The following is a 55,715-nucleotide window of genomic DNA, read 5'->3' on the forward strand; positions in this document are numbered from 1 at the left end:
CTTCATAACCTCAAATATATCATTTTGCTTCGGCTGTTACCCTTCTTTTATTACTCCAGCATACTTTTTGATACACCACCCTAATACGATATTAGAAAAATTATTACAAGCTAAACACTCTTTCAACTCCTATCCACCTATTCGTACTAAGTAAGAAATTCGATATACAACCTAATAGGAGAGCAATTATGTCCCTTTGCCTTAATATGATTGTAAAAGATGAAAGTCATATCATAGAAGATACACTAGAGAATATTTGCCACTACTTCCCGGTTACTTATTGGGTTATTTCTGATACTGGCTCTAGCGATAACACTATCGCTATTATCAAAAATTTCTTTAAGAAAAAAGGTATAAAGGGTGAAATACATCAAGAACCTTGGAAAAATTTCAGTCACAATAGAAATGCCGCTTTATACGCATGTAGAGATAAGGCAGATTATATTTTAATTTTTGATGCCGATGATTCAGTACAAGGTAATCTTAATTTACCAGAACTAGAGAAAGATGCTTATTACTTTCAGATGTCAAATGAGTCAAACACTCTTAAGTATTACCGAAAGCTAATCGTGAAAAACAACGGTACATATAAGTGGTATGGGGTTTTGCATGAGTTCCTCAAAAGTGATGATGAAAAGGCACGAGAGGAAGTTAATGGTGAGTATTTTGTTATATCAGGCAGAAAAGGTAACCGAAGTTTAAATAAAAACAAGTATTCAGATGACGCTGAAATGCTAAAACAAGCCTATCTATCTGGAGAAGATGTTGATTTACTACCACGCTATGCTTTTTACTGTGCTCAATCTTATAGGGATGCAGGGTTGATTGATGAGGCTATTGAATGGTACAAAGAAAGAGTATTATTAGAAAACAAAGGATGGAAAGACGAGGTATATTGTAGCTACAAGGAACTAGGCTTACTATTAGAAAAGAAAGGAAATTATAAAGATGCTCTATATTACTGGCGCTTAGGAGTAGAGCTAGACCCAATGAGAGCTGAATGCTGGTACCAATTATCTAGAAGATACAGTTGGAACAAAAGTACCGCCCTAGCATATGTTCATGCTAAACAAGCTAGCGAACTAACTATGCCTGAAGGTAATCGATTGTTTGTAATAAAGAATATCTATCAATACTGGTCGTATTACGAGTGGTGTTTGAACGCTTATAAACTAGGTAAAATTGAAGAATCCTATCAAGCTTTTAAAAAGCTAACAGTGCATTGCACGGAAGACTTAATAAATAGAGTAGCTCATCAAGTAAAAGATTATAAAGATTTAATTTTAAACGATAGCTTCGATAATATAAGACTGCTCACACTAAACTTGAATCGTCTTAACAATATAAAGCTTTTAGATGAAGCAATAAACGAATAATGTAGAACCCTTATAATATTGAAAATAGAAAAAAATGAAGCAATTATAAAAAGGGCGTGACATCAATCACACCCCTTTATTTTATCTCGCTTTTAATCTTAGCATCTAAAATAACCCCAGTTCGGGATAAGGGCTCAAAAAAAAGATAAAAAAGAAGTCCGAAGTTGCTAAAGTGAGTTTACCAAGACAAACTTCACAATAAGGACTTCTTACATGGACAGCCTAACCGAACTATACTGCCATATTGACGACTTTTATCAGCCATTCAAACCTGAGTTTGAGGCTCACTTAATCGCAACGGGACGCCAAAGGTTAAGAGCGTGCAAGATAAGTGTAGCAGAGATTATGACCATCTTGGTACTGTTTCATCAATTGCGGTATCGACAGTTTAAGGCGTTTTACTACCATCACATGCTTGGCATGATGAAACGGGAGTTTCCAAATCTGCCGAGCTACTCGCGATTTATAGAGCTTGTGCCGCGCAGTATCATGCCACTGTGCAGCTACTTGCAAAGCATGATGGGCGACTGTACGGGTATCAGCTATATTGATTCAACCAAGATAGCAGTTTGTCATAACAAGCGTATCTACCGTCATAAAGTCTTTGAAGGACTTGCAACCCGAGGCAAAAGCAGCATGGGCTGGTTCTATGGCTTTAAGCTGCACGCCATTATCAATCATAAGGGCGAGCTTGTATCTGTTAAAGTCACTGCGGGTAATACCGATGACAGAGTGCTTGTTAAGGATATGGCAACGTCTGTTTTTGGCAAGGTGTTTGGGGATAGAGGCTATATCAGTAAAACACTAAACGAGTGGCTCACAAAACACAGTGATACCACGTTGATAACCAAACTTCGGCGTAATATGAAACCCTAATTACTCAAGCCTATGGATGAGGCACTACTCAATCATAGCTCTTTGGTTGAAACGGTGTTTGGAGAGCTTAAAAACTTGTGTCAAATCGAACACTCACGCCATCGTAGTGTCACGGGGTTTATCACAAACTTGTTGTCAGGTTTGATTGCTTATTGCTGGTTTCCCTATAAACCCACCATCAAAAACATGCCTCAGCAAGGACAGGTAGCCACATTGTAAATAGTATCAATGAGTTACAATATGGCTTATCCCGAACTGGGGTTAAAATAGCCTGTTAGATTGAGTCATTAAACGCTCGTAATTATTCAGCAGCGATAACGGTAATCTCGACCAATAACTCAGGACGAGCCAGTGCTGATTCTCCGCATGCACGCGCTGGCGGCTGGACGCCTTCAAACCATTTATCCCACACTTCATTCATTGCGGCAAAGTCTGACATACTTTTTAGCCAGACGGTTGCGGATAGCAGCTTTGATTTGTCACTACCAACTTCTTGCAGTAATTTCTCGACTTTCTCTAAGCACGTTAAAGTTTGAGCTTTGATATCATCTTCGCTATTACCCACTTGACCAGACAGATAAATGGTTTGGCTATGAATCACAATTTGACTCATACGTTGATTACTATGCAGCTTTTGCATGGATTATTATCCTTAATTTTTGATGCTCTTAATTTTTAATGTTTCAGTACCCTTAAATACTTGAACCTTCAAATATATAAACGGCTCAGATTTATTAAACAGTGCTTAGCTAGGAATTAGCGAGAAAAGCGATCGGCGCTAAAGGGTTTAATATCAACCAATAGCGGTTTGTCATGAATCATCTCTTCGACGAGACGACCAGTCATTGGCCCTAAGGTAAAACCCTGATGGCTATGGCCAAAGGCAAACCATAATTTGTCGTGCTGCGGCGCAGGACCGATGACTGGTTTCATGTCAGGCATACAAGGACGTGAGCCCGCCCATGCTTCGCTCTCAACGGCATCTTCTAGCGGCAGAATTTTGCGCGCAAGTTTTAATACGGTATTTAATTGGCCAAAGTTCTTTGGCGCATTCATGGTGGTCATCTCAGCACCAGTGGTAATACGGATACCTTGCTGCATCGGACCCATCACAAAGCCTTTATCCATATCAAACATACTATGGTTGATGGTATTTTTTTCCGTTACTTTAAAATGCTGGTGATAGCCGCGCATCGGAAACAACGGCAAATCATAGCCAAGCGGTTTGATCAAATCATTAGACCAAGGCCCAGCAGCAATGACCAATTTATCACTATAAAAAGTGCCATTGTCGGTAACAACTTTCCAGCCATCTTGCTCTTGTACGATTTCATTTACGCTACTTTCTTTAATGGTACCGCCCATTTCTTGAAAGTTTTTTGCGTATGATTTAACCAATAAACTTGGGTTTGACACCTGCCAAGAATTCAGCCAATGAATCGCCCCAACGAACTCGTCAAAATTGGCGCTTGGTTCCATGGCTTTTAATTCGTCAAGCGTCAAGACGTTGTGCTCAACGCCTTGATCACGATCTTTGATTGCAGCATCAATAGCTGCTTTAAACGTCTCTTCAGAGCGATGCAACTGCAACCAGCCTTTGCGGCTAATCAAATATTCAGCGCCAGACGCTTCAATCATGGTTTGGTGTTCACTGGTGCAATGCTCAATCAGTGTCTGCCACTCGGCTTCTATTTTTTTGACTGAAGCTGGCGTCGAGTATTTCCAATACTGCAATAACGCTTGATGATAGCGCAAGATCGCCGGAATACGATAGCGAATATCAGTGCCTTGATTGGGCAATACGCGTATCATTTCAGTCAACTGGCGTGGAAACGGATGGGTATGAATTGCCTCGCGTTGAATCAAACCAGCATTGCCGTATGAAGTCTCAGAGCCTGGTAGTTTTTTGTCCAACAGTAAAACTTCAGCGTTATTTTTTTGTAGATGCCAAGCAGCTGAGGTGCCGACCATACCTGCACCGATAACGATTACTTCATAGCGCATAACACGTCCTTTTTTAAGATTTTAATACAGAATATCAAAGATGAGAAATGACAGATAAGGGAGTAATAGTAACGCATTGCGCGCCAGATTAAACCCTTATCATAGAAATATTTTTGCTATTCTATACTTTTGGTTATGCGTTTAATTGAAAGGTATTTTCGATAGGAATAATGGGCGAACTACTAAAAAAATATGCATGTTTTGGATAATTAAAATAGCATGAATTCATCACCACCAAATTGGGTCCTCACTTGCTAGCGTTTCTAACAGCCTTTTACTGGTCTCGACCGTCAACTTATCGGCAGGCAGCTCAGCGATAAACCTTGACGGCTTATCAAAGTAACCCGAATAGCTTGAGAAATACTCGGGCGCGGTTAAAAACAATCTGCTCTTAGCTCGGCTACAAGCAACATAAAACAGCTTACGCTCCTCCTCTAACTCTTCGAAATCACTGAGCGAGCGATAGTGCGGCGTCATACCATCCACGAGAGAGTTGACAAACACCACTGGCCATTCAAGCCCTTTGGCACTATGAATAGTCGAGATAGTAACCTTATCTTTATCGTCGTCTTCTGGTTTATCCATAGTCGCCACTGAATCATTAGGTGGATCGAGGGCAAGATTTTCTAAGAATTTATCGAGACTGTCATGTTCTATCGCTAAGTTTTTGAGTACACGAAAATCTTCACTACGCTCGCGCCAATTCTCTTCAATCGTTTTTAGGACAGGAATATAAAACTCTAAAATTCGCTCAATCACCATTTCGACCGATTCTGCCTGCCTGGCTTTGGTCAAAGTCGCATGCAGTGATTTAAGCTGAGGGCTTTTCTTCGCAAATGACGGTAATAGTAGCGGCTCAAAAGTATTGTTGTTAACATTGTTATCGGTATTAATTGCTTGGGTTAAGCGCGTCGCCGTCACCGCCCCCACCCCTTTAAACAAGGTTAAAATACGGTGCCATGCAATGGTGTCATTTGGGTTATAAAGTATTTTAACGAAGGCTAAGACGTCCTTGATATGACGCCGCTCAATAAAGCGAATGCCACCTACCACGATAAAGGGAATATTGCGTTCCATAAATTCAAGCTGAACGTAGTTAGATTGAAAGGAGGTGCGGCACAATACGGCAAAATCTTGATAATCGTAATCTGGTTTTAATTCGATAATTTTGTCGGCAATATATTTTGCTTCCTTCGTTTCGTCACTTAAACGACGAAATATTGGCTTGATGCCTTCTATAGACGCGCCCGAGTACAATTGCTTTTGATAGCCTAACGTGATTTGCGCCGATAAAGCATTGATATAATCAAGCACCGCTGGTGTGCTGCGATAATTTTGCTCTAGCTTAATCAGTTTTGCTTCAGGATAACTCTCGCCAAATAGTAAGATATTTTCATAATTGGCACCGCGAAAAGCATAGATGCTTTGGTTGTCATCACCAACCACCATCAGCGACACCGACACCGGCGCACAAATCAGATCTATCAGCTCTTTTTGCGGAATATTGGTGTCTTGGTATTCATCGACCATGACATAACGATAGTGCTGTTGTAGTAGCTTTCGAAAGATGTCATTGTGCTTTAGATGGCGCACCACTTGGCTGATGATGTCATCAAAATCGTATAAATGATTGGCGCGCTTATACTCATGAAAGTCGACCGCCAATTGCTCAATAACTGGAATATGCACGGCGATATCAGGATAACTGCTTTCGATTAAATCACGAATATGAATACGGCGATTTCTAGAGGTTGAAAAGATATTTTGCAAGGTTTTTTTGCGCGGAAACGCCTGATTGGTTATTTTGGTCGGATACTTTTTTTCTTTACTAATTAAGTCGATGGCATCTTCACTGTCAGCGGTATCTAAAATCGTAAAGCGCGGATTGATACCAAGTAGCCCAGAATATTGGCGTAATAGCATATTGCAAAAAGAGTGAAAAGTGCCGCTAGTGATATCGTTTAGCGCCTTGCCGTTTATGTGACTATTATCATCTAGACGGTTAGCCAGCAAAGTTCTAGCGCGACTTTTAATTTCATTGGCCGCCCTGCGGGTAAAGGTTAATAGCAAAATCTCTTTTGGCGGGACACCATTTTCTATCAAATAGCTGGTTCTATAGGTCAAGGTTTTGGTTTTACCAGAACCTGCACCGGCGATAACCAACACCTTACCCTCAGTTGTGGTAGCAGCCAACAACTGGTTAGGGTTCAGCTCACGGGCGTAATCCACTTGCAACCCTAAATGACTGGCAAGCCGTTGCTCTAATATTTCACTATTGGCATTTATCAAATTGGCCTCGAGCTTTTTAATCGCCTGCTCAAGCCGCGACAGCTTGGGTTTCATGTCAACGAAATTATGCGGATAATTATAATGGTGGGTAGCAAAAATGGTGGTCATTATTAACAATTGCCTTTGGTATGGTTTATCGTGCTAGCTATTGATGAAAGCGCAGCAGCATGCATCATCATTTATAGCTAATAGCTTATCATAATAGGTAGGGCTCTGAGGGTCGTTGATAACGAACATTCATATGAAACGATGATATTAAATGGCGGTATTAAACAGGTTACTAGGTATTGTTATTGACCATAAAAATTAAAACAGCAAGCACAACAACCTCACCCATTTTGGCTGAAACTTGCTACAATATGCCCAATTTTGAGTTCCTATTTTACCAAGCTTTATACTGACTACATACCAAGTCTGTTATTGCCTAATTTTATTAATATATTGAGAGCATGTTATGGGTTTTAATTGCGGCATCGTCGGTCTACCAAATGTGGGTAAATCCACCCTGTTTAACGCCTTGACCAAAGCGGGTATCGCCGCTGAAAACTTTCCTTTTTGCACCAAAGATCCCAATACCGGTATCGTACCTGTGCCAGATCCACGCCTAAAAAAACTGGCTGATATCGTCAAGCCGGAACGCGTATTACCGACAACGATGGAATTTGTCGACATCGCAGGTTTGGTCGCTGGCGCCTCAAAAGGCGAAGGTATGGGCAACCAGTTTTTGGCCAATATTCGCGAGACCGATGCGATTGCTCACGTGGTACGCTGCTTTGATGATGACAACGTCGTCCATGTTGACGGCCGCGTCAGCCCTATTGATGACATCGAAACCATCAATACCGAATTGGCATTGGCCGATTTAGAGGCCGTTGAGCGCGCTATTACTAACTTAAGCAAAAAAGCCAAAGGTGGCGATAAAGACGCGACGGCTATGCTTGATGTGTTCAAAAAAATCGAGCCTTTATTAGCAGAAGGCAAAGCCGCCCGCGGTGCTAACCTAGACAAGGACGAGCAAAAACTGATCAGAAGTTATGGTTTGATTACCTTAAAGCCAACGATGTATATCGCTAACGTGAGCGAGGATGGCTTTGAGAATAATCCATACCTAGATGCGGTGCGTAACTATGCCACTGGCGAAGATTCTATTGTTATTGCCCTATGTAACCAAATCGAATCTGAAATTGCTCAGCTTGATGAAGATGACAAAAAAGACTTCCTAGCTGAAATGGATATGGAAGAGGCTGGCCTTGATCAAGTCATTCGCGGCGGTTATGATTTGCTTGATATGCAAACGTATTTTACGGCTGGGGTCAAAGAAGTCCGCGCTTGGACAGTTGCTGTTGGTGCCACAGCCCCTGAAGCTGCTGGGGTAATTCATACTGATTTTGAACGGGGTTTTATCCGCGCTGAAGTCATTGCGTATGATGACTTTATCGAGTATGGCGGTGAAAAAGGCGCAGCTGCTGCTGGTAAATCACGCTTAGAAGGCAAAACCTACATCGTGCAAGATGGCGATGTAATGCATTTCCGCTTTAACGTTTAACGTTCAATATTTACAAGCGGACTGTGTGTTACACAGTCTTAGTAGAGAACAACCAAAAGCCAGCTTCAATGCTGGCTTTTTTTATTATAATAAAGCAGAGTTCATTAGAACAATGGGTCTTACCAAATCAATAATAAAATAGAATGATAAAAATAACGGACGATAAATGATGACTGTTTATGTTAATCACACCACGAATTCTAGTGACCATTGGGCAAAACTATTTAGCGCTCAGCGTTTAGGGAGTCATAAAAAAGCCCCTGCCGAAGACAGCGCACGCTCCTCCTTTCATAAAGATTACGACAGACTGGTATTTTCACACTCCTTTCGCCAGCTCAATCAAAAGACCCAAGTTCATCCACTGACCAATCAGCTTGGTATTCATACGCGCTTAACACATTCGCTCGAAGTTTCCTGTATTGGGCGCTCTTTAGGTATCATGGCGGCAGAAAAGTTACATGATAAGTTGGTTAGCGGTTTACCGAACGGTGTCGCGCCTGCTGATGTCGGCGTCATTGTCCAAGCGGCTTGCCTTGCCCATGATATTGGCAACCCACCGTTTGGTCATGCCGGAGAGTACGCCATTCGTGACTGGTTTATGCATCCTGACCGTAAGCAAGTCTTGAAAAATCTGAATAATAACGAACAATTAGATTTACTGGCTTATGAAGGCAATGCACAAGGATTTCGTATCCTTGCCCGAAATGAGCATCACCCTGATTTGGGTGGTATGCGCTTAACCTGTGCTACTTTGGGCGCGTTTATGAAGTACCCTTGGCTTGCCACTCATAGCAACCCTATTTGTCAAGGCAACCACACCACTAACTTGCAAAAATTTGGCTGCTTTTATAGTGAGGCGGCGCAGTTAGAGGAGCTAGCAGAAACGTTAGGCTTACCATATTCAAAGCAGCACGATGGCTTTGCTCGGCATCCGCTAGCCTATTTATTAGAAGCGGCAGACGATATTTGCTATGCGCTGATAGATTTGGAGGATGGCATCAATTTGAATATGCTAAGCTATGCAGAGGTTGCGGCTATTTTTTATGAGCTGATTGGCGAGCGCCCTGATACGCTTACTCTACCTACTCAAGTGTCAGTCAGACAGCATTTGGCATCACTACGGGCACGGGCGATGATGCGTTTGGTCAATGCCGTCACCGATGCCTTTGTAGCCAATAGTGATATGATGTTGGCGGGGATGCTACAAGGCAGCTTGTTTGCGCACTGTGAGCCAAGCGTACAAAGTGGCATTAACCAAGCTAAGCAATTGGCACGCGAAAAGATATTTAATCACCCAAGTAAAGTGCGCATGGAGCTGATGGCCAATCAATGCTTGCAGCGCCTGCTCGATGCTTTTATGCCACTCGCCTGGATAAAAGAGACAAATGAGGCAAATGAAACCGATGCCTCGATAGGCCAAATATCCTTTGAACAGCAGCGTTTGCTAAAATTACTACAGCCGCATCTGTCTGAGAATCGCCGGACTCTAGCAGATAATACCTATGATAATATGCTTAATGTATTAGATTTTATCACTGGTATGAATGATCATGAAGCCTATCGACTAGCACAAGAGCTACAAGGACATTGGGGCACCATTGTTTAAACAACGTGTTTAAGCAACTCGTTTAAACACGTTGTTTGGAAGCAATTTAAAATCGAGCCAAACTAAAATTTAAGCAAACTATCAACGATAACCGTCTATTTCATTCGTATTTTCACAATGAAATGAGTATGATAGACATCTATCAGGTAATTTTGAAATATTATGAGTAGTCGCGAACAAAAGAAACTTCAAACCCGGCATGCTTTTTTTAATGCGGTGCTTGATTTGTGTATGACAGGACAGTCTTTTAGCTCAATCAGTCTCAGACAAGTCACGCGCGAGGTTGGCGTGGTGCCGACGGCGTTTTATCGCCATTTTGATGATATGGAATCGCTCGGTCGTGCCTTGGTTATTGAAGAGTTGGGCGGTACGCTAGCAACGTTAAGTGAAAACTTGCAAATTGGGCGCAAACGCAGTTTTGATCGTCAAATCGCCAAAAGTATTCAGATGTTTTTATATATGGTCAGCGAGCAACCTTGCTACTGGCAATTTTTAGTCAGTGAACGCTATGGCGGCTCAGAAGCGGTACGTAAAGCCATCAATGAGCTGATTAAAAAGCACGGTCAAAGCCTAGCAGAAGATTTGGCGCTACAGCCGGCGTTTACCCACATCAATACTTATGATCGTAGACTGTTGGCAGAAGCTGGGGTCAATATGTTCTTTTCTTGGATTATTGACTGGCTCGAGCTGACCTATACCGAAGATCATGATGATGAAGTCGACTTGGCAGAGATAGAAAAGAAAAAACAGCTGATGCTGCATAATTGCACGCGCCAAGCACAAATGCTATTTTATGGTGCTTACAATTGGAAGTCTACCGAAGAAACCCGTTTAAATGATTAATTAGACTTAGTTTTTGTATGTTATTTAGCAATGATTATCTATAACCATTAGAAAATTGGCCTAAAAGCCCAAAGTCGCTGCGTTAGCACACGCACCTCTTTGGGCTTTTTATTATCAGCGTTATTAGCATCACTGCTATTTTCATTATTGTTAGTGTTATTTGCTGCGTCGCCATCAGCGGCCGTTTTGCTAATAATAACGGTCGCAAAGCGTTGTCTTGCTCGACCAACCGTCGCATTATCCGAGGCGGTAATAAGTGCCATAAAGGCTTGGCTATCAACCGCTAGTAATGGCGTCAAAGCTTTGCGCTCCTCTTCTTTTACACTACTTAATACGGGCAGTTGCCAAACATCATCAATAGAGCTAAAGGCTTGTTTTGCTCGCAACTCAGCGATACTCTGCATTTGCTGGCTGCTCGCACCCTCTACCAAGGCAGCAAGCAAAACGGGATTGGCGGTATTAATATTAATGGGTAAATAATATGGCACGGCGGTGATATAAGGACGCAGTGCCGCTAATACTTGCGCATTCACGCCCTTCACCTCTGCTAATTGATCGATACTAAGCAAAGCTTGATTGGGCAGATTTTGATCCGCGCCGCGATTAGACTGCTGAGCATAAACCACGCTTTCATCACCGCCATCTTCATATACTTCACTGTCAGCATCTTGGTAATCAACGACGGCAGTAGCGATATCAGGCTCTAAATTTAGCTGTGTAAGCAGCCTTTGAAAGACGGCCAAGGCAGCAGTATCAACGGCGCCATTATGATATAAATTATTAATATTAAAACGACTCCCCTCATCGCGTAATTCAATGCCGATGCTATGTCCGCCTAGCGTATAAGGCGGTATTGGCTGCGCCCAAATATCCTGCGCGCTATCAGTATTATTCAATTTAGCATCAGCACGAATCAAGGTAACCGCCAATTGCTGACCTGCATTGATATCTTGTAAGAGCTGGTTTTGGTCAAACAATAAGCTGCTGCGCCTAATGGCAATCTTTTGACTGGCAAGCATCGCCCCTGCAACCACGGTAATACTAACCACCAATAGCAAAATAGTCAGCAGCGCGACGCCACGTTGAGAGTCGGCTTTCATAGATATTACAGGCATGATTGACTTCATTGCTGGCTTACTTGGCATAATCAGCCTCTATCATTGACCAAAAGGGGTATTTTCAGTAGCGTTGCTTGAGCTATTATTGGCTGCATTGTCATTGGCTTCGTTATTAGTGTCGCCGTTATTATTTTTATCACCGCTATTAGCATTAGGATTATTAGGCGTATTTTTACGACGGGAGTTTTTACTGACATTTAGTATTGGCTGCGGCGTCACCGCCCATTGCCAAGTAATCGGCATATCCTGATACGTAAAGTTGAGCGCAACTCCTTTTGGCAGTAGCATAATTTCAGAGGGCGCATTGGCTGAATTTGCCGTCGGCGCTGCTAAAGCATTGTTATTGATGTTGCCGCTGTCTTTATTGGGGAATTTGGCACTTAATTCAGGTAAATAAGCTTGCCAGCGCCCAGCCGTAACACCTTTAAGCAATACACTATCTAGGCTAATGCTATCACTGCCACCGGCAAGACTGGTATATTGACGACGAATTAAGCGCTCATCAGCAAAAATGTATTCGATATGCTGCACACTCGCGCTGCTCTGATAACGTGGATCAGGGTCGGCAAAACGCACAAAGCTGATACGTGTGCCGTTTAGAGTCATGAAAGGTTCAGGTGCTGGTGCGTTTTCTTGATTGCTATTATTAGTATTATTATTTGCGGCATTATTGGTTGTAGCGTTATTGGTTGAGGCGTTATTAGTTAAAGAATTAGCACCCTGCGTATCCACTGCCTGATAAGGAATCATTTGGTTCATATCTTGCTGTAGCTGCAAATAGGCATATTGCAAAACTGCTAAATTATCCGCATGAAATTGCGCCCGTTCACGCGCACGGTTAACACCATCAAATACTTGCCAGCCTGCAACTGCCAACATGGCAAATATCGCCATCGCCACCATCAGCTCAAGTAGAGTAAACCCATGATTTGATTTCATGGATTGCCTCCATTAGGGTTTAGTCGGCTCAAATCCAAACTACCGACTTCTTGTTCAGAATTACTTAGCATGACGTTGATATCCGTCACTGCGCTGCGTGTCTGTCCGTCTATAATGGGCGCAACAGCGATATTCACCTGTTTTAATGCGGGTGTGATGGCGTCCGTGGCGGTCATTGTCACTTGCCAATCACGACCTTGGGCATTGATAGTTTGGGTTTTATTGGCCGTTAGCCACGTATCTTGAATACGCAAGTCCGCTGCCGCGTTTTGTGCGACAAACTGCGCTAGCGTGCGAGTACGCAAGACATCGACTGAGCTTAAATACGCACTACTCGCACGGCTCGCAGCAACAGCAACGACGGCCAAAATCGCTAAGGCCACCATGACCTCTATCAGGGTAAATCCGCGCTCATGCTTTGATATAACAGGCTTTGGATCTGTGTAGGTAGGTATTGCTTTATCTTTGTTAATCATCAGCTACAGCCCTTGCCCTATCGACATACTACCATCGGGCATAATCGTAATCACCTCACCCACCAAACGCGAATTATGACGCACCTCAATCGTTACCGGCGTGGCCTGACCTGTGCCAAACCATAGTACTTGCGGTACGTTGTGGTCAGTAAACCATGGCTGCAGCGCTTGCATTTGGCCTGTGGTTGTTTGCTTACCTGCATCTAGGCTTTGCACGCTTAAGCTCACCCCCATAGGCAAGGCAGGCAGACTAACTTCTGGCTCAATCTCCCAACTTGGTGTGGGCACTTTATCTATAGCAGCACCTGACATACTCGTCAAATCTGCTGACAACTCCATGGCGTTCTTAGGCATACTGTCTCCACTAGAAGAAGTGGCAGCCTGAGTTTGATAAGCAATATACGGGTTTGATAGCGTGACAATGATGGGCGTGACTTGACCTTGCTTATCCGCTTGTAAGCTTAGACCCATGGGCTGCATACGCTCAGCTGATAAAAGCCGTACATAGCTCAGAGAATCTGTTAAATGCTCATAAAAAGCGCGGTTTTTGCGTGACTCACTACTACCGACCGACAAGCTCATCATCCCAGCAAAGATGGATAAAATAACCACCACCACCACGATTTCAACAAGGGTAAAGCCCGCTTGACCGTGTGCGCGAAAGGCTGTTATTGAAGATATCGAGGAAGTCGGTTTTGACATACAGAAGTCATCTAGAATGGCGTCACCTTATTAAAAATAACGCTATATTGAATGGCATATACAAGACGAAAGACATGATGAGTTATAAAAACTATAAATATCTACACAGGGTAAAAGGTATATTGAACGTGCTGCTATACAGAAGATAACAACACGGACTTTTATAAAATAATAGCTGACTGCGTTTAAAATAGAATAAAAAGCTAGTAATTGGTATTACGGTGTTCTTCTGACTCAGTTTCTATTTGCTCTACCAGCTCTTGCATATCCTCATCCATCACCTCGTCATCGACCGCTGGATAATGGCTTGGCAACTCAAGCATTTGCTGCACAAAAGCATAACGCAAGGTATCACGGCGACCTAAGTAGCGCTGATAAAAACTTGAGTTTAATAATCCTGCGCCGCCTTGACCCATCGCCCAAATCGAGGACAAATAATCGCGCGTACTTAAGCTGCTATGCTGCTCTTGAAGATACGCACTGATAATATCAATCAAACGCTTCATGCGCTGACGACGAATATCGTAAAGCTCACCAAACAGGCGATTCAAACCCGTCACCGATGCCGCCAAACGCTCTTCGATTTGGTTAAGGAGCATGGCTTTTTGCGGATTAAATAGTTGCTGAAAAATCATCCGCGCGACACCTGCCGACGGACAGTCATCAATACGGTTAATCTCAAACAGCTGCTCTTCATAACGGATAATAATACGCAGGTAAAGCTCATCTTTACTAGAGAAATGCTTATATAAGGTGCCTTTAGCCAAATCAAGCTGGTCTGCCAAACTGTCCAAAGTGATATCACCATCGCCTGACTCAAGTAGCAATTGCTCTGCCATCGCTAAGATATTCTCTTCTCGTGCCTTGAACTGGTGCTGACGACTCATAATTTCTCCTAAAAACTGACAATATCATGCATATGACCGCTCCTTATATCAGTATACTGGCAGCCCGCGTATAAAATGCATAACGGCTATGCCAATATCATCAAAGGAAATATGCTTATGTTTGCTAAATAGTCATTGATAATCATGTGGTTAGATTTAGTCTTAAAAAAAATTAAAACATAAATCTCAAGACCAGTTAATAAATGACTGATTGGTCATAGCATAACCATTTTAATGATACTGTGCCAGTAAATTTTCAAAGTTTTTTGCAGTCAGGGCACCCACTTCCTCGCTACTATAGCCATACAGTTGGGCAAGATAGGTTGCCACATATGGCACGTATGCAGGCTCATTAGGCCTGCCACGTTTAGGCACTGGTGCTAAATACGGGCTATCCGTTTCGATAAGTATTCTATCTTTGGGCATATTTTTTGCAGCATCTTGAATCATCTGCGCACTCTTAAAGCTAACAATGCCCGAGAAGGAGATATAAAACCCTAAGTCTAATGCGCGTTCTGCGGTTTCCCAGTCTTCAGTAAAGCAATGAATGATACCATGTTCAGCGCCTTCCGCTTTTAGGATATCAAGCGTATCTTCTTTGGCGTCACGCATATGCACGACAAGCGGTTTCTTTAGGTGTTGGCTGGCATGAATATGACGCGCAAGGCTGGCTTGTTGCTCTTTTTTATTTTCCGTCGACCAGTAATAATCCAGCCCCGTCTCCCCTATCGCCCAAACGTGCTCGGCATCAGCCGTCTCTATCAAGCGCTCGACCGTCGCTGATTGTAAAACGCCGATATCTTCACAGGGATGAATGCCAACGCTCATGCCAAGATTTAGCGCCTCGTCATTATAAGTGCTGACAATATTAGCAATCTCATCATATTCAGCGAAATCACACATAATCGCCATCGCGCGGGTGACATCGGCTTCTTTCATCGCAGCAATTGCACCAGACAATTGACCATCGTACTTGGTCAAATCCAAACGGTTTAGATGGCAATGCGTATCAGTAAACATAAACAATCTCGTTAATAAAATTAATAAATAGAACCTTTTAGAATAAGGGTTTAATAATCGTAATAGTATTAATTGCTCTGTTAAGTATGCTTTTCAAGTCATGTTTAACAAACGTATATATATAATTGCTTTCAAACTTGTTTCTTATCAGAGCATTTTTTAGAAAATACATTTTTAAAGTGCTTACATGTAAAGGGCAGTTATTAATGCGGTTATAAATGCAGTTATCAATTTAACGGTACCACGCGCATCACCTCTTCTATGGTCGTCACTCCTTCGCTAATACGCTTTGCCCCAGATAAACGCAGTGGTTGTACGCCTTCACGGTACGCTTGTTGTTTAAGCGCATCCAAGTTGGCATCGGCGGCGACCAGTTTTTTTAGCTCATTTGATAATGGCATAATCTCGTAGAGACCAACGCGGCCTTGATAGCCGGTATGACGACAATGCTCACAGCCCTGCGCCTTGTACACTTGCGCAGGAACTAGCGCGCGCCAAGGCTGCACCAATTCTTGCCATTGAATGGATATTTCACTATCTGCAGTGACCTCAACGGCTTGCTTGCAATGCGGGCATAATGTTCGTAATAAGCGCTGTGCCATCACCCCCAATATCGTTGCTGAGGTTAAAAATGGCTGAATACCCAAATCATGTAAACGGGTAATAGAGCTCGGCGCATCATTGGTGTGCAACGTTGAGAGCACTAAATGCCCCGTCAAAGACGCTTGCACTGCCATATTGGCAGTCTCAGCATCACGAATTTCACCGACCATAATAATGTCTGGGTCTTGGCGCATCAAAGAGCGAATACCGTCAGCGAAATGCAAATCAACTCCTGGATTGACCTGCATTTGGTTAAAAGCTGGCTCAATCATCTCAATCGGATCTTCGATAGTACAGACATTGACCTGCTCGGTGGCGAGCTGCTTAAGCGTACTATACAAAGTGGTGGTTTTACCTGAGCCCGTCGGACCGGTAACCAATATAATGCCATTAGGATGGGCAGTCAGCTCGTGCCACGTTTCAAGCTGCTTACCCGACAGGCCAAGTTGGGCAAATGAGCGCACCAGCACTTCTGGGTCAAATACGCGCATGACAAGCTTTTCACCAAAAGCAGTCGGCATGGTAGAAAGACGTAGTTCAGTTTCTAAACCTTTGGGTGTACGGGTTTTTAGGCGTCCATCTTGCGGCTTACGCTTTTCTGCGACATTGAGCCGTCCCAAAATTTTAATACGGGCGGTCACTGCTACTATAATGGCAAGCGGCATCTCATAGACACTATGCAGCACCCCATCGATACGAAAACGTACCTTGCCTGTTTCGCGGCGCGGCTCTAGATGAATGTCGCTTGCGCGCTGCTCAAAGGCATATTGCAATAGCCAATCGACCACTTTGACGATATGTTGATCATTGGCATCGGGATTGGTGTTATCGCCCAGCTGTAACAACGCTTCGACGTTGGTGACGTCCGCCGCTGCGCGCTTATGTAGGGAGTTCGCGCCCGCAATCGCTTGTGTGACCTGATAGAACTCTTGCCGATAGCGATTGATTTGTTCAGGATTGATAAAGACCGTACGATAGCTTTTTGATTTAATGAGCTTTTCAATATTGCCATGCCAATCAGTATAAAACGGCTGATCGGTACCGATAACCACTTCATCAAGCGTCACTTCAATCGGTAAAATATGCTGCGAGCGTGCATACTCAAACGACATCAGCTGCGTTACCGCCGGTACATCGACCTTTAACGGATCAATACGCACCAGCGGCATATCTGCTTTGGCAGCCAGCCACTGATTGAGCCACGCCAGCGTTAATTTATTCTCAGAATTGCTATCAAGCGCGTGACCATTTGGCAGCCCAAATTCACTAATCGTAATCAGCGGATGCTGCACCTTATTACGGCGACTGGTAATAACAAGGTTATAGCCGCGTTGATCAATCACCCTATCTGCCAATAATTCATCTAGGCACCAACGCAAATCAATCACTATCGAATATTTTTGAGCAGACATAGTTATCTTCTTTTATAGTTTTATTCTTATAAGATTTAAGGCATTTGGCAGCGGCGATGTTTACTACGATTCTGATACTTACTGTCATTCTACTATAACGATACTTGTTATCTGTAATTCATCTGATTCCAGCAACTGGAAACTGACATCAACCGATTTATAGCGCATGACAAATAACGTATCTGTCTCTGTACGTCGATAAGCCGGACGCGGGTCTTGTGCTATCAAGGCTTTGATAGTATCAAAATCAGACCTTAATAACTGCTTTTGGATTTTATCAATGACTGTCTTGACGGACGATTGCGCATTTTCTTCCGCTGCATTATCCACACTTTGATTGGCGATAATTTGCCCAAATTGCTCATAAGCTAATTTAGTAATACTCACATCCAACAAGTGCGGCGCAGTTGGCGCAAAACCGCTTTGGGCGTCAGGCAATGCATCACTATAAGCCACATAAGGTTTGATATCGATGATGGGCGTCCCATCTATCATATCAGCACCGCTAATAATAAGTAACACTCGACCTTCTACCATCTCAATGCGCTCGAGCTTGACCACAGATAACCCGAGCGCGGATGGACGATACATACTGCGACTGGCAAATACGCCTATTTTTTGATTGCCACCCAAGCGCGGTGGGCGCACTTGCGGGCGAAAAGCACTATCGACTTTCTCTTGCTGATTATGGTTATCTAAACTGGCCTGCTTGTCTTTATGCAATTTGTCTTTATATAAATAGTTATGATGAAACTGCCAACTGATCCAAATATGGCTAAAATCCTCCAAACCTACAAATGCCGCTGGCGTGTCATACGGCGCGAGCATTTCAATCACACTAATCATAGCTACTAAATTTGGCTGTCTTGGCGCGCCAAACTTTTGCGACAGCGGCGCACGGTGGTAGCCGATAATGGGTGATATATGATGGCTAACAGCAGCGGTAGTCTGGCAAGTCATAATTCAAATCCCAAAAGTAGATGGCTGATAATACATGGCATACGGCAATGATAGAAAATTATTCGCTAACGATATTCCATTTTATCATGGTACAGACAGGCAGCTAGGCGGATTTTTATTTTAAAGTTTGTTATGATGAGCGAGAAATTTATTGAGAATGGCTTGCATTCATAAAGAACACGTCTATAAAGTACAAGCAGCAAAGTTTACTTGTACGGGCAGCGCGGTTGTTTGCTAGAATCTGATACCTTATAAAACCTGATAATAATGTTAAAATAACGGTTTTTTATCAGTGTCATTTGCTTATTAGCCTGAACTGATAATTGATAAGCGCTTTATCTTATTAATACTTTTTATTACCTTAAAAACTTTTGTTTACCACCATTTTTAATGGGCGAATACACATTACCACTTACTAACGAGGGCTTTATGTCAAAACTCCGCACCGAAACGGTCACAGAGGTTCATCACTGGAATGACTCTCTATTTAGCATCAAAACCACGCGCGACGATGGCTTACGCTTCCGTAATGGCGAGTTTGCGATGATTGGTATCGTTGTCGATGGTAGACCGCTCCTGCGCGCTTACTCGATTGCCAGCCCCAACTACGAAGAGCATTTGGAATTTTTCTCTATTAAAGTACAAGATGGTCCGCTAACCTCGCGCTTGCAGCATATCAAAGTTGGCGATGAGTTATTGGTCAGTAAAAAACCGACGGGCACTTTGGTCTTAGATGATTTATTACCGGGTAAGCATTTATATATGCTCTCAACTGGTACAGGACTGGCGCCATTTTTAGCGCTATCACGCGATCCTGAAGTCTATGAGCGTTTTGACAAAATCATTTTGGTACACGGCGTGCGTCAGGTCAAGGATTTGGCTTATCGCGAAATGTTTGAAGAAGAGCTGCCAAACGATGAAATCTTTGGTGAAGAGTTCCGCGAGAAGTTTATCTACTACCCGACCGTCACGCGCGAAGAGTTTAGAAATACTGGCCGTATCACCGACCTGATGAAATCGGGTAAATTCTTTGAAGATATCGGTCTGCCCCCGATGAATAAAGACGACGACCGTGTCATGATTTGCGGTAGTATGCCGTTTAACGCTGAAGTATCAGCGATTTTAGACGACTTTGGTCTCACCGTTTCTCCACGTATGGGTGTGCAAGCGGACTATGCCGTTGAACGCGCTTTCGTTGGTTAAAAATAAATTTTATCGTAAATAGTATAAATAATTCTTGACGGCTAAAAATAGGCTGCTATAATACGCAGCCTATACAGAGATAACCCTGTAGCCCAATTCGATACAGTCTAGCAATAAAGACTTTATCACCTAACACGCCGGTGTGATGGAATTGGTAGACATGACGGATTCAAAATCCGTTGCCTTTAAAAGCGTGTCGGTTCAAGTCCGACCACCGGTACCAATTAGCAGTATAAGCAAGTCCGAGAATGACCGATTAGCCCTTATGTTTAATAGCATGAGGGCTTTTTTGTGTCTGTAGTAGTCCGAGCAAGGCTATAGCAAACCGAGATTAATAACAGTAAACTATGCGGTAATCGCTGTTTTTACTGTTTAATCAAAATGGAATTACTGTCATGGCTCGCATAACTAACCCACTGACCAATACCGAGGTCGCCAAAGCCAAGCCTAAAGATAAACCGTATCGCTTATATGATGGGTCCGGCCTTATACTGAATATCGCTAAATCAGGGACCAAGACTTGGTATTATCAATATAGCCGACCTTACACCGGTGTGAGTGATATGTTTAAACTAGGTCGATACCCTGCTTTGACATTAGCAGACGCGCGTAAAAGACGCGCCGATTGTGAGCGATTGCTAGAAACTAATATTGATCCAAAAGTCAGTGAGCAAGATAGGGTCCAGTCCGAGCTGCATAAAATAGCCAATGATTTTAAATCGGTCTATGAAGAATGGATAGCGACAAAAAACTATGCGCCTAAAACCTTAGAAAAAACACGGTCCGCTATTGACGAGATAATAGCCGTCATTGGCAATAAGCCGGTGAGTGAGATAACGACGCAAGATTGTATGGCGGTATTAAAACCGATTGAGAACGCCGGACATTTTACCAAGCTGCAAAAGACACGTACCAAGATTAGCCAAGTCATGACACATGCTATCGCTACCGGTAGGGCCACGCAAAATCCAGCATTACATTTACGCGGCGTTTTTGGTACCGGTGAAGTGGTCCATGCGCCGGCCATACTAAATGAACGGCGGCTATCTGAGTTATTACGGGCTATTGATGCATATAATGGGCACTTTGCCACACGTAGAGCATTGCGCTTTGCTATCTTGACGTTTGCGCGTGTCGGTGAGGTTCGCAACTTAAAGTGGTCCGAGCTGGACCTTGAGCAAGGCGTTTGGATTTATACGCCGCCAAAGACCAAAAAGTCTACCGGTGTCGATATGGTATCGCCATTATCTACGCAAGCCCTGCAAGTCATTGATGAAATGAAAGAGTATGCAACCGGCGATTATGTATTTCCGTCCACTGTGTCAAAAAATCGGGTCCTATCTGACAATACAATGAATCAGGCACTCAAGCGCATGGGTTTTGCCGGTACCGAGCAAACCGTACAAGGATTTAGGGCCATTGCTCGCACACTGCTAGAAGAAAAACTAGAATATCCGTATGAGCTTATCGACATGCAATTAGCCCATAAAGTAGTTGATGGCAATGGTCGGGCTTACAACAGAATTAAGTGGGTGGACAGACGTAGGGAAATGATGCAAAAATGGGCGGATTATCTTGATGGTCTTAAATAGCAGGCAAATAAAAAAAACCCACCAAATTAATGATGGGCTTTTCTAAATACCTAGAACTCACCGCTCACAGTACCTAGTAATTTGTAACCTGAGAAAGTTTATTATAGCAGCTAAAGGTAGCTAACTATCAATTATCCTTAGCTGCCCAACGAAGATTGCCAACGATTCGGCGTGACCAACCCTTACCAAACGTTTTCCATGTGCCGAGGTTCGTGAAAAACTCTAATCGCTCAGCAATAAATAGCATAACGATGCGATCTGAATCCATGCAATTAACCGCATTAAGCGTCTGATTGCCAATGATGCCGTCCACGTCTTTACCAGTAATGCCAACCGCTCGCTGCAGAAACTTGATAGCCTGTCTATTGCCGTGGTTATAAGCCGCATCAAAAACTTGCCAAGCAACGTCATCGGGCAAGTCATCGCCCTTAATAGCTCGCCAATAATCTTTGTGAGCAATCGCTTGCGCTGTGGATTTTGGTAAATTACGCATTGAGCCAGTATAGCCATTGGCACGGGCAACACGCTTAGTCACGCCGTACATTGTTTCGCCGCCAGGGTCGCTAGGGTGATTGATATAACCGCCCTCATGCTCCATCAGTCGATTAAAAAATACTTTAAATTCGCTCATAACTACCTCACTTCCCAAATATCGCAAACGCGGCGTCTTTGATTTCTTTGATTATTTCTGCAAGCGACTTACCTTGCATTAGTGCAATCGATTGATAAACGATACCGATTGCAAGCATACCGAATACCGCCCACATCAGCATGATTAAACCATGCACCGTGACGCTGTAATCCTGCCATTTCATGATCTCAATGTGAGCGCTACCGCCGACAAGCGATATAGTCACCGCAATGACAAATTTAATCATCACTGGCACACTGACTTGTATTTTTCCGTCTTTACCAATATCGCCCGATAGCATCAAGCCGAAAACAGCACCGATGATAGCAATTAGGATTTTAGGTAAAAACACGATGAGCTTTAAAGCGATTAAGTCCCAGAAGGGTGTGTTGTTTGGCATACGCCGTCCTCAAATTTTAGATAATAAAAAACCCCAATTAAGGGGTTGTTAGCGCCAGTAGAATAAAAATCGGTTATTGCGACCCATGCCTATTCGCCACAACAAACGCTTTTTAGTGTTGGTTGCCAGTACGCGCTCAATAGTAAAGCGTTCACGCTGGACGCGATAACATAGCGTATCGCCTTTTTGATAAGCAAAGATAATGTCTGATTGAGATACGTTGAATCTGCGCTTATCATCAAGCGATACACGCGGATTTCTGATAGCTGGGTATTCGTCAATGACTTGCTTAGCTTGCTGTGTGTCGTACCAATACAGTTTGCTGATACCGTTTGCCACGTATGCAATACAAGGACGCATGTTTTGGTCAAACGTCAAATCAATCTCAGTGATATTCGTGTCCATCAGTACGACATGGTATGTATCTAAATCATCGCGCTTGACTGTGATTGTGGTGCCGTCTGTCCATGCTTGCCAAACATACTTTGTTAAATCCTCACTAGGGTCAGACAGCGCCACGCCGCCGTTATCCCACGATTCGGTTAGCGGATAATTTTTTGAGCGTGGGTATAAAAATGGCGTTGTCACACCGCCGTCTATTAGCAATGGCTCGGGCAATGGTAACATTACAGCACCCCTTCGTATCGACCCCAGCTAAATTCAAATTCAAAGCTCATTTTTTGATTGCTGTTTTTAGCGATAGGGCTGTCATCTAATACGCTACCATACCTAAATTGCCAAACACCCTTATTCGTTACCAGAAGTATTGAGCGAATATTAGTGCTATTTGCTTCGCTAAGACCTAAATCCCAAAACATACTACGTTTGAAACTACCTTGGGTATAACTACCAAGTCTCATGACATAAAAACTACCCGTAGCTGGTTTGCTTAAAACTAAGCCTCCAGTGGGTTTATTGCGTATATCTCCAAGTTCTCCCGTTCGTATCTCAGAAGGTTCTACCGTGTAATAAATAGAATCGTATAGGCTATCGCCTAAGTGATTAGTATTAAAAGCGGCATTAGTAGAACCCACGAACGCAGGCCTTCCAACATAATTATATTGCACAGTATTACCGCCAAACTCTGTAAGCTCAACAGTTCCTGTAATGTCTGTTACGTTAAATACGCACCATAATTTATAATAAACCTCTAACGTTTCATCAGCTAAAACAGATATGGTTGTTGGATTACCGCTAGAATCCCTAACTAAAGCTCTAGTGACCAACTTGTATTCAGTTGACGAACTATACTGGTATGCCAAGCCTAGTTCGCTGATATTAATATTGCCGTTATTTATAAAACTAAACTTAACCACCTTATTTATTTTATAAAAATTACCGTCTACCGCAGCATCGTAGCTGCCTTTTGCAGATACCTGTATCAAGGAGGATTGTCTATTAATAACGCTATCTAGCTTTACTTGCGTTACGTTAGGTGTGCTATTGCCACTACCAATAATACAGTAATCCAGCATATTCCCATTGGAGCTATCCCCTAAAAAATCCAAACCAGCGTCTAGGATTAAGTTTTTTTGGTAGCCAGTATCTTCAACCACTTCGCCTTTCGCATTTTTTCTCACACATCTTACTTCACCAGCCATACCTATATTCATAATTTATCCTTAATTTATTTTAATAGACAACGGCTTAGCAGTTATTACATAAGCCTCATCTTTTGGGTAGTATTTAATTAATAAGCTTTTACTGCTGATTGATTTCGGCTTAGCACTGACTGTATATGCTTCTGGCACAGTACTTAGTACCACCAAAGGGAGTTTTATATCAATTGATTTCGGCTTAGCACTGACTGTATATGCTTCTGGCACAGCATTAAAGCTGATTAATGCGCTGCGAACCGCAATAGATTTTGGCTTAGCAAGTGTGATATAAGATTCGTATTCATGGCTTATCTTTAATACATCGCGCCTGCTTATAGTCAACGGCTTAGTTGTTACCACATAAGCGCCTTCAAGTGCCGTAGGATAAGGATGACTGGCATACTTACTCGGCGGTCTTTTCTGCGTTGGCACTGCAAGCGGCATACCTACTGTAAGGTTTTTCTTCATGGCAGCTCACCTATCAGCCTCCAGCGCTCATTGCCTTCATACACCAGCGTGACAAAGCTACCACTACGGCGCATCACACAGCCATCGGCGGGGTTAATGCTTACGCCAGCTGCCATCCTAACTGTTACCGTGTTTTCGGTTTCTTGACCGATATTGACGCAGCGACCTATCTTTATTGAGTCACCTACCTTTGGTACGGTGATATTAATGGGCTTTGAGCCATTCACGAGTATCATAGTGAAGCTGGTCATGTCATCAGATGACAGTGTACGGTGGTCGTTATAGTATTTAATCGCGTACTCATTCGCCATATTAGCGATTGCGTAGCTTGATAAGCGCAAGATAGCGCCGTACTCATTTTTTAGATTGATAAGTAGTTTATTAGCGGATTGATTAACTAGCATGAGTACCCCCATCAATAACTTTTAGATTGACGGTTTCCGTAGCAACGGTAATATCACCACGAGTGATAGTAATATCCCACAGTGCATCGCCTATAGGCCATTTACTGCTGTCTGCTCTGATGGTTATAAAACCGTTTTGTGGTGTGTCTTTCTGCACATTGAGAGTGGCTATCAGATCGCCGTCACGGTTTCTGATCTGACTTTTGATAGCTTGGTCGCTCAGGTCTGCAAGCTGTCCACTGGATTGGTGAACAATATCCCCTGACCAATAGAATGTTGTGTTACGATTATGGGTATAGCGCATTTGTTTGCTCCATAAAAAAACCGCCTTAATGGGCGGTCATATCTAACTAGGTATCGGGATTAATTGGTAAGCTGTCTTTGCAGTTGTAGCATACTCTTTAGACTATCGACGCTATCAGGGTATTTCTTGGCAAACTCCATCACGGCGTTATTGTCGCTTAGGTCAAGGCTATTCATTTCCTGCATAGCTTGTGCGTGTTTCTTTCTAGCTTTGCGAGCGTCCCATGCTTTTCTTATGTTCTGCCCTTCAGCAAAGTCATTACCCCAATTGCTAGTATCAATTACGGCTTGAGAGCCAAGCAACGCTGCATTGTTTGGCTGCACCTGCTCATGCACATAAACATCATAACGCTCAGCGTGAGCAAACATTGCAAAACAAGACGCTGCTAAAAATACGGTAAGTTTGCGCATGGCAAATCCTTATGTTTTGTTGGGTTTAACCCACTATAAACAAAACATAAGTTATCGGCAATATTAATTACCCAAGTTTGCACCAACCGCCGCCCCTGCTTGCCCTGCTGCTGGCATCATACCCAGTAGTCGTAATTGCTCGTCTGTCAGTCCTAGCGATGAACCGCGAGTGATTGCAGGTTGTCCGTTTATCATCTTAGCCCCTGCGCCACTTTGCGCTAAGTCACCGACCGCTTTAGCCGCACCGATACCTACGTTACCTAGCACTGGTATCTTGCCCGTCATATTTGCAATGCCGATAAGCTGATTAATGAGCGTACTTGCTGTGTTTGAATCGTTGATATGTGCGCCTTGTGGTCGCTGCATCAGTATATCGCCGACCTTTTGAATATCATTGATACGTGCGATTTGCTCAGGCGTGAATAACGCTCTCATTCTATTATTGCCGAATGATTGAATAGCTTTGTTTAGCTGCGCCGTACTAAATGCGCCATTGTCTGCGCCTGTTGCTTTAGTGATAAAATGCTCAATGGTAGCGCCTTGCAAATCTGCTAAGTTTTGCTTACCGTCAGGTGAGTTTTTGAGGCTATCAACCAGTTTCACCAAGTCGCGTTCATTAGCTTTCAAAACGAGCTTATCAAAAGCTTTATCGGGCGCCATATCGTCAATAGCAGCCTTTAACGCTGGATTGCTATCAAGGTCTTGGAATCTGTCACGCGCCGCACCTCTTGCCTCTTGCCATGCGCCGCGAGCACCTGCTAGACCGCCGTTAATATCACCGTTAGGTAATGCGCCGCCTAACTCGTCAATCGACCTATCGACTTCGTTATCAAGGTTTTTACGCACGATAGCGAGCGCTGCACGTTCGTTGCCGTCAGTGGTAGTTTTTAATCTAGCATTAAGGATTTTAACGATTTCTTCTGACTTGCCGTGTGTTAGTTTAAAATCGGGATTTTCAAACATGCCCTTGAACACACCGCGAATATCGCCTTTTAGAAATGAGCCTAAACCCTGTTCTTCAAGCTCGCGGCTTGTTTGGTCAATAAAGCGCATGTGATTAAGCTGTGCATCGTTACCGCCCATTTCACGCGCCGCATTATACTTTGCGCCAATATCTGCCTGTCTTGCTTCATCGCCTTGTTTCAGCGTTTGAAACGTGGATTCCATACGAGCATTGTTATCGACTGGTCTTGCGCCTGTTTCATCGACAAGCGACTCCCACTTACTGGTTAGCTGCTCATTGTTGCCAATATGAGTATTATTTAGGTCACTATTGTTTTTTGCCAGTTCGCGCTCAGCTCGCCATTCCTCCGGTCGCTTAGATAGCTGCGCCTGCGTGCCTTTAAAACCCTCACTATCAAGCAGTGACTTGCGGACGGCTGCGGCTGCGTCAATCTGTTTTGATTTGCTTAGATTTTTGGTGGCGTCATTAACTAGGCGGTTTCGTGTCGCTTGATTAACCCTAATACCAGTTTCAGTAATAGCATCATCGACTAACTTAGTTGCGGCGGTAGCGGTACGACCTGACCGATTAGCGGCAACTCGCGAACCTTTCTTGATGACACTACCAACGGTTTTGCCAACTGTTACGCCTGCAACCCCGCCAACTGCCCCACCTATTGCGCCAAGTGCAGTATTGCCTACCTGCTCAGACGTAGATTTTGAGTGCATGAGCGAACCGTCTAAACCCCCGATAGCAGCTTCACGACCTGCAAACGCTGCCAAGCCTTTAACCCCTGCTGTTGGTGCGCCACCTGCAACATATAACGGCGCTTTGGCTGCGATACTACCGCCAAGCTCGCCTAAATCAACACCACTGTAATTTGCTTGGTCACGCAGCTGTGCTTGACGCGCTTCCATCGCTTGTACGTCTTTATCGTAATTTGCGCGGTTATTGGTAGGTAGATTGGTGCCAGCCACGTTATTGATACCGCCGTAGAGCTTATCCACAAAGCTATTATTTAGCTGTGCGACTTTGCCGAACGATTTTGCAACACCAGTCATGGCGCTGTAATTGGTAGATTTGGCTTTATCGGCTAAAGTAGCGTTTTTGTTCTTGCTAGTTGCCTTTGGGTCAACTGGCTTTGTACTTAATCCGAAATATTTGCCAAGTTCTTGCGTAGGGGATAGTCCGGCGGCGCGTGTCTGCTTGATAAACTCTTTCGCATCTTTGCCCGCCTGACCTTTTAGCTCGGTAATTCCCACGATGATTTTAGGGGTTGCTGTGCCCTTGCGCTGTTCGGACTTGATGTAGTCTTTGATAATTCGTTCTGAGTTTGCCATGTGTCACCTGCTTGTGTTGGCTCGGCATCATCTAAAGTGAGGTTTGCCATAAAGTCGTCATAGTTTTTGCCAAGTTCGGGGAATTGCTGCATCTGTTCTTGTTGCGGCTCATCAACCTGTAAATTAGCCATAAAATCATCGTACCCTTTGCCAATATCGGGCATTTCAATGTCAGGCTCATTGGGCGCGTCTTGTGGCGCTAAGTTCGCCATGAAATCATCATAACCGCTACCAATGTCAGGCAGGTCAATGTCAGGCTGCTGTGCGGCTTGTGGTTGGCTGCTAGGAACTTTTAGCCCCAACTGGCTTGCAATATCGTTAAGACTCTCACCTTGCGCCATGAGCTGCTTAATTTCACGCCCTGCTTTGCCATTGTTGTTTGATAACTCATAGAGTATCTGTAAGTCTGAACGCTTATCTTTGCCCTTGCGTAATGTGGCTAGTAATTGAGGTGCTGACATTGCTAATCGCGGATCAGGTGCTTGCTGTTGCTGTTGATAACCGCCACCATTAGAAACATTGCCAATCTTACCGCCTAAAAACTTATTGACGTTATCCCATGAGCGTTTATTCTGCTTGTAGTTTGATGTTGGTAGGCTTGCCCACTCCGCACCTGTTCTACGGACAGCGGTTTGAAAGTCGCCTTTGAGTAATGAAGGTATCGCATCACGACCAAACAACAATGCTACTGCGCCTAAATCTTGACTGTGTGGGCTAAAGTCTTTTAACCCATACTGACGCGCCACATTATCCCAAGTGCCTTTTAAAAACTGATAACGCCCTGCTGCTGACGTTTTATTCAGAGTACCGTCAGTTTGCTTAAAGGTTTTTAAATAACGCGGGTGGTCATTAAGACTACGCAACTGACCGCCGCCAAACGCTGTGCGATAGCCATTGCCCTGCGTACCCTCGGTATAAGAGATTAAGTCCAAAAACTTACGCACGTTAGGGTGTTGCAGTGCTTGCTCTAACTGCTTGCGTGTTGCCATTAACCACCCCCAAATATCTTTTTACCTAACGCCTGTCCTGTTGATGCCTTAGCGGACTTATTGCTAGATATTTTGCTTTTCTGTCTACGCGGGCTTTTGCCATACTCAGGCAGTGTTATGCCGTCATACTCTCGCTTATAATCCGCATAACTCGCATATTCTGCCGCGGTCTTTGCATTAAAGTCATTTCGGACTTTGGTTAATAATGCCAATGCGGTTTCGTTGTTACGTGGAATATAAGTGCCCGCTTGCATTTCCTCCATCGCTCGCTTGTAGTCCATATCGGTTTGAACGCCAGCATTAAGGCGCAAGGCGTCCGAAGCCAGTTTGACCATATTAGCTTTAAACTCGGCATAAGCGGCTGGATTGCTGCCTAGTGAGTTAACGCCAGTACGATTAGCGAGTGAGTTCATGCTGTTAGCCATAGCGCCTAGATTTAGTTCGCCACTCTCAATACGTTTAATCCATGATGAAGTATTTCGGATTGTGTGGGCATTGCTCTTAATGTTTGTTAAGTGCTTACTCATTTCTTTTGTGGCCGCAACTGGCCTAGGTGTGCTACCACCTGCGCCAGTCTTGTTCGCCTTAATGCGATTGGTTTCAGCGTTTTGCTGTGCGACCGCCGCGCCTGTTTGAGCCTTGTACCAATCAACGGCTGTTTTCTCGCTTGCGGTGTTCGCACTGATATTAGCGGTATCAATACGCCCTTGGTAGTTGGTATCAGCGTTATACATAGTGCCTTGCAAGCTACGCTCGCTGTTACGTTCACCTGCATCGACTGTATATTGGTTGTTTGCTCTACTGGTAGCGTCTTTCATTTGGTCTGTAGCTGATACGCCATAAGCGACACGCTGCGTAGGCTCTCCTGCTTCGCCTGTAAAGCCGTCAACCGTGTACATATAAGCCGCGTCCTTACCATCGAGCACCTTAGCTTCTGGCGCTGTTGCTTTAAAGCCTTCAATCGTGCCACGCGCTAATTGCTGCATGACTTTTGCGGCGTTCTCGGGGTCTTTCATCATCATGTCGATGATTGAGCCTTTTTGCTCAGGATTGATAAGCCCAGCATTTTGAAAGTCACCAAGCATGAGGGCAAAGTATTGCGGATTTTGCGTCAATGCCCCTGCTGATATTTGGCTGTATTTATCGGTCATGTTCTTGATGGTTTGACCCATCGTTTTTACGCCGATTTCACCAGTTTCAGCGCCTAATTTGCCTGTTTCGCCGTAAACCTTGCCAATATCCGCACTGGTCTTTAGGTTATCAAGCGCCGCTTTCTGTCTATCTTCTTCGTACTTTTGTAGCTGTGGCACTAATGCCCCTGCATACTTGTGTTGCTGTGCAAGCTCTAAGCGTCCGTTGTGGTCGCCTACTTTCATGATCTCGTTAAGCGCTTTTTGCTGCTGCCTTGCTTCGTATTCTTGACGTAGTTTTTGACCGTCGCGGAATTGTTCGGACAGTCCGCTAACATCAACGACCGCTTGCGCCCCTAACAATGGGGCGTTGCTATGTGCTATCCAACTCATAAATTACCCCTAAATAAACATACCGCCCGCTTTTAATCCGAGACCAATAAGGTTGTTAATACCGTTAGTCTTAGCCCCTGCTGCGCCAATTAAGCCATTAGCTTGAGCGTTTGCGCCCGCAATCGCGGCATTACCTTGATTCAAGGCGTTTTGAGCACCAAACTGACCTAAGTTGTTGGCTGTCTGCTGACCAACCCCTGCCATGTTTGCAAGCTGATTGTATTGGCGGGTGTCTTCATTATTAAATAGGTTGTAATCACCTGCTCTATTACCACTAAGCACACCGTACAAATTTTGCTTTTCAGCTTGGTCACGACCCCATGCGTTGCCATATTCTTGACTGGCTAAGTCGCTGTTGTAGCGGTTTAAACTTTTAAGAGCTGCACCTGATAATAAGCCGCCACCCGCCGCCGCACTTGACTGTATGCCGTCCATGCCTTGTTTCTTGCGGAATTGATAGGAAGGGTCAGCTTGGAAGTTATTTGGGTCTAAGCCACCTGTAAGCTGTCCATTTTGATAAGCGGATTCAATCCGACCGCCCCATTTATCATCAAAGCTACTATTCTTGCCGATGTAGTCTTGCAACTGACCAAGCGCACCTTTGCCCGCTTCTAGCCACGGCATTTGGTCTTGGCGTGTCTGCTCAAATTGCTTTTGTGACAAATCAGCGGCGTACTGACTTGAATCTGCTTGCAATTGACCTGATTTCTCTGCCGCTTTTGCACCAGTCTTGCCTGTAATCCCGTTCCATGCGTCTTTAACAAATCCCATCTTACACCTCACAAAAATAAAGCCTTTCCAGCGGCTTAAAGTTATTCTTAGTTAAAAACCCATCAATCGGGGCTGTGTCACGGCTTGATATGTACCAATAATTAACGCCCATTGCTTTGAGCTGTACCTTGATACCATCTATAAATTCGCTGCTATTGCCGCGATACTCAGGCGTTACCCATATCACATCGGTGGACGCATCAACAATCGCTTGATTGCGTAGTGACGGACTGACAAACAGCAAAGCAATGCCTTTGATAGTATCGCCGTCAAACCAAGCAAACGGCTTTAATACCCCCATCTCGTCAAGCTCAATGTACCGCGCAACTGGAATGTCGACCGTCTGCGGCTCTAGATGCAGCATGGCCATCATCATTGATGTTATTTCGTGCTGATAATCGGCAAATTTAATCTGCTTTATCATGGTGCTGCCTCTAGTGCTGCTACTCGTGTATCTAGCGCAGATATGGCGGTGTTAATGCTTGCAATCGCGGTATCTATGGCTGCTAGTGCATCGGTGTGGGCTGACAGCGTTGTCTGTATGTCAGTTATAGCGGTAGCATTACCTGTGCCCGCCGTTTCAATATTAGCCACTTTGGTGTCAAGGTTGGAGATAGCAGTGGCGTTATTGCCTGTTGTCGTCTGTAGCGCTGTTACCTGCGAGTCTTTGGTGTTCATTCTACCCGTTAGGCTGCTTATTGATGTTGTATGTCCTGCTATTGTAGAGTTGGCAGATGCTAATCCTGACTTGTTAGCTGCCACATCGCCTTTAACTACTACTAAATCATCTTCTACAGCTATCACACGGCCATTAATAAGGATAAGATCTGCCTTAATACTCTCAGCGTCATTACCAAGCTCTAGCGTTTTTGCGACATTATCTAGTAGCTGCTGCGTCAGCTCTGGCAAGTTCGCCATGATTTGTTGATCCACGGCTCGCCCAATGTCATTAAAGAAGTAAATCCACTCTTTCGCCATCGTCCCATCTCTACCCATGATGAGCGTGTTTGGTATCTTGATGACGTTTGGTGCGTTCTTTATTTCTTCGGGCGTAACTGGGGGTACTGGCAGCTCCATATTTCCATCTGTATATCCGTCCGTCATCGGTCACTCCCTTGTACTTCTAAATAGCCATTGATTAGCGCGCATCGGCTGTTTGCAGTGGTTGTAAACTTATAAGTTCGCTGTCTGCCAATACCAAGTCTGCGCCATACGACACGCTTTAAATCCATACCCTCAGCACCTAGCAATTGTGGCATTGGTGTTGACCAGGTACGTGCATAATCATCTGACCATGCCATATCAATGCTATGTTGTGTTAGCGAAGCGTTAACACTCATTTCTAACTCTAAGCGCATATAGCTGACGTTCTTTTTCTCGCTTGGAAAGTAGGGGATTGTGCGTTCACGATAGACCGGAAAACCGTCATCAGTAAACACATCTTCTCTAAGTGCGTAGATATTGCCGTTTTGATAATCACCGATTAGATTGTCAGTACCGTCATAAGCATGGTGCTGACCACGATAGCGTGTGAGTGCGCCTGTACTGCCCGTGTGCGCTCTTTCATGCCATAAAGCCGTCATTACATCAAACACAAACGTGCGGTTAATGTCGGGCAGATTTAGCACATAAAAGCCATGACCTGACTGCTGATAGGTAAATGCGGTTGCCAGTTTAACGTTGGCATCTGTTAATGCTTGCTCAATAGCGTGTGTGCTAATACGCTGGGCTTGATAGCCTTGCGTCATGCAGATTTGACGACCACCCGCTTCTGTCTTAGCAATAAACACAAGCGAGCTGCCCATCTTAGCGACCGTTTGAGGTGCATCACAGCCAACCGACACAAACGCACCGCCGACCCGTCTAAACGGCAAATCAGTATTGCCTGTGTTGTAATACACTTCGGTTGTATGCTCACCTAACGCCCACATCTCAGAGCCAACGACGACCAGTCTAACGATATTATCCGGACTACCCTCAGCGGTTGCATAGTTGAGCGCGTCATACTCCAAGTTATATAAGCCAAACCATGAGTATTTGCCAGTATCAGGCACAGCAAAGACAAATCGGCCATCAATAAATTGTATGTACTGACAACCCGTAAAACCCTCAGCCGTGACTTGTGATATTACCCATGTGTTTAAATCGACTTTGTATAACTTACTGCCTGTTGCAATGACTGCCACCAGTCCGTTGTCCGCTATCGTTACATGCGTACTTGCGCCAACCGTACCGATTAAAGCGCTGTTTGCGCCTTGTACTCTATAAACAGACGTACCGCTGACCACCAATATCCAATTATTAGATAGGCGCTGCATACCCTTAATTGCGCCATTTAAAGTGTGTTTCTTGACCAGTCCAGCGGTAGGAATTAAAGCTGATTGACCGCCGCCATTTTCGGGCGCTTGAGCATACCAATTGATACACGTTTGGCAATCAATTTCGATATTGTCAAGGCTATAAGCGCCGCCAACCAAGTTTAGTTTCATCGTGATAGACCTCTTAATACTAAATCGGGTTTGCTGTAGATTGGCTTAATATTCCAAGCCTTTAGATTGCGTTCTGCTCGCTCAGCACTCATAGCGATTGTTGGTGCTACTGGTAATTGATAGACACCTGCCAACCGTACCGCAAGCAAGTCCACAAGCGCATACTCTACTTGGTCATCCATGCCCGTATGATAGTCATCGGCTGCCAATGGAAACACGATGCCATTCTCAGCAAGTAGCGGCTCCATTGAGTACATCGACAGCATACTGTTGAGATTATCCAAGCAGTCTTGCAATTCACTGGCGCTCAACGTTTCATTATGAGCAATGATGTTGACGCGCCTTGCTGCCATGTTTACTAGGTTGTTAGGTGTCATAATGTTACTCGCTGTCTTTTAGCTTCTGAATAAGCGCATCTTTACCATCACGTTTGTTGTAATCAACCTTGCGCTGCTCTAATAGCTTTTGCAGCTCAGCATTGGTCATTTCGTCATAGCGGACCACACCATCGCCGTTTACGTCTTTGGTTTCTTCGTAGATTGCGAGCTTGGCTTTTAGATCGGCGACTTCTTGCGTGACATCAGTGCTGTTTTTTAGGTCGGTGAGTTCTTGTTCTTTTTCTTCATAACGCTTATTGGCGGCATCAATCTCACCGTTTAAGTCTAAAATCTGCTTGTCTTTGATTTCCATCGCATCTTCTAAGCGTTCGATGTGTTCGTAGGCTTCTGCTAACTGGTCGGCGTTGTCATCGGTTTTAGTCGCTTCTTGCTTCGGCTTAATTTTCAATGCTTCTGCATGAGTGACATAACCCTTTGCTTTGAGTGCATCAGCTGCTTCTTCGTCATGTGCAATGGCGTGACTGTCTAGGCCATTGAGATATAGCATTACTGGATAATCTTTTGAGTTGTCCATTGTTTTTATCCTTCTGATTTTGGGTTTTTACCTACTGGATTTGCAAGCCATTCATTGCGATGGTGTAAACGCTCGGCTAATAAATAACCCTCAAGCTCCCACAGTTTTTCGACCGCATTTTCGAGTGCGTATTTTTCACCAAGCTCTTTATCAAAGTTATTGGCATCTACGCAGGACGCTTCACCAGTGACTTTAAAATTACTTGGCAAGGTGATAACCGCTACCGTTAGCTTGTTGCCGAACACTGCATACTCGACATTGCTTTTAGCAACCAAGTCATCTAACTGGTCTTTAGTAACTGTATTTTTTGGTTCTGTCATTTTGTACTCCATAGATAAATAAAAAAGAGGTCAGTCGGATTTCCGACCAACCTCTAAACCACTGATAACGCTACTACGCAGTCGGCGCTAAGATACGCGCCGCATGATTACCACGGACAGTAGCAAAGCCGTATAGGACATCAATACGAGTACCTTCACTGTCGTTGATGAAGTCACCACCTGACTGTACACGTAGCGCCATTGTTGAGGCATTAACCGTGTAACCATCAAGACCTGCCAATACTTTCATTGGTGCAAACGCTACTGCAAATGCGTCTTTTTGGAAACATAGCGCTTGCTCAATCAGTGCGTCGCTATCCATAACAAACGTAATGGCCGCGCTCGCTGCTGGACTTGCGGTTACTGTGGCGTTAGCTTTTAGCTGAGCTGATACAGTTGCTGGAGTGATTTCAGGGTAGATTTTCAGCGTTGCAGTCGTTCCACCTGCCGTTACGTCCTCAAGTACCACAAATTGCAATGGTACGCTGTACGTTTGGCGCGTGATTGGGTGAATCTGCTCAACACCTGCAATCGTGAACACTTCGCCGCGTTTGATGGTTTGACCATTAGTTACGCCGCTTACGGTTAATGTATCACCTGTTTGACCTGCGCCTTCAACGGTCAATCCAGTCTTGCCATGCGAGCCTGTTAGCTGACGGTAGATATGCTCAGATTCGACAAACTCAAAGCCACGACTGCGACCGATATAGCCTTCTTTCCACTGACGGGCAATTTCAGCGGTTGGGTTAAACAATGTGCCTGCTGGGTCAACAATCGAGTTGGTTAGCTCAGATGACAAGAATGACATGCGGTCACTTGATGGTGCTAATGCGCGATTTAGCATGGTGCGAGCGCGTCCCCATGCTGCTGTTGGGTGTGCTTCACTTGCTTTCATTAATGCCATGTTATTTACTGACACGATAGCGCGTTGTAGCAAGTCAGCATCAATGCTTGTGGCCAATGAGTTAATAGCCGGTTGCAAAAAGCGGGTCTTAAAGTCTGTCATGTTCAGCGTAAGCTCAGCTGCGCCAAACTCTAAACCAACGTGCTTTTGGGTGTCAATCTTTAATAGGACTGACTTCTCTTGTGCGTTCTCGTCAGCATCGGCAGACTTGAACACATGACCTTCTGTAACGATAGGCGTTGGCGGAATACGGATTCGTACACTATCACCGACTTTATAGCCTTGCGTGTCTTTGTTAAATTCTTTCTCACGATTGCGGTTAATCGCTTTGATAAATTGCGATTCTTCAACCAACATTGCAGCCGCTTCTTTTGCGACCATTTCATGAGTTAAAATTTTGTTGCTGGTGTTTTCGCTGTAGTTTTTAGCCATGTTATATCTCTCTTAGTTATAAACCCCGCGAGCGCAGAAAGTCGTCATCTGACATACTGTAAGCGTTCTTTTTAATGGGTGCGTTTGCATTGGTATGATTTGGTGGTGGTGGTGCTTTACTCTGTCTTGCGGCTTTTGATTGACCACCTTTTTTGGCTTGTATCTGCGCGTGTATGCGTCCAAATTCAGCGTATTGCTTGGCTTGTGGCATGTCTGCGATTTCGTAATACAAGTCATGGTCTGCTGCAACGTGTTCAAGAATATCCATCAAGTCGTCACCCTGATAAAGCTCACTGGGGTCAGCTTGAATCGGCTTATCTTGCATAAGCTCAGATAATTGTTGAAAGTTCTCTTTAAACTCAGGATTTGCTTTAAATCGTGCGTTAAAGTTATCGACAATCTCAGCATTGCGCTGTTCTTGCTGTTTTGCTTGCTCACGTTGCTGTAAGCGTTGGTCAAGTTTCCAGTCTTGATGCTTTTCTTCATACTCTGCTTGTGCGGCAAAGTAATCATCTAGCCCGTTTTCGAGGTCGTAGTCCTCAATATTTGGCTTAACTGGTGCGCCGTCACTGCTCGCCGTCTGCTTTGGCTGCTGTGACTGTTGGCGTAATTGTTCAAGCTCTGCTTCGTACGCTTTCTTCTCAGCGACTAGCTGCTTGATGCGCTCACTTGCTCGACCGCCTTTCTTTTCGGGTTCAGGTTCAGCATCGGAATCATCGGTTGATTCATCATCCGCATCATCATTACCTTGCGTCTGCTCGTCCTGCTCGACTTCATCGGTTTCAACTGTTTCTGCTTGCGCTTCATCATGTTCGACCGCCTCTGTTGGCTCAGGTGCTTCGCTTACTTCTTCGACTGTGGTATCAAAAGCCATTGTTCTACTCTCCATTTACGCATGTTGTGCGAGGTTTACGTCACTAAGCGCAGTAATCCCAATCGTGACGGCATTGGGCTGCGAGGTTAATACGGGTATAAAAAAACCGCCCATTAAGGACGGTCTTGTTTGTCTTTCTTACGCTTTGAATGAATAACCAATGCTATATCGACTAGCAGCGCGATGGCTCTAATTAGTCTTTGTCGTTTCATAACATCCCCTCATCAGGCATCGGCATATCTGCCATTGGTTGCTCAAATTCATCTTGCGGCATTGGTTCGCCCATTGGCATTTGCTCAGGCATGACAGGCTGCTGCTCATCAAAGCCTTGCTCGGGCATCATCATGTCATCAGGCATTGGTTCTTGCATCATGTCAGGCTGTGGCTGCTGCATTGGTTCGTCATTAGACGTATAACTGTCTAAGTCCTCACCTTGCGTTGACCAGTCTTGCGGTGCGTTCTGCATTTCTGCCATTGCTTGTTGTAAGTCTGCTGTTCTATCTAAGATAGTTTGTAGCACACTGCTAAACGCCTTAACTTCCTCTTGGTCTGTACGTCCGGACTCTCTAATCTTAGCCGCCTCAATCATTGCGTCTGCTTTGATTTCTTCTTTTAAGACTTCGAGTTCTCGGTCTGCAGACTTATCGCTAAGCTCTTGTGACATTTGCTGTAATGCTTGTTCAGCTTGCTGCATTTGCTGCTGCATCTGTTGAATCTGCTGCTGTAGCTCAGGCGGCATTGGTGGCGCATCACCGTCATCATCTTTAAGCTGTGGCGGTAATAGCATCTTGAGCCTATCAGCTATCTTATCGGCGTCAGGGAAGTCAAACGCTCGAATAATCAAGTCACCTGATACTTCCATCAATGCTGGATAAGCACGTCCAAGCTCAATCAACACCTCACGCGCTTCTTCTCGCTGCGTGTTGTAGTCTGCACCTGCTGCAATGCGAATGTCGTACTTACCGACGGTCACATCGTTATACAAGCCGTTGATACCGACCTCAGCATCTTTAAGCTCTTTCTCGTACTTTTGTACTAAAGGAGATTCGGGGTCCATATTGATAACCAGTGTTTTATACACTTCATCATCTTGCGTAATGCGTAGCACACGTGGCGTATCATAGTAATGCGGTATCATCGACAAGATAACGCGTCCTAAATGCTCATAGGCTCGCTTAAAGTTATCAAGAAAATGGAAGTTACCCTGGTCGCTTTGGCGCTGCCTTGCCATGATTGCACGACCTGACGTTTCGTTACCTTGATTGCCAAGTGTTGCATCATTGATGTTCGTTGTGCCTTTGATTTCATCAGCACTGGTCATCACTTCACGCATCAAATCAGGCGAACCTTGATAAGCTGTGGCCATAAATGGTGGTGCTAAAGGCTGTCCTTTTTCATTGACTGACTTGTAAGGCAAAAACGTCATATTTGGATTGTTAATATCATTCCAATATGATTCGTAACCCTCAATGCTTTCACCATCAGCGACCCACGGTCTATTGCCCGCTTTTTGTAGCTGTTCTAGCTGTGCTGTGCGAGCATAGTTGTAGATAATCTGTGGGTCTTTGGCATTGGTGATTAGCGAGTTCCAATAGCGCTTATTCTTGACCCACTGTTCATCACCGACAACTAAGATAATAGGGATAAAATCCGCTTTAATCTCGGTCTGCTCAAGGATTGCATCACGCGAGCATTTGTACCACATGATTGTCTTTGTTTGTGTCTTGCGCTCGTTGGCAATGACTAAATCAGGATCACCTTCGTATTCGTCAATCTTAGACTTAAGCAGCGTTGTGCCGTCATCTAACAAGTAAAGCGTATCTTGCACGTACTCAACACGGTAATACTCAGCGACAAACACAGTATCTTCTTGCTGCCAATCCGTTGCCTCTGACATGTCGTCAACACTGACCGCTTCTTCATCGGGAAACTGACGCTTAAACTCGTCTTTGCTCATCCATTCGCCAGTTATGGCTTCGGTTGAGTCACTACCAAACGGGCATTTAATCTCAGGCGATAGATAAGTAGATTGCGGATTCTCAATGCGTTTGACCTTAATGTCTTGATTGAATGACAGCTCGTTTTCATAGTCAGTCGTGACGCGGTAAAAGCCAAAGCCACCCATAATAGCGCGGCCACCTGCCCAGTCAGTAGCAATGTCAGCACGGCTAGATTTCAGCACATACTCAAGCATGGCATCTTGAATCTCAGCCCTGCCCACATCGCTGTCATCTACTGGGATAGCGTTGAGCGTCATCTTGTTAGCGCGTAATGCGTTAGTCTGTTGATGCACGAATGACGCTATCTTGTTGATAGTAATACAAGGGCGACCTGACTTCTCACGAGCTAGTCGAGCCGCTGCGTCCCATTGCGCTTCTTTATTGACGCAAAACTCAATGTCGTCTGCTGCTTGCTCATAAATATCGTGCCAATAATCTTCGGCGCGTTTACGGAAATCTCGCATTGACTGCAAGATGTCTTTTTTATCTGTTTTATCAGTCATTGCGTATCTCTTTAGCCTTGCCACCCGCGTGATGCGATAGGCTTTGGTAGTTTGGGTGTTTTCTTAACGACCATACGGTCAATTGATAGAGCGACATAGCGTAGAGCATCTGCTGCGTGACTTGCCCAATCGTGGACTGGTCTTGGCTTAAACTCTTGCATCTTGTCGTTATATTCACGGCGGTAATTGCGGACACACTCAATACCACGAGCGCAGCGCTTTTCGTCAATCCATACGGTTTTCAGTAGCTGTCTTGTCGCATCAATACCATCGTCGATACTGATATTAGTAACCGTTGTAAAATCAATGCCCATCGTTCTTGCTGTCTCAAGCCGTGACTTACCACTGGTAAACTCACGTACTTTAATATCATGAGGTGCAAAGTGACCGCCATAATCGTAACCTTTGGATTTAATCAGCTTAATGTAATGGTCAATGCCCTCACCGTTTGCTTCGTAGTAATCCACCAAGCGCGGCTCTTTACCGTATATCTGAACAAACCAAATCACGGTTGAATCACTTACACCTAAATCCCACACGGTATAAACGGGCAATATGTCATCAACTGGCACACTCGTTATGCGACCGTCTTTCTGTGCCTTGTGTAGCTCATCTTTGTAGATAGCACCATCAGCGACTAGCTTTGGCTGTCCATCGTAGATATTGAGCCATGCGTCATAGTCATCACGCTTCATGTTCTCAGCTAAGCGTATAATCTCAGGCGGACAGTTTTTGTTGTCGTTGTAATTGACGCGAATCAGCGTCACATCATCACGCTTACCATCAAGCGTAGGTTGTATGTAATCATTCCACACCGCATCTGTGAGCAAGTAAGGGTTTAAGCTCATAATCACTTGGCAATCAGGCGTACGAATCACTGTTGGTATCAATATGTCCAATGACCGCTTACTGACTGTCTGCGCTTCTTCAATCCAAGTACGGTTACAACCCTCGAATGACTTGATTGTGTCTGCTGTATGCTCAAGTAAGCCGCTATACATAAATAGCGTACCGTTGACGCCGCGTATCTCAGTTTCTAAGACATTGTAAAAGCGGCCAAGATTCCAACGCTTAATGCGGTCTTTGAATAATTGATGCACTGATTGCTTGATTGAATTTTGCACTTCGCGACAACACAAGTTACGGTTGACGTTCTTAATGCCATCAATCAATAGATAGTCTGCAACTTCCCAAGATTTGCCACCGCCACGACCGCCATACAAGATACAAAAAAGCCGCTCACGTAAGTAAAGCGGCTGAAAGAGTGCGGATTTTTCCTCTGCTATATTCATTATTTGAATGAAATATCGATACTGATATTTCCCTCGGTCTTGGTTTCAGCTTTGTCTACAATCAAGCCTAGTAATTTAGCCTTGCCCATGCTGGCGGCAACCATCGGTGCGCCTTTGCCTTCTTCTTTGGCAATCTTGCGCGCTTCTTCGAGTTCATCGAGAATGTCATCGATGGTCAACCCATTGCGTTTTGCTATGTCTTTTTGCCCGGCTTTGATAGCTGCTTTGATGTCAACATTGGTCAACAACCTTTGCCCTTGTGACTTTGCTGTCTTTTTACTATATCCAGCTCTTATGGCTGCTTGAGTGGCGTTGTTATCAATTAGATATTCATCTTTGAATCGCTGCTGCTTAGCGGTAAGTTTTTTAGACATGCTCACCTCCAATCAGCGAGTATAAAAAATGCCCATCTAAATCAATAGTGGGCAAAAGGGGTTATTTATTAAAAAATGAATCCATGTCATCTACGTATTTTTGTGCGCCTGGATAACTTCTATCAGCGCGGCTTTTTAGGAAGTCGTACCAATAGTCCTTGGCGGTCTGCTTCTTACATTGCTTCCAACGATTAAAGACCTCAGCGTTGCTTAGATCGCACATATCAGCATCCCTGCCAAATCGTAGACGTAAAAAAGCCCCATCGAATTAACGATAGGGCTTAAAATCAAAAGGCTGCTTGCATAGAAACGTGCAGCATATACCTACCTTAAAGCATCTCACTTAGTTTGTCAATTAGTAGTTGCTTGATTAAATATCGTCCATCAACATACCCATGATTAACCCCTCAGTGTGCGCGATATACTCTCTTACTCTATGCTCACTTGCACGTTTACCACTATCGCCATATAAAAACTGTGTGAGATAACCCCTTGCTATCTTTTTTGGTATCTCGTTATAGACGTACTTCAATATAACGCATTGAGCATGAGCCGGTGCGTGTTTGCTTATCAACGCCATAATACGGTCAATCTTTAATGCCTGACTATCGCTTATCGGGTCATAGTCTAAATACTTAGCCTGTCGCTCACTCTCACTGTCACAAAATGGCGCTGAATTAATGAGCATCTGTGATGGACTAGCACAGCCCTGACTACCAAAATCCCTTGACCAAGCACCCCAAGCACGTAGCACATTCTGTATATCGTCAATCATTCCCCACCCCTAATCCAATGATAATCGTCCGGCTGTGGCAGCCATAATCCTTGCGCGTTATAAAAGTGATATATCTCGTGTAGATACTCACCCATTTGTTTTGTGCTTGCTTTGGTGGTGCTGAATAGTCTTGCTACGCCCTGCGCTAACTGCTCGTATTCTTGAACACTTAAATGCTTCTTAGCCTCATTCAGCGCGATAACCGTTTCCGCTGTCTCTAAGTCGTCACGCTGATAAATCCTGACCAAGTGAGCGCGTTTTAATATCGTGTGCTGCTGCTCTTTGGTGTTGCCGTCCTTACCTGCAATGATTGTTACCCATTTCCAGTAAAGCGAGTTTTGAGCCACTGACCGCGCGCGCTCCTTGCTAATCACTTCAACCGTTACAATCGTTTCGACTTCGTGGTTGTCTTTGTGCGCCTGGTACATCGACATAACGTAGGCGCATAGGTTGGTAAAAATATCTAAGCTAACGACCCTAAAAACATTCCGGATAGTTTTGAATGGCTGCATCCTCTGCCCTCCTTAGCGTTTCATTTGTGCTTTCTAGTTTTTCGGTGAACCACTCGAGCGATTGATTGCGGTCCATACCCATGAGCATCTGGTCAAATCTTTTATGGTCCGCATCACATAACGGTATCGTGTATTTATCATCGGCTTTAATGGACCGACCTTTGCCGTGCTCACTAAAGTTTGAATGAGCCGCCTGTGATCGCGGCCCCATACCACAAACACAACATGGTAAGGACCGGACCTTCTCAAGCCGCTTGTTATCGCGCTTACTCACTTTCTAGCCTTGCGATTTCATCATTGATAAAAGCTGCTACTGCCAACCAACCGTACGACCTGATGGCGGTCATCGCTCTGTAGATACCATGCTCACGATAACTAGCTATTTCTTTGACATTGTTATCCCACTCAAGGCTGTTAGGTTGCTCATTATCACCAGTTAAATATGCTCGTTTTGCATACCAAACCGCCTTTTTTAAGTCCTCAATATCATCAAACTTGCTGCCACAGCGATACAAATACTTGAAGCAATTTCCGCTATTGAACATCATAAAGTCAGTCACATCACAACACGGTACGCCGCTTGCGTCTTTGTAATGCGGCGGATTATTTACCATGTCTGCTTTATCGACACCGCTAAATGACGACTTTCTAAAACCGCGAAAACCACTATCCCAATCACTCATTCCCAGTACTCCCTTGCATCCAATCCGTTAATTTATACTCACGCTCAATGTAAGCCTGTTCTAGCAGCACCGATGACAAGCAAGCCGCCTTTGTACCTTTTGGCACTTTAAACGCTGCCACGCGCCGCTCAATGCCATTAATCACGCATCTGCCGCTTATCATTGGTAGCTTACTGCTGTCGAGCTGCGTTACTCGGTCTAAGCGCTTTCTTGTTTTGTCGTTCATTGTTTTTCGCCTTTCTGATTGCATACAAAATCATGGGTAATGCGGAATACATTGCGCTCCGTAAAATATTCCTTGTCATCATTCGGATATTTCCAACCTATCCGTGTTGGCTGAACCGATGAAACCTTGACCTGTTTTAAATCACCATGCCTTGACCAAACATCGTCTGTGTTAATCATTATTTGCCACCCATATAATCCGTTATCGTTTTTATCGCTTCATCAAATCCCTTGCAGACCACCGCTAAGTACCCCTCGCTATTTAGCATTTTAAGGCGCTCCTTTTGTTCATCTGATACTACGCCACCAGTTTCGGTTTTAAGCTCAATCCTCAGCCCGTGGTAACCATTTAGCGCTATATCCATCACTAAGTCTGGGTAACCTTTCTTCACTCCGCTGTGCTTTAACCCTGCTGCCACTCGTTTACTTCGTTTTTCGCCGTTTGGCACATGGACAAGGTAATCAGCTAGTTTTCTGCCCTTGTACGGATAATCTTTTGCCCATCGCAATATTTTGTTCTGTATCTGCGTTTCTGATAGTTCGGTCATTTGACTACCTCGCTATCGGTGCAAACATATATTTTCTTGCCGTACTTAAACTTGCCGTAGTCATCACAGTTTGATGCCGCTGATTGCCGACCCATCGAAAAGCCAAACATCAAACCAACGAGCCAAAAAACCAATATGCAGAACATAAAAAACCAAAAGCTATTCATCACCTACCCCTTAATAATCTGATTAAACGTGGTTCGGCTCATAGTCTCTTTACTGCCACACGTGTAAGTGATGACCACAGTGTTTGTCTTTATCCACTCCATGCGCTGTACTGTTTTATTGTTTGCTATGTTTTTCATGCGACCCTCCCAATCAAATAAACCAAAAGTAAAAATATCGGTAATGCTAAAACGTATGTGCTTGCTGCTTTGTGATGCCACTTAACCCTAAATACATAACCCCTACGTTTGTTGTGAGACATACGCGCAATCGGATAAGACACGATAAGCGAGCACAAAAAGTAGGCGACCATAAGTCCGATTACTAAGTTGTTTGTATTCATGCCCTGACCACCGCATAACTATTAACCAAATCAATTTTTGCGTCCGGATGTTCTTTGCGTATGTCGTCACAAAACTCATTGCCAAAACCGAATATCACCTTGGACAAATCACCCTTGCCGCCTCTGTCCTTGAAAACCATGCTTTGCAATCCGCGCTTGTGTCCGTCCATGTCCATGATGTGTAGCGTCACTTGAAACTTGCGGTCTTTCTTCATAATCCGGCGGCGCTTTGATTTAATCCATTGGCCGGTAAATTCGGCTCTATCCGCTGCTTTTTTGTAGTCGTCATCGTGAAGAAATATCTTGAAGCAACCGTCAAATACTGGTTTAAATGCTGTTTGGCTCATGCGCTCATTCTCCATTTTATAAGTGCCTTAAATACGCGATCATCAATTTCATGCCGCCACTCAATAGCTTTATTCTTAACGTAAGCCTCTTTTGCCTCAACATAGAAGCTATGCGCCTCTGCTGCGCAGTCGCTATAACCTAGCGTTTTAATCCTTCCATTTACGCTCATTGCCGATACAAATTTACCCATAACCTTGCTAAAACTAACGCCTATCGGCAGTATGTCGCTCGTATTTCCACTCGAAATAAAAAGATTGTTTATCTGACGTGGCACAAAACAACAGTTATCCTCGCTATAAACCTTATTACCCTTAACTAAAATATCTTTGTCTAACTGATAACCTTTTTTATAGCCGCCCTTACCGTGAAACCATGCTGCAAAGTTTTGAAAGTTATGCCACCTATCATCCACAGAGCAATTGATATAAGTCGGGGCTTTTATGTGCGAATTTTCACTGTAGCAGCGCCTAATCATGTCAAACCAGCATTGGTATTCAGGACTAATCTTGCCGTTATCGCTTTGACACTTATAATTACCTTCTCCTAAAAACCCAACCCCAAAAACACTTTTAAAGTACGGGTTGCTAAAAGTACCGCTTCTTAAGTGATCTGCACGAACAGTTCTTTCATACCCAACACCGTCCAAAAACTTAATCAAGACTTCATAGCAGTTTATATATTCAAGTACCACACAGGAATCGCCTTGCTTAGACTTGAATAAATCATCTTTTTTTATAGTATTCATAATTACTAACCCCTTACTGATTTGATTTATAAGCTGGAATATCGTTAAAACTACTATCAAATGGCATTGAGTTGCTAAAGCGACCCAAGTGACCCTCAAAAGCCAATCGCGCCACACCTGTTTTGGCGTTACGGTTTTTGGCGATAATAATATCTGCCATGCCGTCTAAATCATTACCGCCGTCTTTTTGCTTGTAGTAATCTTCGCGGTACGGGAATAAGACAATATCCGCGTCCTGTTCAATCGTGCCAGAATCGCGCAGGTCGCTCAGAACCGGCCTTTTATTTGGCCTACTCTCTACTGAGCGATTAAGCTGTGATAACAAAAAAACTGGACACCCAAACTCACTACCTAGCGCTTTTAACGTACGGGTAACTACACCAATGCGCTTAACTGAATCATCACCATCAATGCCTCCCATAATTTGCAGATAATCAATGCCGATTGAGCCAATCTTTCCATGCTGACGCTTCATTTTATTTAGATGCGTTCTGATTTGAGATAGATTTATATTCGGCTTTCTAACTATCTCTAAGCGCATATTTACTTGGTCGGTTGCAAATCTTTGCAATGCAGCCGCTTGATCCTCGCTTAGCTTGTTTTCCACTAGATTGTTAATCGGTATGCCGGTCTCAGATGCCGTCAATCTATTCATTAAATCCGACTGCTCCATTTCGATACTAAAAAATACCGACACACCCTCTCTATACTTTGATAAGTGCGCTTGAATATTCATGACTAGCAGCGACTTACCCATGCTCGGCCTAGCAGCAATCACAACTAAATTCCCCTCATTGACGCGCATCAAGTTATCAAGCTCAGGAAATCCGGTATCAATGTAAGGCTTAGCGCCGTCACTAGCTGACTGCATACGCTCGATTAAACCTTTCATCATGTCGTCAATTGTGAATACTTCTTGCGTATCGCCTTGCTGCTCTAGGTTTGATAACTCGCTCACCAGTGTGTTATTAACATCATCTACCGGCTCGTTATCTTCTAAACTTTGAATAGCGCGTTTAGCAGCCTCTAACGACTTTCTACGCAAAGCGCTTGCGCGTATCAGTTCGGCATGAGCTATCAACGACCGTGGCATTGCTGTTGGTGCGGCGGCTGCCTCTGATAGTCGCTTGTTGATATAACTTAGGTCGCTACTGCCTGACTTACTCTCTAGCAAATCAGACACCATCAATAAATCATGTGGCTGGTTTTGTTCTGCAAGTTCGGTAATGGCCGCGTATATCACTTGATGTGCTGACGATTCAAAATCATCTTTAACAATCAGGTTGCTAATAACGTCGTACTGTTCCTCATACATCATCAGCGTTGATAAGACGGAGCGCTCGGCGTTTATGTTATTTAAGATAATCACTTTTTATTCTCCGCCAATATCGCTCTGATTTTATTCAAGTAGTGATTTGCTGTTTGTTCATCACAAGCCACTGGTTGAGCCTCATTTGCAATCTGCGGTGACTGCATAGGTCTAGCGATTAAACCTTGTGAGTGTAATTTGCAGACGCTTGGGTAATGCTTTTGCCACAAGGGATAGGTTTTTGCCTCTGATTGCTCGCGCATTGCGCCTAAACCGACCAGTTTGGCTGTGTAGTAAAGTATCCCTTCGCTATCCCATCTGTGATGTGCTGCGTCGATATAAGCGTCGTACATATCAGGGTAATTAAGGATTGGATCAATGCGCCCTAGTGCGAGAAAGTCGGCTGGGGCTGTTGGTAACCAAGTTAATCCATAAGATTTGCGCTTGGCCGCCTCAAACTCTGACTTCGTTATCTGCAAATCTGTTAGTACCATTGCCCATAAATCCACAGTGTCAAACCCCCAGTCCTCTGACTTCATTTTTGACTTAAAGATTTTCTTCCATGTCATAAACATTTCCGCAATACCCATCACCAACTGCTTGCTCGGTTGGCTGTCCGTATCGCTCGTTGTATTGCTGTTCGAGCATGTTGTTGTAACTATCGCTTTGTGACTGTTTTGGTTGTTCATAATTGTTCACCTGATTATTTGATTGTTGTTTGCGGTTTCTTTCAAAGACCCCTTGGTATTGCCCCGTGATTGAGTAGTCCAAAGATTCGTTTGCATCAAAACCGTTTGCGTCAAACTCTGTTAATTTACTAATCAATCTTTTTGCTGCTGTCTCTGTGAGTGGTTTTTTAATCTCCTTTCTCATTGCGACAAAATCATTCCAATTTTCTTGTTTGATAAAACTAGGTATTGGATAAGTCAAAGCGTCAAATTTTGGTTTGGGTTTTTTCGGTTTCTTCTCTTGTGTAATATTCTTGTGTAAAGGTTCTTGTGTAGTAGTTCTAGTGTGTAGGACTATTTGACTAGGCTTGTCGGACAAATAGTCCTGACTTGTGGACAAATTGACTTGGCTTACGGACAAATTGACTTGGCTTGTATCTTCCAAGCTAGGACTATTTGACTTGGCTTCACCACCTACCAACTCTTTAATTTTTGTAATATTAAGGGTAAATTCGTGCATATTATTAAAACTTGGCGTCATGGTTATAACGCCAATTTCGCTTAGTTTTTCGACTGACCTTTGGATTGTTTTAATACTCAATCCAGTGCCATATCGTCTATCGTTTGCAAATTGCGAATAGGCGATGGTGTCCTCGTTGCGACCCCAGCCACCAGTCTTAGCCCAGATAAATTGTAGGCAAGCATAAGTGTTACCGTTTTTTAGGACTTTCTGCATTTGAAGTATGATGTTTGGCACTTGCATAAATTCATTCATCACTAATTCTTGCCTTTCTTTATCTAACATGATTAAATAACTCCCATTAATCATTCGCCTGATTGATACGACCCATTATTTGCGTAATGGGTTTTTTATTTCTCTGAAACTCTGTACGACACACCTGAATTTGCGCCGTAACCTTGTCTTTGCATGTCGACCCTGATACCCAGCCGTCTAACATCGTTGACAATCTTGCTTACGTACTTTCTGCATAGCGGTACTTCGTCCACGTAAATTATTTTGCCGTCTAATAAATCGTTTCTTACCTGTTGAGACAAAGAGACTTCTTTACGCTTGTACTTCGGCATGATTATTTTCTTATCTATCTTTGGTGCGACCCTCTTTGTGTCAGCTAAACTCCAAACGATAGGGTTATTCATGCAATTAGCTTTAAAGCCCATCTTTATTAATGTCGCTTTGACCGATGATTGATTTCTAATCTCTTTAAACTCGCTATGGCGTATTTCTCCATAAGCGGCTTTACGCTCAACGATTTTTGCGATTCTGTTATAAAGTGGGTGTGTTGGTTTCTTACCGATCATTGCTCATACTTCCTTTACTTAATTCAACATTGTTGAAGCTGAATACTTTGCCGCTATTGACAGCCTGTCTTACGCCGTACTTTTCTATATATTCATCAATGGCGGCTTGGTCTTTACTGATACGCGCATAACTTGAATGAGCTGGCATAATTAGCTTTTTAATTCCTGCGTTTCTCGCTCTCATAACAACCTCTATAAAATTTCTTCTGCTAGAATCCAGCCGACTATCGCTTTGCCTCGGCATACCGTTAAAATATCTAGCTCATACTCCCCTTTTAGTAACCTGATTGCGTATCTTGTACCCTCTGGACCAACCCCTAACCCTAGCGCCTCAAAGTCCAACCAATTTAGAAACTGACCTTTTTTAAACTTGCTGCAAATTACGTCTAAGTTTTTACGCAGCTCTGGGTCTCTGTTTTTATGAGACATGATTAACCTCACATAAAATGAAATAACATATAAATAACGATCATTAAGCCAAGCGTGTTAGTAGATACCCAAACATTGCGCCAAAAGCGTTCGTTCAATCGCTCTTTGCGTAACTGCTCGTCTAAGCGTGTGCGAGCATTGCGGTCTGCGATACGGTCACGAGCGACCTGCTCTTTGCTTTGCTGCATTGCAAAATGGGCTTGGCGTTCGTTCCAAAGTGCATCGCAAACTAAAGGTTTATTGGTTGTTGATTTCATTGTCGTTGTCCTTAACTTCGTTATTAAAGTGATTGATAGCGCCGTCTAGTAGTTTTAACTTGCGCTTTATCTCTCTGTCCTTGCGCTGCTTCTGTACTTCCTGTGCGTGTCTAATCTCACGCTCCCAGTCTGCGATTTCACGCTCAGTCATTTGCGTTCCCTCCGTTCTCATGGATTTTATAGTTCGCTAGTTTTTCAAATGCCTGTGCTTTAAATTGAAGTTGTAAGCACTGGTTATCTAACTCAGCTTTAACGATGTTACGAACCCACTCACTTGCTGAAATGTTCTCTTGAAGTGATAGGTTTTTAATAACATCGACATACTCAGTAGGTAGATGGCAAGTAATGCAGTCGTTAAGTTTTGGCTTACTAACCATGTTCTACATCCTCCAACGGTTGCGGGTCATCAGTTAAGAAAACATCGCGGTTATCGAGCTTTACTTGTGCAGGGATACCGCGAGTTAGCCAGTTAAATACGCATTGATAGCTCACACCGAGGTAGCTTGAAACAACACCAACCCCTCCGAGCTTCATAATTAAGTCTCTATCGTTCATAGTCTTGCCCTTTCATCGTTTTGTTTAGTAGATATTAAACAAAATGTTTAAAGAGGTCAAGTGTTTGTTTAACAAAAACGTCTAAATAATTGTTTTAATGTCATAAACTTAAACAAGGTGTTTAAATATGAATGAGACGCATCCAACAATGGCAAGGGTTTTCGAGCAGACAGGACTAGAGCCGTCTGCGCTTGCGCTAAAAATCAACGCATCACCACAGAACATTACTAACTGGTCTAAGCGTGGAATATCAAAAAAGGGCGCGATGGAAGTGTCGCGTGTTTTTGGTTTGAGCTTGGATTGGGTGTTGACTGGAGAGGGTGAGATTAAGAAGGCAAATCACAGTGATTTAATGCAGATGATTAAGGATATTGAAAATGCAGATAAGAATGATAAAAGCCCTATGCCACAAGGAACGACTGGCGCACGAATGGCTAGTAGGTCTAATATGGTGCCTGTTTTGAGCTGGGTGGCGGCTGGCAGTTGGTCAAACACTGAGCCGGTAACGATGGACGACATCATAGGTGAAGCACCAAGACCACCGAATCTATCTAAGCATGGGTTCGCTTTACGGGTACAAGGTCGCTCTATGCTGCCAAAATTTGAGCCTGATGACATTATCTATGTTGAGCCGCAAACTGGGCTGCTTGCACTCAAAGATAGCGATCTAGTGGTGGTGCAATGCAATGACGATACTGAGGCCACATTTAAGCAGCTCGTGATAGGTGAAACGTTTGATGATATGTACCTAAAGCCATTAAATCCTGATTGGCATGAGCAAAAAATGATGCCAATGGGCGATTGCAACTTGGTAGGAAAGGTGGTGGGTAAATATGTCGAATTCTAATGATTGGGCTTATATTTGGGTGTGTCATTTAATACGACACTCGAAGCCCATCAAGAAATTACCGCTTGGCTGGTGCGTCTATAGAGAGGCGCTAGACTGGGATTAAAATAAAAAAATATTAAGCCGTCCTTTATAGGGCGGTTTTTTACGCCTATTAAAAATCATTTTGTTTAAGTATTTAACGTTTTGTTTAAAAAGTGGTTGACACCTTAAACGTTTTGTTTAATAATACACATATCGCAAGGCAAAACGCAGCGATTACCAAATTTAAGACGCAAAAAAGCCCTGCTATCCGACCAAAGACAAACAGGGCTTACCTACTAACTAAGGAATGATTATGACAGCAATTATAGAGCAAATCAATACTGAGCAACTGGCAGCAAAGCTAAAAGAGCTGCAAGCCGAGTTTAAGCATGGCGACCTGATGGAATATCTCAGAGCCAAGCCGCTAAACATAGACCTTGATGTCAATAAAGATGACATTGTTATCAGCTTTGACCTAAACCAAGACAATGCTATCACGGTCGAAATCAAAACAGATTACAACCGTGGCGAATTGGTCAACGTAGAAATCAGCTACATCGAAGTAGACAACATTGAAGATACTTACTTTATAGATGATGAAGATAGCGACCTGCTACTACAGTGCAAACGCATTATTCATGACGCGGTGCATTACAAGCTACTCGATGAAGATAGCGAGATTAAAACCAACTTTTACGATGACGTTTACGCATAAGGAGCGCAGATCATGAAACTTTGGGAAATCACACACATTATGGACGGCGTGACGATGGTTGAGCGCGTAGAAGCTGGCTCAAAGATGGAAGCTCGCGGCGTACTGGTCAGGCATTATCTAAGACAGCTTGACCTTGTATCGGTTGTTGAAGTCGAAGGAGAAAGCGCATGAGCAATGAATTAGTAGGTATCGCGCTTGTAGGCGGCTTACTGTGGGGTGGTATCGCTTTTGCGATGCTACCTAGCGCAGTCGATAAAGAATACGACAGCAAGCAAGCATCCGTCATCAATCACAAGTACGACAATTTGGATAATCAAGCCGACATTGACGACGATGTGACTTATCAAGCAATCGACGGCAAGGCTTACAAGATGGTTGACGGCTTAGCAAGTAATGAATGGGTGCCGCTGACTAGCGACGGTTATGTTGACGACTACGACCAGTCTGCAAAGGCTAGAGAGATTAAAGCGGCTAATGAAAGTTTGAGACGGATTAAGGCAGGTGATGTATGAGTAAGATTAAAAAAGCAGATTTACTGCAATTAGTGCAAGAGCAAGCAGAAATGATTGCTGAACTATCAGGAATGGTTGAGCTTAACAAGATGTCGATTATCAAGTTAGAAAATGAGCGCGAAAAACCACAGCTCAAGCAACTAGACCAAAGCGCGTTTAAAAACATGCACGAAAGATGGAGATTTGCAGCGATTGACGCAGATGGTAGCGCGCATAGGTTCAGCAAAGAGGTCTTTCCCTATAAAGAGGGTTTTTGTTATGAGGGTGACGACTACAGTGAGTTTAAGTTTTCATTGATTGGCGAAGGCTACGACACCTCAAACTGGCAAAACTCGCTAATTGAGCGTGATACAACTAAAGAGCTAACAGGTAGTGAGCTTTGTAGGGCGATGTTGAAAAATCAAGTTTATGTGCCTTGTTTTGTTTCTGATGTTTCTGAGGCTCATGCCATTGAGCGCAAACAAACAGCGATGATAGATAAGGTTTATTCAGGACTGCCCTTTATTTTTAGAAGTGGATATAACGGCTGGACTTACGTCGTCCCAATCAACAACCAAGGCGAACCGTTGACCGCAGCGGAGGCAGGATTATGAATCATCAAGCAGACAACTGGGAATGGGCGCAGCATGACGTACACGACACGTTGAGCTGCAAGATGACTGATAGCGAGCAAGCAGCGTTTATCAAGTCACAGCAAGAGATTAGCAGCCGTTTGGGTATGACGTTTGATGAATTGATAGCGTCAATGCAAAGCGGTGAAATGAAACGACAGGCAATCAAACAAACAGAAAAGGAATCTTAATCATGGCACTTAATATCGTTACGTCAGTACAGCCGTTAAATGTTGAAAACATCATTACATTTATCTATGGCGACCCTGGCATCTGGAAAACATCATTAGCGTTTACCGCTAAGAACCCTATCCTTTTTGACTTTGACAAAGGTGCACATCGAGCAGGCGCTTTTCGTAAAGACACAGTGCAGATCGGCTCATGGAATGAAGTAGCAAGATTTACAGCGCAGGACTTGCAAGGTTACGACACTATCATTGTGGACACAGCCGGACGCGCATTAGACATGATGACTGACAGCTTAAAAGGCGATAGTCGCAATACCCGCCGTGACGGTCAATTATCAATGCAAGGCTATGGAAAACTTGGCGGTATGTTTACCGACTGGCTCAAAATGCTACGCGGTATGGGTAAAGATATTGTGCTACTCGCTCACGCCTCGGAAGATAAAGACGGCGACAATGTTATCAAGCGACCTGATATGGTCGGCGGTAGCAAAAAAGAGGCTTACAAAGTCGCTGATATGATGGGCTATATGACCATGCAGCAAGGTCAAAACGGCGCAGTCAGAACGCTTAATTTTATTCCGCACCCTGCTTACTTAGCCAAAGATAGCGGACAGATTGGTAATATCGTTATTAACTCAATGACAGACGCGCCCAATCAGCTAGCGGATATTATCCAAGCAACCAAAAACCACATTAACAGCCTATCAGCAGAAGCAGCCAAGGCTCAGCAAGACCTTGATGACCTGCGCACAGAGCTTGTCGGCGCAGAGGACGCAGAGCATATCAATACGTTAATTGACGGGCTTAAAGTTAATCATCCGCTGTATAAGCAAATGCGCTCAGATATATGGAATGCAGCACAAGCCATGCAAGGTATTCAGTTTGACGATGCAGCAAAGCACTTTGTTGACGTGGTTGAAGATGTAGTTGCAGATGACGAGTTTGAGCCTGCTAATGAACAGGAAGCAGAGGTCGCCAATGTCGAATAATCGCATATCAGTGACATGGCTTGATAGCTATCAGTATTTTTTAGATAGCGAAATGTCGGAAGATGAATTGTATGAGCGCTTTTACGGCGCTTTTACTCAAAACCCTGCTATGGCAGCAGGGACGGCTTGGCATAAGCACTTAGAGCAGACGAATAACAGTCATAGTATTGTTGAGATGGACGGCTTTACGTTTAACTTAGATGCTTTATTCAATTCAGATGATACGCATGTTATCTGTCTTGGTCTGCCCTACGAGCGTGAGAATAAGCACGTTATGCAGCTAATAGATGGTGTGGACTTGGTGGGCATGATTGATGTTGAAACGCCCTACACGGTCTATGACCACAAGCTGACTGGTAGCTATAAACCTGAGCGCTACTTTGACGCTTGGCAGTGGCGAGCATACCTGACCATGCGAAATAAAAACCAGTTTACTTATCAGGTTTTCGAGTGTAAGCCAGTGCGTGAATATGGTCAGACGGTAGAAATCAAAGACTACCACACGCTTGATATGTATGCGTATGAGGGTATGCAAGACGAGGTTAAAGCAGTGTTGGCCGACCTAAACAATCTAATCAACAAATGGCGCTCAGAGGGTAAACCCTGCAAGCGTGACTACAGTAAGTAGGTGCAACCATGACCAATCCAAAAAACCGCGACCAACTGCTTGAGACGGTCAAGATAATATTTGCCAGTGACGAGCCGTTATCTACAAGTCAGATAGAGGCTAGAGGTAACATGAATCGACGCACAGTACAAAGGCATATAAAGCGACTTGGTGATGCTGGCGTAGTTGCGATAAAGAAGAATCAGTATGACACCCGTGAACTGGTATGCCATAGATTGATTTAATTATCCTGCGTGGGAGCTAATACACGCCGTTACCGCCAGTAGTGACGACAGAACGCTGGCCGCCGAGATTGACACTCCTTACGTGCTAAGCATGTGCTTTGAAAAAGCAGTCAAGGCAAAGCCGAATGACTCACGATACGAGTCATCTATTTTATATGAGGATAATAACTATGAGTAATGCACGCAGAGATATTCACGCAGTAATTGGCTTTTCGCACGATATGCTGAACAACTTAATGAATCCCGACCTAACACCTGAGCAGCTAGACGCTGAGATTGCTAGAGCAAAGGCTGTCACCCCTATTATTGCACAGGCCATTGATGGTGAGCGCGTTATCAATGAGCGCGTAAAGATTGTCAGTGAGTACGCCCCTGAAAAGGTGGTCGATGTCATGCGTAATCAGGCGCTTGGTTATGATTAAGTGCAGTGTTTACAATAAAGATTTGGTTGATTGGGTTCGTAGCAATCAAAAAGGTATATCGAGAGCTGAGCTTACCGCCAGGCTAAACAAGCGGTTTGATACTGATTTTAGCGTTAATGTGGTGTCATCTTTTTGTAGACGGTGCGGATTTAAAAGTGGCGTTAATGCTGGTCAGCTTAAAAAAGGCGGCATACCCTGGAATAAGGGTAAGCCACACCGCACTAATTCAGACTACTTTTTTAAAAAAGGGCATGGTGGATTTAAGACAAAAGAAGTCGGCGCTGAGAGATTTTGCAGCAAAGATGGTTATGTAATTATCAAGACCAAGCAGCCGCGAACC

At 44.0% G+C, this 55,715-nt stretch carries 70 protein-coding genes, 1 tRNA gene and 1 pseudogene (1 of these 72 running past the window's edge); 19 read left to right on the plus strand and 53 right to left on the minus strand.

The annotated features are described in order from the left end of the window. The first annotated feature begins 188 nt into the window (after positions 1-188). Complete coding sequence (locus B2866_RS09965) at positions 189-1,376, plus strand: glycosyltransferase (protein WP_296193566.1); 1,188 nt, start codon at positions 189-191, stop codon at positions 1,374-1,376. A gap of 213 nt (positions 1,377-1,589) precedes the next feature. Continuing rightward, positions 1,590-2,471: pseudogene (locus tag B2866_RS09970) on the plus strand (IS982 family transposase). Positions 2,472-2,553: 82 nt separating this feature from the next. On the opposite strand, the gene B2866_RS09975 reads toward B2866_RS09970, so the two are convergent. From B2866_RS09975 to B2866_RS09985, 3 genes are all read right to left on the minus strand, one after another. Beyond that, a complete protein-coding gene (locus B2866_RS09975) occupies positions 2,554-2,892 on the minus strand; it encodes a RidA family protein (protein WP_296193569.1) in 339 nt (112 codons plus the stop codon). 116 nt (positions 2,893-3,008) lie between these two features. Then, the gene (locus B2866_RS09980) at positions 3,009-4,256 is read right to left on the minus strand and encodes an NAD(P)/FAD-dependent oxidoreductase (RefSeq protein ID WP_296193572.1); all 1,248 of its coding nucleotides are present in this window, start codon (positions 4,254-4,256) and stop codon (positions 3,009-3,011) included. Between the two features lie 228 nt (positions 4,257-4,484). After that, on the minus strand, positions 4,485-6,656 hold the full coding sequence (locus B2866_RS09985) for an ATP-dependent helicase (protein WP_313473954.1): 2,172 nt from the start codon (positions 6,654-6,656) through the stop codon (positions 4,485-4,487). Positions 6,657-6,999: 343 nt separating this feature from the next. On the opposite strand from B2866_RS09985, the gene ychF reads away from it, so the two are divergent. The 3 genes from ychF (at position 7,000) to B2866_RS10000 (ending at position 10,540) form a co-directional block, all read left to right on the plus strand. After that, positions 7,000-8,091 (plus strand): redox-regulated ATPase YchF, encoded by a 1,092-nt coding sequence (gene ychF, locus B2866_RS09990; protein WP_068405531.1) that lies wholly within the window; start codon positions 7,000-7,002, stop codon positions 8,089-8,091. A 169-nt stretch (positions 8,092-8,260) separates the two neighbouring features. After that, entirely contained in the window at positions 8,261-9,697 is a 1,437-nt protein-coding gene (locus B2866_RS09995; protein WP_296193833.1) for a deoxyguanosinetriphosphate triphosphohydrolase, read from the plus strand. Between the two features lie 162 nt (positions 9,698-9,859). Next, on the plus strand, positions 9,860-10,540 hold the full coding sequence (locus B2866_RS10000; RefSeq protein WP_296193579.1) for a TetR family transcriptional regulator: 681 nt from the start codon (positions 9,860-9,862) through the stop codon (positions 10,538-10,540). Positions 10,541-10,587: 47 nt separating this feature from the next. Here B2866_RS10000 and gspK read toward each other — a convergent pair whose 3' ends face one another. From gspK to B2866_RS10040, 8 genes are all read right to left on the minus strand, one after another. Then, the gene (gene gspK, locus B2866_RS10005; protein ID WP_296193582.1) at positions 10,588-11,655 is read right to left on the minus strand and encodes a type II secretion system minor pseudopilin GspK; all 1,068 of its coding nucleotides are present in this window, start codon (positions 11,653-11,655) and stop codon (positions 10,588-10,590) included. A 42-nt stretch (positions 11,656-11,697) separates the two neighbouring features. After that, complete coding sequence (locus tag B2866_RS10010) at positions 11,698-12,597, minus strand: type II secretion system protein GspJ (protein ID WP_296193585.1); 900 nt, start codon at positions 12,595-12,597, stop codon at positions 11,698-11,700. Next, positions 12,594-13,073, minus strand: a complete 480-nt coding sequence (gene gspI, locus B2866_RS10015; protein WP_296193588.1) for a type II secretion system minor pseudopilin GspI — start codon at positions 13,071-13,073, stop codon at positions 12,594-12,596. The genes B2866_RS10010 and gspI overlap by 4 nt, the downstream gene beginning before the upstream one ends. Before the next feature lie 3 nt (positions 13,074-13,076). Next, on the minus strand, positions 13,077-13,775 hold the full coding sequence (locus tag B2866_RS10020; RefSeq protein ID WP_296193591.1) for a prepilin-type N-terminal cleavage/methylation domain-containing protein: 699 nt from the start codon (positions 13,773-13,775) through the stop codon (positions 13,077-13,079). A 203-nt stretch (positions 13,776-13,978) separates the two neighbouring features. Beyond that, positions 13,979-14,662, minus strand: a complete 684-nt coding sequence (locus B2866_RS10025) for a TetR/AcrR family transcriptional regulator (RefSeq protein ID WP_296193596.1) — start codon at positions 14,660-14,662, stop codon at positions 13,979-13,981. A 231-nt stretch (positions 14,663-14,893) separates the two neighbouring features. Then, positions 14,894-15,682 carry a TatD family hydrolase gene (locus B2866_RS10030; RefSeq protein ID WP_296193599.1) on the minus strand — a complete coding sequence of 263 codons (789 nt, stop codon included), beginning with the start codon at positions 15,680-15,682 and terminating at the stop codon, positions 14,894-14,896. Positions 15,683-15,909: 227 nt separating this feature from the next. Continuing rightward, positions 15,910-17,697: a GspE/PulE family protein gene (locus B2866_RS10035; RefSeq protein ID WP_296193602.1), complete on the minus strand. Its 1,788-nt coding sequence runs from the start codon at positions 17,695-17,697 to the stop codon at positions 15,910-15,912. Between the two features lie 84 nt (positions 17,698-17,781). Continuing rightward, entirely contained in the window at positions 17,782-18,657 is an 876-nt protein-coding gene (locus tag B2866_RS10040) for an SAM-dependent methyltransferase (RefSeq protein WP_296193605.1), read from the minus strand. 429 nt (positions 18,658-19,086) lie between these two features. Between B2866_RS10040 and B2866_RS10045 the strand changes: the two genes are divergently transcribed. From B2866_RS10045 to B2866_RS10055, 3 genes are all read left to right on the plus strand, one after another. Next, the gene (locus B2866_RS10045) at positions 19,087-19,860 is read left to right on the plus strand and encodes a ferredoxin--NADP reductase (protein WP_201543172.1); all 774 of its coding nucleotides are present in this window, start codon (positions 19,087-19,089) and stop codon (positions 19,858-19,860) included. A 136-nt stretch (positions 19,861-19,996) separates the two neighbouring features. Beyond that, positions 19,997-20,083 (plus strand) — tRNA-Leu (locus tag B2866_RS10050). A 172-nt stretch (positions 20,084-20,255) separates the two neighbouring features. Next, positions 20,256-21,452: a tyrosine-type recombinase/integrase gene (locus tag B2866_RS10055; protein WP_296193614.1), complete on the plus strand. Its 1,197-nt coding sequence runs from the start codon at positions 20,256-20,258 to the stop codon at positions 21,450-21,452. Positions 21,453-21,579: 127 nt separating this feature from the next. On the opposite strand, the gene B2866_RS10060 is transcribed toward B2866_RS10055, so the two are convergent. The 42 genes from B2866_RS10060 to B2866_RS10265 all read right to left on the minus strand — a co-directional run bounded on the left by B2866_RS10060 (position 21,580) and on the right by B2866_RS10265 (position 50,194). Next, entirely contained in the window at positions 21,580-22,083 is a 504-nt protein-coding gene (locus B2866_RS10060; RefSeq protein ID WP_296193617.1) for a glycoside hydrolase family 108 protein, read from the minus strand. 7 nt (positions 22,084-22,090) lie between these two features. Beyond that, positions 22,091-22,483: a hypothetical protein gene (locus tag B2866_RS10065; protein WP_296193620.1), complete on the minus strand. Its 393-nt coding sequence runs from the start codon at positions 22,481-22,483 to the stop codon at positions 22,091-22,093. A gap of 48 nt (positions 22,484-22,531) precedes the next feature. Further along, on the minus strand, positions 22,532-23,110 hold the full coding sequence (locus B2866_RS10070) for a hypothetical protein (RefSeq protein WP_296193622.1): 579 nt from the start codon (positions 23,108-23,110) through the stop codon (positions 22,532-22,534). Beyond that, complete coding sequence (locus B2866_RS10075) at positions 23,110-24,096, minus strand: hypothetical protein (protein ID WP_296193624.1); 987 nt, start codon at positions 24,094-24,096, stop codon at positions 23,110-23,112. The genes B2866_RS10070 and B2866_RS10075 overlap by 1 nt, the downstream gene beginning before the upstream one ends. Before the next feature lie 9 nt (positions 24,097-24,105). Beyond that, the gene (locus B2866_RS10080; RefSeq protein ID WP_296193626.1) at positions 24,106-24,549 is read right to left on the minus strand and encodes a hypothetical protein; all 444 of its coding nucleotides are present in this window, start codon (positions 24,547-24,549) and stop codon (positions 24,106-24,108) included. After that, entirely contained in the window at positions 24,546-24,953 is a 408-nt protein-coding gene (locus tag B2866_RS10085) for a hypothetical protein (RefSeq protein ID WP_296193628.1), read from the minus strand. The genes B2866_RS10080 and B2866_RS10085 overlap by 4 nt, the downstream gene beginning before the upstream one ends. Continuing rightward, positions 24,943-25,257: a hypothetical protein gene (locus tag B2866_RS10090; RefSeq protein WP_296193629.1), complete on the minus strand. Its 315-nt coding sequence runs from the start codon at positions 25,255-25,257 to the stop codon at positions 24,943-24,945. Before B2866_RS10090 ends, B2866_RS10085 begins: the two co-directional genes overlap by 11 nt. A gap of 59 nt (positions 25,258-25,316) precedes the next feature. Beyond that, positions 25,317-25,667, minus strand: coding sequence for a hypothetical protein (locus B2866_RS10095; protein ID WP_296193632.1), 351 nt, complete (start codon positions 25,665-25,667; stop codon positions 25,317-25,319). Between the two features lie 63 nt (positions 25,668-25,730). Then, positions 25,731-27,950: a hypothetical protein gene (locus tag B2866_RS10100; RefSeq protein ID WP_296193633.1), complete on the minus strand. Its 2,220-nt coding sequence runs from the start codon at positions 27,948-27,950 to the stop codon at positions 25,731-25,733. Beyond that, the gene (locus tag B2866_RS10105) at positions 27,854-28,939 is read right to left on the minus strand and encodes a glycoside hydrolase family 104 protein (protein ID WP_296193636.1); all 1,086 of its coding nucleotides are present in this window, start codon (positions 28,937-28,939) and stop codon (positions 27,854-27,856) included. Before B2866_RS10105 ends, B2866_RS10100 begins: the two co-directional genes overlap by 97 nt. After that, entirely contained in the window at positions 28,939-30,462 is a 1,524-nt protein-coding gene (locus B2866_RS10110; protein ID WP_296193639.1) for a hypothetical protein, read from the minus strand. Before B2866_RS10110 ends, B2866_RS10105 begins: the two co-directional genes overlap by 1 nt. Positions 30,463-30,471: 9 nt before the next feature. Continuing rightward, a complete protein-coding gene (locus B2866_RS10115) occupies positions 30,472-31,233 on the minus strand; it encodes a hypothetical protein (protein WP_296193642.1) in 762 nt (253 codons plus the stop codon). Position 31,234: 1 nt separating this feature from the next. Next, positions 31,235-31,657 carry a hypothetical protein gene (locus B2866_RS10120; RefSeq protein ID WP_296193645.1) on the minus strand — a complete coding sequence of 141 codons (423 nt, stop codon included), beginning with the start codon at positions 31,655-31,657 and terminating at the stop codon, positions 31,235-31,237. Continuing rightward, entirely contained in the window at positions 31,654-32,337 is a 684-nt protein-coding gene (locus tag B2866_RS10125; RefSeq protein ID WP_296193647.1) for a hypothetical protein, read from the minus strand. Before B2866_RS10125 ends, B2866_RS10120 begins: the two co-directional genes overlap by 4 nt. Next, the gene (locus B2866_RS10130; protein WP_296193650.1) at positions 32,334-33,722 is read right to left on the minus strand and encodes a hypothetical protein; all 1,389 of its coding nucleotides are present in this window, start codon (positions 33,720-33,722) and stop codon (positions 32,334-32,336) included. Before B2866_RS10130 ends, B2866_RS10125 begins: the two co-directional genes overlap by 4 nt. Beyond that, entirely contained in the window at positions 33,719-34,099 is a 381-nt protein-coding gene (locus B2866_RS10135; protein ID WP_296193652.1) for a hypothetical protein, read from the minus strand. Before B2866_RS10135 ends, B2866_RS10130 begins: the two co-directional genes overlap by 4 nt. 4 nt (positions 34,100-34,103) lie before the next feature. Then, entirely contained in the window at positions 34,104-34,634 is a 531-nt protein-coding gene (locus tag B2866_RS10140; protein WP_296193655.1) for a hypothetical protein, read from the minus strand. Positions 34,635-34,639: 5 nt separating this feature from the next. Then, entirely contained in the window at positions 34,640-34,954 is a 315-nt protein-coding gene (locus B2866_RS10145; protein WP_296193656.1) for a Gp49 family protein, read from the minus strand. A 73-nt stretch (positions 34,955-35,027) separates the two neighbouring features. After that, a complete protein-coding gene (locus B2866_RS10150; RefSeq protein WP_296193661.1) occupies positions 35,028-36,290 on the minus strand; it encodes a P22 phage major capsid protein family protein in 1,263 nt (420 codons plus the stop codon). Between the two features lie 16 nt (positions 36,291-36,306). Further along, positions 36,307-37,164 (minus strand): hypothetical protein, encoded by an 858-nt coding sequence (locus B2866_RS10155; RefSeq protein ID WP_296193664.1) that lies wholly within the window; start codon positions 37,162-37,164, stop codon positions 36,307-36,309. A gap of 208 nt (positions 37,165-37,372) precedes the next feature. After that, complete coding sequence (locus B2866_RS10160) at positions 37,373-39,667, minus strand: portal protein (RefSeq protein WP_296193666.1); 2,295 nt, start codon at positions 39,665-39,667, stop codon at positions 37,373-37,375. A gap of 11 nt (positions 39,668-39,678) precedes the next feature. Further along, positions 39,679-40,959, minus strand: a complete 1,281-nt coding sequence (locus B2866_RS10165; protein ID WP_296193670.1) for a PBSX family phage terminase large subunit — start codon at positions 40,957-40,959, stop codon at positions 39,679-39,681. Further along, entirely contained in the window at positions 40,959-41,333 is a 375-nt protein-coding gene (locus tag B2866_RS10170; RefSeq protein WP_296193672.1) for a terminase small subunit, read from the minus strand. The genes B2866_RS10165 and B2866_RS10170 overlap by 1 nt, the downstream gene beginning before the upstream one ends. A gap of 61 nt (positions 41,334-41,394) precedes the next feature. Then, positions 41,395-41,556 (minus strand): hypothetical protein, encoded by a 162-nt coding sequence (locus B2866_RS10175; RefSeq protein ID WP_296193675.1) that lies wholly within the window; start codon positions 41,554-41,556, stop codon positions 41,395-41,397. Positions 41,557-41,703: 147 nt separating this feature from the next. Further along, positions 41,704-42,108 (minus strand): antiterminator Q family protein, encoded by a 405-nt coding sequence (locus B2866_RS10180; RefSeq protein WP_296193676.1) that lies wholly within the window; start codon positions 42,106-42,108, stop codon positions 41,704-41,706. Next, positions 42,105-42,542, minus strand: a complete 438-nt coding sequence (locus tag B2866_RS10185) for a hypothetical protein (protein WP_296193679.1) — start codon at positions 42,540-42,542, stop codon at positions 42,105-42,107. Before B2866_RS10185 ends, B2866_RS10180 begins: the two co-directional genes overlap by 4 nt. A gap of 43 nt (positions 42,543-42,585) precedes the next feature. Continuing rightward, entirely contained in the window at positions 42,586-42,894 is a 309-nt protein-coding gene (locus tag B2866_RS10190) for a DUF968 domain-containing protein (RefSeq protein ID WP_296193682.1), read from the minus strand. Beyond that, positions 42,887-43,303 (minus strand): DUF3310 domain-containing protein, encoded by a 417-nt coding sequence (locus B2866_RS10195; RefSeq protein WP_296193686.1) that lies wholly within the window; start codon positions 43,301-43,303, stop codon positions 42,887-42,889. The genes B2866_RS10190 and B2866_RS10195 overlap by 8 nt, the downstream gene beginning before the upstream one ends. Next, on the minus strand, positions 43,296-43,529 hold the full coding sequence (locus tag B2866_RS10200) for a hypothetical protein (RefSeq protein WP_296193689.1): 234 nt from the start codon (positions 43,527-43,529) through the stop codon (positions 43,296-43,298). Before B2866_RS10200 ends, B2866_RS10195 begins: the two co-directional genes overlap by 8 nt. Positions 43,530-43,707: 178 nt before the next feature. Continuing rightward, positions 43,708-44,076 carry a VRR-NUC domain-containing protein gene (locus tag B2866_RS10205; RefSeq protein WP_296193692.1) on the minus strand — a complete coding sequence of 123 codons (369 nt, stop codon included), beginning with the start codon at positions 44,074-44,076 and terminating at the stop codon, positions 43,708-43,710. Then, positions 44,073-44,243, minus strand: a complete 171-nt coding sequence (locus tag B2866_RS10210) for a hypothetical protein (protein WP_296193696.1) — start codon at positions 44,241-44,243, stop codon at positions 44,073-44,075. The genes B2866_RS10205 and B2866_RS10210 overlap by 4 nt, the downstream gene beginning before the upstream one ends. A gap of 337 nt (positions 44,244-44,580) precedes the next feature. Then, the gene (locus B2866_RS10215) at positions 44,581-44,931 is read right to left on the minus strand and encodes a hypothetical protein (RefSeq protein WP_296193699.1); all 351 of its coding nucleotides are present in this window, start codon (positions 44,929-44,931) and stop codon (positions 44,581-44,583) included. Next, positions 44,928-45,677, minus strand: coding sequence for a hypothetical protein (locus B2866_RS10220; protein WP_296193703.1), 750 nt, complete (start codon positions 45,675-45,677; stop codon positions 44,928-44,930). Before B2866_RS10220 ends, B2866_RS10215 begins: the two co-directional genes overlap by 4 nt. Positions 45,678-45,690: 13 nt before the next feature. Further along, positions 45,691-47,046 (minus strand): replicative DNA helicase, encoded by a 1,356-nt coding sequence (locus B2866_RS10225; protein WP_296193706.1) that lies wholly within the window; start codon positions 47,044-47,046, stop codon positions 45,691-45,693. Next, positions 47,043-47,555, minus strand: coding sequence for a hypothetical protein (locus B2866_RS10230; RefSeq protein WP_296193708.1), 513 nt, complete (start codon positions 47,553-47,555; stop codon positions 47,043-47,045). The genes B2866_RS10225 and B2866_RS10230 overlap by 4 nt, the downstream gene beginning before the upstream one ends. Next, entirely contained in the window at positions 47,533-48,459 is a 927-nt protein-coding gene (locus B2866_RS10235) for a hypothetical protein (RefSeq protein ID WP_296193711.1), read from the minus strand. Before B2866_RS10235 ends, B2866_RS10230 begins: the two co-directional genes overlap by 23 nt. A gap of 65 nt (positions 48,460-48,524) precedes the next feature. Continuing rightward, positions 48,525-48,974 (minus strand): hypothetical protein, encoded by a 450-nt coding sequence (locus tag B2866_RS10240; RefSeq protein ID WP_296193713.1) that lies wholly within the window; start codon positions 48,972-48,974, stop codon positions 48,525-48,527. Further along, a complete protein-coding gene (locus B2866_RS10245; RefSeq protein ID WP_296193715.1) occupies positions 48,964-49,158 on the minus strand; it encodes a hypothetical protein in 195 nt (64 codons plus the stop codon). The genes B2866_RS10240 and B2866_RS10245 overlap by 11 nt, the downstream gene beginning before the upstream one ends. An 8-nt stretch (positions 49,159-49,166) precedes the next feature. Beyond that, the gene (locus B2866_RS10250; protein WP_296193718.1) at positions 49,167-49,403 is read right to left on the minus strand and encodes a hypothetical protein; all 237 of its coding nucleotides are present in this window, start codon (positions 49,401-49,403) and stop codon (positions 49,167-49,169) included. An 8-nt stretch (positions 49,404-49,411) separates the two neighbouring features. Further along, complete coding sequence (locus B2866_RS10255; protein ID WP_296193720.1) at positions 49,412-49,660, minus strand: hypothetical protein; 249 nt, start codon at positions 49,658-49,660, stop codon at positions 49,412-49,414. Further along, entirely contained in the window at positions 49,641-49,832 is a 192-nt protein-coding gene (locus B2866_RS10260) for a hypothetical protein (RefSeq protein WP_296193724.1), read from the minus strand. Before B2866_RS10260 ends, B2866_RS10255 begins: the two co-directional genes overlap by 20 nt. Before the next feature lie 197 nt (positions 49,833-50,029). Next, positions 50,030-50,194, minus strand: a complete 165-nt coding sequence (locus B2866_RS10265; RefSeq protein ID WP_296193727.1) for a hypothetical protein — start codon at positions 50,192-50,194, stop codon at positions 50,030-50,032. Positions 50,195-50,342: 148 nt separating this feature from the next. On the opposite strand from B2866_RS10265, the gene B2866_RS10270 reads away from it, so the two are divergent. The 11 genes from B2866_RS10270 to B2866_RS10320 all read left to right on the plus strand — a co-directional run. Beyond that, positions 50,343-51,062: a S24 family peptidase gene (locus B2866_RS10270; protein ID WP_296193730.1), complete on the plus strand. Its 720-nt coding sequence runs from the start codon at positions 50,343-50,345 to the stop codon at positions 51,060-51,062. A gap of 337 nt (positions 51,063-51,399) precedes the next feature. Continuing rightward, on the plus strand, positions 51,400-51,801 hold the full coding sequence (locus B2866_RS10275) for a hypothetical protein (protein WP_296193733.1): 402 nt from the start codon (positions 51,400-51,402) through the stop codon (positions 51,799-51,801). A gap of 12 nt (positions 51,802-51,813) precedes the next feature. Next, entirely contained in the window at positions 51,814-51,972 is a 159-nt protein-coding gene (locus B2866_RS10280; protein ID WP_296193736.1) for a hypothetical protein, read from the plus strand. Next, positions 51,969-52,313 (plus strand): hypothetical protein, encoded by a 345-nt coding sequence (locus tag B2866_RS10285; RefSeq protein WP_296193740.1) that lies wholly within the window; start codon positions 51,969-51,971, stop codon positions 52,311-52,313. The genes B2866_RS10280 and B2866_RS10285 overlap by 4 nt, the downstream gene beginning before the upstream one ends. Beyond that, positions 52,310-52,906 (plus strand): hypothetical protein, encoded by a 597-nt coding sequence (locus B2866_RS10290; RefSeq protein ID WP_296193743.1) that lies wholly within the window; start codon positions 52,310-52,312, stop codon positions 52,904-52,906. The genes B2866_RS10285 and B2866_RS10290 overlap by 4 nt, the downstream gene beginning before the upstream one ends. Beyond that, positions 52,903-53,115 (plus strand): hypothetical protein, encoded by a 213-nt coding sequence (locus B2866_RS10295; RefSeq protein WP_296193744.1) that lies wholly within the window; start codon positions 52,903-52,905, stop codon positions 53,113-53,115. The genes B2866_RS10290 and B2866_RS10295 overlap by 4 nt, the downstream gene beginning before the upstream one ends. Positions 53,116-53,117: 2 nt before the next feature. Then, positions 53,118-54,101: an ATP-binding protein gene (locus tag B2866_RS10300; RefSeq protein WP_296193746.1), complete on the plus strand. Its 984-nt coding sequence runs from the start codon at positions 53,118-53,120 to the stop codon at positions 54,099-54,101. Next, positions 54,091-54,729 carry a hypothetical protein gene (locus B2866_RS10305; RefSeq protein WP_296193748.1) on the plus strand — a complete coding sequence of 213 codons (639 nt, stop codon included), beginning with the start codon at positions 54,091-54,093 and terminating at the stop codon, positions 54,727-54,729. Before B2866_RS10300 ends, B2866_RS10305 begins: the two co-directional genes overlap by 11 nt. Before the next feature lie 8 nt (positions 54,730-54,737). Next, positions 54,738-54,953, plus strand: coding sequence for an HTH domain-containing protein (locus B2866_RS10310; protein ID WP_296193751.1), 216 nt, complete (start codon positions 54,738-54,740; stop codon positions 54,951-54,953). A 170-nt stretch (positions 54,954-55,123) separates the two neighbouring features. Further along, positions 55,124-55,375, plus strand: coding sequence for a hypothetical protein (locus tag B2866_RS10315; protein ID WP_296193754.1), 252 nt, complete (start codon positions 55,124-55,126; stop codon positions 55,373-55,375). Next, a protein-coding gene (locus tag B2866_RS10320) for an HNH endonuclease signature motif containing protein (protein ID WP_296193757.1) crosses the window boundary here: on the plus strand, positions 55,368-55,715 show its 5' portion. The gene runs 258 nt beyond the window's last position; 348 of the gene's 606 nt are visible here — the first part of the coding sequence; it begins with the start codon at positions 55,368-55,370; the stop codon falls past the right edge of the window. Before B2866_RS10315 ends, B2866_RS10320 begins: the two co-directional genes overlap by 8 nt.

The sequence above is a fragment of the Psychrobacter sp. UBA3483 genome (assembly GCF_002377905.1).
Taxonomy (GTDB): Bacteria; Pseudomonadota; Gammaproteobacteria; order Pseudomonadales; family Moraxellaceae; genus Psychrobacter.

Coding starts and splice junctions, on each gene's coding strand:
- B2866_RS10315 (WP_296193754.1), top strand. CDS start 55,124: ATGAGTAATGCACGCAGAGATATTCACGCAGTAATTGGCTTTTCGCAC.
- B2866_RS10135 (WP_296193652.1), bottom strand. CDS start 34,099: ATGACACCTAACAACCTAGTAAACATGGCAGCAAGGCGCGTCAACATC.
- B2866_RS10125 (WP_296193647.1), bottom strand. CDS start 32,337: ATGACGGACGGATATACAGATGGAAATATGGAGCTGCCAGTACCCCCA.
- B2866_RS10285 (WP_296193740.1), top strand. CDS start 51,969: ATGAGCAATGAATTAGTAGGTATCGCGCTTGTAGGCGGCTTACTGTGG.
- B2866_RS10090 (WP_296193629.1), bottom strand. CDS start 25,257: ATGCGCTATACCCATAATCGTAACACAACATTCTATTGGTCAGGGGAT.
- B2866_RS10065 (WP_296193620.1), bottom strand. CDS start 22,483: ATGCCAAACAACACACCCTTCTGGGACTTAATCGCTTTAAAGCTCATC.
- B2866_RS10180 (WP_296193676.1), bottom strand. CDS start 42,108: ATGATTGACGATATACAGAATGTGCTACGTGCTTGGGGTGCTTGGTCA.
- B2866_RS10060 (WP_296193617.1), bottom strand. CDS start 22,083: ATGAGCGAATTTAAAGTATTTTTTAATCGACTGATGGAGCATGAGGGC.
- B2866_RS10010 (WP_296193585.1), bottom strand. CDS start 12,597: ATGAAATCAAATCATGGGTTTACTCTACTTGAGCTGATGGTGGCGATG.
- B2866_RS10205 (WP_296193692.1), bottom strand. CDS start 44,076: ATGACCGAACTATCAGAAACGCAGATACAGAACAAAATATTGCGATGG.
- B2866_RS10110 (WP_296193639.1), bottom strand. CDS start 30,462: ATGAGTTGGATAGCACATAGCAACGCCCCATTGTTAGGGGCGCAAGCG.
- B2866_RS10120 (WP_296193645.1), bottom strand. CDS start 31,657: ATGATAAAGCAGATTAAATTTGCCGATTATCAGCACGAAATAACATCA.
- B2866_RS10000 (WP_296193579.1), top strand. CDS start 9,860: ATGAGTAGTCGCGAACAAAAGAAACTTCAAACCCGGCATGCTTTTTTT.
- B2866_RS10235 (WP_296193711.1), bottom strand. CDS start 48,459: ATGTTAGATAAAGAAAGGCAAGAATTAGTGATGAATGAATTTATGCAA.
- B2866_RS10310 (WP_296193751.1), top strand. CDS start 54,738: ATGACCAATCCAAAAAACCGCGACCAACTGCTTGAGACGGTCAAGATA.
- B2866_RS10150 (WP_296193661.1), bottom strand. CDS start 36,290: ATGGCTAAAAACTACAGCGAAAACACCAGCAACAAAATTTTAACTCAT.
- B2866_RS09975 (WP_296193569.1), bottom strand. CDS start 2,892: ATGCAAAAGCTGCATAGTAATCAACGTATGAGTCAAATTGTGATTCAT.
- B2866_RS10305 (WP_296193748.1), top strand. CDS start 54,091: ATGTCGAATAATCGCATATCAGTGACATGGCTTGATAGCTATCAGTAT.
- B2866_RS10255 (WP_296193720.1), bottom strand. CDS start 49,660: ATGAAATCAACAACCAATAAACCTTTAGTTTGCGATGCACTTTGGAAC.
- B2866_RS10100 (WP_296193633.1), bottom strand. CDS start 27,950: ATGGCAAACTCAGAACGAATTATCAAAGACTACATCAAGTCCGAACAG.
- B2866_RS10290 (WP_296193743.1), top strand. CDS start 52,310: ATGAGTAAGATTAAAAAAGCAGATTTACTGCAATTAGTGCAAGAGCAA.
- B2866_RS10030 (WP_296193599.1), bottom strand. CDS start 15,682: ATGTTTACTGATACGCATTGCCATCTAAACCGTTTGGATTTGACCAAG.
- B2866_RS10155 (WP_296193664.1), bottom strand. CDS start 37,164: ATGGCTTTTGATACCACAGTCGAAGAAGTAAGCGAAGCACCTGAGCCA.
- B2866_RS10250 (WP_296193718.1), bottom strand. CDS start 49,403: ATGTCTCATAAAAACAGAGACCCAGAGCTGCGTAAAAACTTAGACGTA.
- B2866_RS10070 (WP_296193622.1), bottom strand. CDS start 23,110: ATGTTACCATTGCCCGAGCCATTGCTAATAGACGGCGGTGTGACAACG.
- B2866_RS10170 (WP_296193672.1), bottom strand. CDS start 41,333: ATGTCTAAAAAACTTACCGCTAAGCAGCAGCGATTCAAAGATGAATAT.
- B2866_RS10175 (WP_296193675.1), bottom strand. CDS start 41,556: ATGTGCGATCTAAGCAACGCTGAGGTCTTTAATCGTTGGAAGCAATGT.
- B2866_RS10145 (WP_296193656.1), bottom strand. CDS start 34,954: ATGACAGAACCAAAAAATACAGTTACTAAAGACCAGTTAGATGACTTG.
- B2866_RS10020 (WP_296193591.1), bottom strand. CDS start 13,775: ATGTCAAAACCGACTTCCTCGATATCTTCAATAACAGCCTTTCGCGCA.
- B2866_RS10080 (WP_296193626.1), bottom strand. CDS start 24,549: ATGAAGAAAAACCTTACAGTAGGTATGCCGCTTGCAGTGCCAACGCAG.
- B2866_RS10085 (WP_296193628.1), bottom strand. CDS start 24,953: ATGCTAGTTAATCAATCCGCTAATAAACTACTTATCAATCTAAAAAAT.
- B2866_RS10040 (WP_296193605.1), bottom strand. CDS start 18,657: ATGACTTGCCAGACTACCGCTGCTGTTAGCCATCATATATCACCCATT.
- B2866_RS10260 (WP_296193724.1), bottom strand. CDS start 49,832: ATGAGAACGGAGGGAACGCAAATGACTGAGCGTGAAATCGCAGACTGG.
- B2866_RS10160 (WP_296193666.1), bottom strand. CDS start 39,667: ATGACTGATAAAACAGATAAAAAAGACATCTTGCAGTCAATGCGAGAT.
- B2866_RS10295 (WP_296193744.1), top strand. CDS start 52,903: ATGAATCATCAAGCAGACAACTGGGAATGGGCGCAGCATGACGTACAC.
- gspK (WP_296193582.1), bottom strand. CDS start 11,655: ATGCCTGTAATATCTATGAAAGCCGACTCTCAACGTGGCGTCGCGCTG.
- B2866_RS10300 (WP_296193746.1), top strand. CDS start 53,118: ATGGCACTTAATATCGTTACGTCAGTACAGCCGTTAAATGTTGAAAAC.
- gspI (WP_296193588.1), bottom strand. CDS start 13,073: ATGATTAACAAAGATAAAGCAATACCTACCTACACAGATCCAAAGCCT.
- B2866_RS10280 (WP_296193736.1), top strand. CDS start 51,814: ATGAAACTTTGGGAAATCACACACATTATGGACGGCGTGACGATGGTT.
- B2866_RS10095 (WP_296193632.1), bottom strand. CDS start 25,667: ATGCGCAAACTTACCGTATTTTTAGCAGCGTCTTGTTTTGCAATGTTT.
- ychF (WP_068405531.1), top strand. CDS start 7,000: ATGGGTTTTAATTGCGGCATCGTCGGTCTACCAAATGTGGGTAAATCC.
- B2866_RS09965 (WP_296193566.1), top strand. CDS start 189: ATGTCCCTTTGCCTTAATATGATTGTAAAAGATGAAAGTCATATCATA.
- B2866_RS10165 (WP_296193670.1), bottom strand. CDS start 40,959: ATGAATATAGCAGAGGAAAAATCCGCACTCTTTCAGCCGCTTTACTTA.
- B2866_RS10265 (WP_296193727.1), bottom strand. CDS start 50,194: ATGAAGCTCGGAGGGGTTGGTGTTGTTTCAAGCTACCTCGGTGTGAGC.
- B2866_RS09995 (WP_296193833.1), top strand. CDS start 8,261: ATGACTGTTTATGTTAATCACACCACGAATTCTAGTGACCATTGGGCA.
- B2866_RS10275 (WP_296193733.1), top strand. CDS start 51,400: ATGACAGCAATTATAGAGCAAATCAATACTGAGCAACTGGCAGCAAAG.
- B2866_RS10210 (WP_296193696.1), bottom strand. CDS start 44,243: ATGAATAGCTTTTGGTTTTTTATGTTCTGCATATTGGTTTTTTGGCTC.
- B2866_RS10200 (WP_296193689.1), bottom strand. CDS start 43,529: ATGAACGACAAAACAAGAAAGCGCTTAGACCGAGTAACGCAGCTCGAC.
- B2866_RS10035 (WP_296193602.1), bottom strand. CDS start 17,697: ATGTCTGCTCAAAAATATTCGATAGTGATTGATTTGCGTTGGTGCCTA.
- B2866_RS10230 (WP_296193708.1), bottom strand. CDS start 47,555: ATGACATGGAAGAAAATCTTTAAGTCAAAAATGAAGTCAGAGGACTGG.
- B2866_RS10045 (WP_201543172.1), top strand. CDS start 19,087: ATGTCAAAACTCCGCACCGAAACGGTCACAGAGGTTCATCACTGGAAT.
- B2866_RS10105 (WP_296193636.1), bottom strand. CDS start 28,939: ATGGCAACACGCAAGCAGTTAGAGCAAGCACTGCAACACCCTAACGTG.
- B2866_RS10130 (WP_296193650.1), bottom strand. CDS start 33,722: ATGAAACTAAACTTGGTTGGCGGCGCTTATAGCCTTGACAATATCGAA.
- B2866_RS10025 (WP_296193596.1), bottom strand. CDS start 14,662: ATGAGTCGTCAGCACCAGTTCAAGGCACGAGAAGAGAATATCTTAGCG.
- B2866_RS10055 (WP_296193614.1), top strand. CDS start 20,256: ATGGCTCGCATAACTAACCCACTGACCAATACCGAGGTCGCCAAAGCC.
- B2866_RS10215 (WP_296193699.1), bottom strand. CDS start 44,931: ATGAGCCAAACAGCATTTAAACCAGTATTTGACGGTTGCTTCAAGATA.
- B2866_RS10140 (WP_296193655.1), bottom strand. CDS start 34,634: ATGGACAACTCAAAAGATTATCCAGTAATGCTATATCTCAATGGCCTA.
- B2866_RS10185 (WP_296193679.1), bottom strand. CDS start 42,542: ATGTCGATGTACCAGGCGCACAAAGACAACCACGAAGTCGAAACGATT.
- B2866_RS10240 (WP_296193713.1), bottom strand. CDS start 48,974: ATGATCGGTAAGAAACCAACACACCCACTTTATAACAGAATCGCAAAA.
- B2866_RS10270 (WP_296193730.1), top strand. CDS start 50,343: ATGAATGAGACGCATCCAACAATGGCAAGGGTTTTCGAGCAGACAGGA.
- B2866_RS10195 (WP_296193686.1), bottom strand. CDS start 43,303: ATGAGTGATTGGGATAGTGGTTTTCGCGGTTTTAGAAAGTCGTCATTT.
- B2866_RS10245 (WP_296193715.1), bottom strand. CDS start 49,158: ATGAGAGCGAGAAACGCAGGAATTAAAAAGCTAATTATGCCAGCTCAT.
- B2866_RS10075 (WP_296193624.1), bottom strand. CDS start 24,096: ATGAATATAGGTATGGCTGGTGAAGTAAGATGTGTGAGAAAAAATGCG.
- B2866_RS10220 (WP_296193703.1), bottom strand. CDS start 45,677: ATGAATACTATAAAAAAAGATGATTTATTCAAGTCTAAGCAAGGCGAT.
- B2866_RS09980 (WP_296193572.1), bottom strand. CDS start 4,256: ATGCGCTATGAAGTAATCGTTATCGGTGCAGGTATGGTCGGCACCTCA.
- B2866_RS10115 (WP_296193642.1), bottom strand. CDS start 31,233: ATGGGATTTGTTAAAGACGCATGGAACGGGATTACAGGCAAGACTGGT.